The sequence below is a fragment of the Brevundimonas sp. KH_025 genome (genome assembly GCF_057839885.1).
In genome coordinates this window covers 1,106,242-1,160,569 of sequence record NZ_CM174501.1, presented here as the reverse complement: position 1 = coordinate 1,160,569, position 54,328 = coordinate 1,106,242, and the positions used below count along the sequence as shown (strand labels likewise).

The 54,328-nt window shown below is 67.5% G+C and carries 54 protein-coding genes and 5 tRNA genes (2 of these 59 running past the window's edge); 22 read left to right on the top strand and 37 right to left on the bottom strand.

Annotation, left to right across the window (positions count from 1 at the left end; all coding sequences use genetic code 11):
• The 5 genes in view from AC3IS2_RS05885 to AC3IS2_RS05865 are tightly spaced (each overlapping or abutting the next) and all read left to right on the top strand, a layout consistent with a single transcriptional unit that may run on beyond the window.
• A protein-coding gene (locus AC3IS2_RS05885; protein ID WP_489199727.1) for an exopolysaccharide biosynthesis polyprenyl glycosylphosphotransferase crosses the window boundary here: on the top strand, nt 1-566 show its end. The gene continues 991 nt to the left of window position 1, outside the view; 566 of the gene's 1,557 nt are visible here — the last part of the coding sequence; the start codon falls outside the window, past its left edge; the stop codon is at nt 564-566.
• Nucleotides 566-2,017: an oligosaccharide flippase family protein gene (locus tag AC3IS2_RS05880; protein WP_489199726.1), complete on the top strand. Its 1,452-nt coding sequence runs from the start codon at nt 566-568 to the stop codon at nt 2,015-2,017. The genes AC3IS2_RS05885 and AC3IS2_RS05880 overlap by 1 nt, the downstream gene beginning before the upstream one ends.
• Entirely contained in the window at nt 2,014-2,952 is a 939-nt protein-coding gene (locus AC3IS2_RS05875; RefSeq protein ID WP_489199725.1) for a glycosyltransferase family 2 protein, read from the top strand. The genes AC3IS2_RS05880 and AC3IS2_RS05875 overlap by 4 nt, the downstream gene beginning before the upstream one ends.
• Nucleotides 2,949-3,692, top strand: a complete 744-nt coding sequence (locus AC3IS2_RS05870) for a polysaccharide deacetylase family protein (RefSeq protein WP_489199723.1) — start codon at nt 2,949-2,951, stop codon at nt 3,690-3,692. The genes AC3IS2_RS05875 and AC3IS2_RS05870 overlap by 4 nt, the downstream gene beginning before the upstream one ends.
• Nucleotides 3,689-4,636: a glycosyltransferase family 2 protein gene (locus tag AC3IS2_RS05865; RefSeq protein ID WP_489199722.1), complete on the top strand. Its 948-nt coding sequence runs from the start codon at nt 3,689-3,691 to the stop codon at nt 4,634-4,636. Before AC3IS2_RS05870 ends, AC3IS2_RS05865 begins: the two co-directional genes overlap by 4 nt.
• Here AC3IS2_RS05865 and AC3IS2_RS05860 read toward each other — a convergent pair.
• Nucleotides 4,633-5,334, bottom strand: coding sequence for a P-loop NTPase family protein (locus tag AC3IS2_RS05860; RefSeq protein WP_489199721.1), 702 nt, complete (start codon nt 5,332-5,334; stop codon nt 4,633-4,635). The two genes, AC3IS2_RS05865 and AC3IS2_RS05860, sit on opposite strands and share 4 nt — an antisense overlap.
• Before the next feature lie 59 nt (nt 5,335-5,393).
• The gene (locus AC3IS2_RS05855) at nt 5,394-6,839 is read right to left on the bottom strand and encodes a GumC family protein (RefSeq protein WP_489199719.1); all 1,446 of its coding nucleotides are present in this window, start codon (nt 6,837-6,839) and stop codon (nt 5,394-5,396) included.
• Nucleotides 6,840-6,958: 119 nt separating this feature from the next.
• Here AC3IS2_RS05855 and AC3IS2_RS05850 point away from each other — a divergent pair, with 119 nt between their 5' ends.
• Nucleotides 6,959-7,675, top strand: a complete 717-nt coding sequence (locus AC3IS2_RS05850) for a polysaccharide biosynthesis/export family protein (RefSeq protein WP_489199717.1) — start codon at nt 6,959-6,961, stop codon at nt 7,673-7,675.
• A gap of 458 nt (nt 7,676-8,133) precedes the next feature.
• On the opposite strand, the gene AC3IS2_RS05845 is transcribed toward AC3IS2_RS05850, so the two are convergent.
• The 7 genes from AC3IS2_RS05845 to AC3IS2_RS05815 form a co-directional block, all read right to left on the bottom strand.
• Nucleotides 8,134-8,210 (bottom strand) — tRNA-Pro (locus AC3IS2_RS05845).
• Between the two features lie 67 nt (nt 8,211-8,277).
• Entirely contained in the window at nt 8,278-8,754 is a 477-nt protein-coding gene (locus AC3IS2_RS05840) for a DUF192 domain-containing protein (protein WP_489199716.1), read from the bottom strand.
• Between the two features lie 25 nt (nt 8,755-8,779).
• Nucleotides 8,780-9,331: a cold-shock protein gene (locus tag AC3IS2_RS05835; protein WP_489199715.1), complete on the bottom strand. Its 552-nt coding sequence runs from the start codon at nt 9,329-9,331 to the stop codon at nt 8,780-8,782.
• A gap of 185 nt (nt 9,332-9,516) precedes the next feature.
• Nucleotides 9,517-9,591, bottom strand: a tRNA-Glu gene (locus AC3IS2_RS05830).
• Between the two features lie 159 nt (nt 9,592-9,750).
• Nucleotides 9,751-9,825, bottom strand: a tRNA-Glu gene (locus tag AC3IS2_RS05825).
• 108 nt (nt 9,826-9,933) lie between these two features.
• Nucleotides 9,934-11,736, bottom strand: coding sequence for a single-stranded-DNA-specific exonuclease RecJ (gene recJ, locus AC3IS2_RS05820; protein WP_489199714.1), 1,803 nt, complete (start codon nt 11,734-11,736; stop codon nt 9,934-9,936).
• Nucleotides 11,737-11,811: 75 nt separating this feature from the next.
• Nucleotides 11,812-12,276 (bottom strand): hypothetical protein, encoded by a 465-nt coding sequence (locus AC3IS2_RS05815; protein ID WP_489199713.1) that lies wholly within the window; start codon nt 12,274-12,276, stop codon nt 11,812-11,814.
• Nucleotides 12,277-12,341: 65 nt separating this feature from the next.
• Here AC3IS2_RS05815 and phaC point away from each other — a divergent pair, with 65 nt between their 5' ends.
• Nucleotides 12,342-14,315, top strand: a complete 1,974-nt coding sequence (gene phaC, locus AC3IS2_RS05810; protein ID WP_489199712.1) for a class I poly(R)-hydroxyalkanoic acid synthase — start codon at nt 12,342-12,344, stop codon at nt 14,313-14,315.
• On the top strand, nt 14,312-14,689 hold the full coding sequence (locus AC3IS2_RS05805) for a hypothetical protein (protein ID WP_489199711.1): 378 nt from the start codon (nt 14,312-14,314) through the stop codon (nt 14,687-14,689). The genes phaC and AC3IS2_RS05805 overlap by 4 nt, the downstream gene beginning before the upstream one ends.
• Here the strand turns inward: AC3IS2_RS05805 and msrB are convergent.
• The 4 genes from msrB to rplM form a co-directional block, all read right to left on the bottom strand.
• The gene (gene msrB / locus AC3IS2_RS05800) at nt 14,677-15,174 is read right to left on the bottom strand and encodes a peptide-methionine (R)-S-oxide reductase MsrB (protein WP_489199710.1); all 498 of its coding nucleotides are present in this window, start codon (nt 15,172-15,174) and stop codon (nt 14,677-14,679) included. The genes AC3IS2_RS05805 and msrB overlap by 13 nt on opposite strands.
• A 31-nt stretch (nt 15,175-15,205) precedes the next feature.
• Nucleotides 15,206-16,141, bottom strand: a complete 936-nt coding sequence (gene argC, locus AC3IS2_RS05795) for an N-acetyl-gamma-glutamyl-phosphate reductase (RefSeq protein WP_489199708.1) — start codon at nt 16,139-16,141, stop codon at nt 15,206-15,208.
• Between the two features lie 87 nt (nt 16,142-16,228).
• Nucleotides 16,229-16,714, bottom strand: coding sequence for a 30S ribosomal protein S9 (gene rpsI, locus AC3IS2_RS05790; protein ID WP_489199707.1), 486 nt, complete (start codon nt 16,712-16,714; stop codon nt 16,229-16,231).
• Nucleotides 16,715-16,716: 2 nt separating this feature from the next.
• Nucleotides 16,717-17,190, bottom strand: a complete 474-nt coding sequence (gene rplM / locus AC3IS2_RS05785) for a 50S ribosomal protein L13 (RefSeq protein WP_489200106.1) — start codon at nt 17,188-17,190, stop codon at nt 16,717-16,719.
• Nucleotides 17,191-17,609: 419 nt separating this feature from the next.
• Between rplM and AC3IS2_RS05780 the strand changes: the two genes are divergently transcribed.
• Nucleotides 17,610-18,677 (top strand): PA0069 family radical SAM protein, encoded by a 1,068-nt coding sequence (locus AC3IS2_RS05780; RefSeq protein WP_489199705.1) that lies wholly within the window; start codon nt 17,610-17,612, stop codon nt 18,675-18,677.
• Here AC3IS2_RS05780 and AC3IS2_RS05775 read toward each other — a convergent pair.
• On the bottom strand, nt 18,674-19,837 hold the full coding sequence (locus AC3IS2_RS05775; protein ID WP_489199704.1) for a M24 family metallopeptidase: 1,164 nt from the start codon (nt 19,835-19,837) through the stop codon (nt 18,674-18,676). The genes AC3IS2_RS05780 and AC3IS2_RS05775 overlap by 4 nt on opposite strands.
• Nucleotides 19,838-19,852: 15 nt before the next feature.
• Nucleotides 19,853-21,094, bottom strand: coding sequence for a class I SAM-dependent RNA methyltransferase (locus tag AC3IS2_RS05770; protein WP_489200105.1), 1,242 nt, complete (start codon nt 21,092-21,094; stop codon nt 19,853-19,855).
• Between the two features lie 159 nt (nt 21,095-21,253).
• On the opposite strand from AC3IS2_RS05770, the gene AC3IS2_RS05765 reads away from it, so the two are divergent.
• Nucleotides 21,254-21,907, top strand: a complete 654-nt coding sequence (locus AC3IS2_RS05765; protein ID WP_489199703.1) for a glycine zipper 2TM domain-containing protein — start codon at nt 21,254-21,256, stop codon at nt 21,905-21,907.
• 85 nt (nt 21,908-21,992) lie between these two features.
• Here the strand turns inward: AC3IS2_RS05765 and AC3IS2_RS05760 are convergent, their stop codons facing one another.
• The 5 genes from AC3IS2_RS05760 to AC3IS2_RS05740 form a co-directional block, all read right to left on the bottom strand.
• On the bottom strand, nt 21,993-22,727 hold the full coding sequence (locus AC3IS2_RS05760) for a TlyA family RNA methyltransferase (RefSeq protein ID WP_489199702.1): 735 nt from the start codon (nt 22,725-22,727) through the stop codon (nt 21,993-21,995).
• Nucleotides 22,724-25,474: a valine--tRNA ligase gene (locus AC3IS2_RS05755; protein ID WP_489199701.1), complete on the bottom strand. Its 2,751-nt coding sequence runs from the start codon at nt 25,472-25,474 to the stop codon at nt 22,724-22,726. The genes AC3IS2_RS05760 and AC3IS2_RS05755 overlap by 4 nt, the downstream gene beginning before the upstream one ends.
• Nucleotides 25,475-25,555: 81 nt before the next feature.
• Entirely contained in the window at nt 25,556-26,134 is a 579-nt protein-coding gene (locus AC3IS2_RS05750; RefSeq protein WP_489199699.1) for a DUF2497 domain-containing protein, read from the bottom strand.
• Between the two features lie 168 nt (nt 26,135-26,302).
• A complete protein-coding gene (locus AC3IS2_RS05745; protein ID WP_489199698.1) occupies nt 26,303-27,784 on the bottom strand; it encodes a TolC family outer membrane protein in 1,482 nt (493 codons plus the stop codon).
• A gap of 136 nt (nt 27,785-27,920) precedes the next feature.
• On the bottom strand, nt 27,921-28,550 hold the full coding sequence (locus AC3IS2_RS05740; RefSeq protein WP_489199697.1) for a protein-L-isoaspartate O-methyltransferase family protein: 630 nt from the start codon (nt 28,548-28,550) through the stop codon (nt 27,921-27,923).
• A 133-nt stretch (nt 28,551-28,683) separates the two neighbouring features.
• Between AC3IS2_RS05740 and AC3IS2_RS05735 the strand changes: the two genes are divergently transcribed.
• Nucleotides 28,684-28,757 (top strand) — tRNA-Cys (locus AC3IS2_RS05735).
• 50 nt (nt 28,758-28,807) lie between these two features.
• Here the strand turns inward: AC3IS2_RS05735 and AC3IS2_RS05730 are convergent.
• Nucleotides 28,808-28,993, bottom strand: a complete 186-nt coding sequence (locus AC3IS2_RS05730) for a hypothetical protein (protein WP_489199696.1) — start codon at nt 28,991-28,993, stop codon at nt 28,808-28,810.
• A 64-nt stretch (nt 28,994-29,057) separates the two neighbouring features.
• Nucleotides 29,058-29,867 carry a TrmH family RNA methyltransferase gene (locus AC3IS2_RS05725; RefSeq protein WP_489199695.1) on the bottom strand — a complete coding sequence of 270 codons (810 nt, stop codon included), beginning with the start codon at nt 29,865-29,867 and terminating at the stop codon, nt 29,058-29,060.
• A 110-nt stretch (nt 29,868-29,977) separates the two neighbouring features.
• Between AC3IS2_RS05725 and AC3IS2_RS05720 the strand changes: the two genes are divergently transcribed.
• Nucleotides 29,978-30,052: transfer RNA gene (locus AC3IS2_RS05720), tRNA-Asn, on the top strand.
• Between the two features lie 234 nt (nt 30,053-30,286).
• Here AC3IS2_RS05720 and AC3IS2_RS05715 read toward each other — a convergent pair.
• The 8 genes from AC3IS2_RS05715 to AC3IS2_RS05680 form a co-directional block, all read right to left on the bottom strand.
• Complete coding sequence (locus AC3IS2_RS05715) at nt 30,287-31,474, bottom strand: aromatic amino acid transaminase (RefSeq protein ID WP_489199694.1); 1,188 nt, start codon at nt 31,472-31,474, stop codon at nt 30,287-30,289.
• A complete protein-coding gene (locus AC3IS2_RS05710; RefSeq protein WP_489199693.1) occupies nt 31,467-31,712 on the bottom strand; it encodes a DUF6356 family protein in 246 nt (81 codons plus the stop codon). The genes AC3IS2_RS05715 and AC3IS2_RS05710 overlap by 8 nt, the downstream gene beginning before the upstream one ends.
• Nucleotides 31,713-31,816: 104 nt before the next feature.
• On the bottom strand, nt 31,817-32,284 hold the full coding sequence (locus tag AC3IS2_RS05705; protein WP_489199692.1) for an Lrp/AsnC family transcriptional regulator: 468 nt from the start codon (nt 32,282-32,284) through the stop codon (nt 31,817-31,819).
• Nucleotides 32,281-33,162, bottom strand: a complete 882-nt coding sequence (locus AC3IS2_RS05700) for a LysR family transcriptional regulator (protein WP_489199691.1) — start codon at nt 33,160-33,162, stop codon at nt 32,281-32,283. Before AC3IS2_RS05700 ends, AC3IS2_RS05705 begins: the two co-directional genes overlap by 4 nt.
• A gap of 258 nt (nt 33,163-33,420) precedes the next feature.
• A complete protein-coding gene (locus AC3IS2_RS05695; protein WP_489199690.1) occupies nt 33,421-35,685 on the bottom strand; it encodes a TonB-dependent receptor in 2,265 nt (754 codons plus the stop codon).
• 141 nt (nt 35,686-35,826) lie between these two features.
• A complete protein-coding gene (locus AC3IS2_RS05690) occupies nt 35,827-37,167 on the bottom strand; it encodes an MFS transporter (RefSeq protein ID WP_489199689.1) in 1,341 nt (446 codons plus the stop codon).
• A gap of 196 nt (nt 37,168-37,363) precedes the next feature.
• Nucleotides 37,364-38,893, bottom strand: a complete 1,530-nt coding sequence (locus AC3IS2_RS05685; RefSeq protein ID WP_489199688.1) for an AMP-binding protein — start codon at nt 38,891-38,893, stop codon at nt 37,364-37,366.
• Nucleotides 38,894-38,916: 23 nt separating this feature from the next.
• Nucleotides 38,917-39,894 carry an NAD(P)H-dependent flavin oxidoreductase gene (locus AC3IS2_RS05680; protein ID WP_489199687.1) on the bottom strand — a complete coding sequence of 326 codons (978 nt, stop codon included), beginning with the start codon at nt 39,892-39,894 and terminating at the stop codon, nt 38,917-38,919.
• 216 nt (nt 39,895-40,110) lie between these two features.
• On the opposite strand from AC3IS2_RS05680, the gene AC3IS2_RS05675 reads away from it, so the two are divergent.
• Genes AC3IS2_RS05675 through AC3IS2_RS05665 form a run of 3 tightly spaced genes read left to right on the top strand, consistent with a single transcriptional unit; the run spans nt 40,111 to nt 43,120 of the window.
• A complete protein-coding gene (locus tag AC3IS2_RS05675) occupies nt 40,111-42,123 on the top strand; it encodes an oxidoreductase (protein WP_489199686.1) in 2,013 nt (670 codons plus the stop codon).
• Between the two features lie 20 nt (nt 42,124-42,143).
• Nucleotides 42,144-42,569 (top strand): nuclear transport factor 2 family protein, encoded by a 426-nt coding sequence (locus tag AC3IS2_RS05670; protein WP_489199685.1) that lies wholly within the window; start codon nt 42,144-42,146, stop codon nt 42,567-42,569.
• A gap of 17 nt (nt 42,570-42,586) precedes the next feature.
• The gene (locus AC3IS2_RS05665) at nt 42,587-43,120 is read left to right on the top strand and encodes a PadR family transcriptional regulator (protein ID WP_489199683.1); all 534 of its coding nucleotides are present in this window, start codon (nt 42,587-42,589) and stop codon (nt 43,118-43,120) included.
• Nucleotides 43,121-43,168: 48 nt separating this feature from the next.
• Here the strand turns inward: AC3IS2_RS05665 and AC3IS2_RS05660 are convergent, their stop codons facing one another.
• Nucleotides 43,169-44,077: a LysR substrate-binding domain-containing protein gene (locus AC3IS2_RS05660; protein ID WP_489199682.1), complete on the bottom strand. Its 909-nt coding sequence runs from the start codon at nt 44,075-44,077 to the stop codon at nt 43,169-43,171.
• Between the two features lie 174 nt (nt 44,078-44,251).
• On the opposite strand from AC3IS2_RS05660, the gene AC3IS2_RS05655 reads away from it, so the two are divergent.
• Nucleotides 44,252-45,439: an MFS transporter gene (locus tag AC3IS2_RS05655; protein ID WP_489199680.1), complete on the top strand. Its 1,188-nt coding sequence runs from the start codon at nt 44,252-44,254 to the stop codon at nt 45,437-45,439.
• A gap of 198 nt (nt 45,440-45,637) precedes the next feature.
• Here AC3IS2_RS05655 and AC3IS2_RS05650 read toward each other — a convergent pair whose 3' ends face one another.
• Nucleotides 45,638-46,378, bottom strand: a complete 741-nt coding sequence (locus AC3IS2_RS05650) for a hypothetical protein (RefSeq protein WP_489199678.1) — start codon at nt 46,376-46,378, stop codon at nt 45,638-45,640.
• An 82-nt stretch (nt 46,379-46,460) separates the two neighbouring features.
• On the opposite strand from AC3IS2_RS05650, the gene AC3IS2_RS05645 reads away from it, so the two are divergent.
• Nucleotides 46,461-47,066 (top strand): LOG family protein, encoded by a 606-nt coding sequence (locus tag AC3IS2_RS05645; protein WP_489199676.1) that lies wholly within the window; start codon nt 46,461-46,463, stop codon nt 47,064-47,066.
• 117 nt (nt 47,067-47,183) lie between these two features.
• The gene (locus AC3IS2_RS05640) at nt 47,184-47,477 is read left to right on the top strand and encodes a DUF8200 family protein (protein WP_489199674.1); all 294 of its coding nucleotides are present in this window, start codon (nt 47,184-47,186) and stop codon (nt 47,475-47,477) included.
• An 80-nt stretch (nt 47,478-47,557) separates the two neighbouring features.
• Here AC3IS2_RS05640 and gltX read toward each other — a convergent pair whose 3' ends face one another.
• The 4 genes from gltX to AC3IS2_RS05620 form a co-directional block, all read right to left on the bottom strand.
• Complete coding sequence (gene gltX / locus AC3IS2_RS05635; protein WP_489199672.1) at nt 47,558-48,892, bottom strand: glutamate--tRNA ligase; 1,335 nt, start codon at nt 48,890-48,892, stop codon at nt 47,558-47,560.
• Between the two features lie 191 nt (nt 48,893-49,083).
• A complete protein-coding gene (locus AC3IS2_RS05630) occupies nt 49,084-49,452 on the bottom strand; it encodes a DUF4377 domain-containing protein (protein WP_489199671.1) in 369 nt (122 codons plus the stop codon).
• A gap of 125 nt (nt 49,453-49,577) precedes the next feature.
• Complete coding sequence (gene dksA / locus AC3IS2_RS05625; RefSeq protein WP_489199670.1) at nt 49,578-50,012, bottom strand: RNA polymerase-binding protein DksA; 435 nt, start codon at nt 50,010-50,012, stop codon at nt 49,578-49,580.
• 186 nt (nt 50,013-50,198) lie between these two features.
• The gene (locus AC3IS2_RS05620; protein WP_489199668.1) at nt 50,199-50,624 is read right to left on the bottom strand and encodes a flagellar assembly protein FliX; all 426 of its coding nucleotides are present in this window, start codon (nt 50,622-50,624) and stop codon (nt 50,199-50,201) included.
• Between the two features lie 181 nt (nt 50,625-50,805).
• Between AC3IS2_RS05620 and AC3IS2_RS05615 the strand changes: the two genes are divergently transcribed.
• The 4 genes from AC3IS2_RS05615 to AC3IS2_RS05600 all read left to right on the top strand — a co-directional run bounded on the left by AC3IS2_RS05615 (nt 50,806) and on the right by AC3IS2_RS05600 (nt 54,321).
• The gene (locus AC3IS2_RS05615; RefSeq protein ID WP_489199666.1) at nt 50,806-51,924 is read left to right on the top strand and encodes a flagellar basal body P-ring protein FlgI; all 1,119 of its coding nucleotides are present in this window, start codon (nt 50,806-50,808) and stop codon (nt 51,922-51,924) included.
• Entirely contained in the window at nt 51,924-52,229 is a 306-nt protein-coding gene (locus tag AC3IS2_RS05610) for a rod-binding protein (RefSeq protein ID WP_489199664.1), read from the top strand. The genes AC3IS2_RS05615 and AC3IS2_RS05610 overlap by 1 nt, the downstream gene beginning before the upstream one ends.
• On the top strand, nt 52,226-52,666 hold the full coding sequence (locus AC3IS2_RS05605) for a flagellar basal-body protein FlbY (protein WP_489199662.1): 441 nt from the start codon (nt 52,226-52,228) through the stop codon (nt 52,664-52,666). Before AC3IS2_RS05610 ends, AC3IS2_RS05605 begins: the two co-directional genes overlap by 4 nt.
• A 65-nt stretch (nt 52,667-52,731) precedes the next feature.
• Nucleotides 52,732-54,321, top strand: a complete 1,590-nt coding sequence (locus AC3IS2_RS05600; RefSeq protein WP_489199661.1) for an EAL domain-containing protein — start codon at nt 52,732-52,734, stop codon at nt 54,319-54,321.
• Here AC3IS2_RS05600 and AC3IS2_RS05595 read toward each other — a convergent pair.
• Nucleotides 54,294-54,328: the 3' portion of an ABC-F family ATP-binding cassette domain-containing protein gene (locus tag AC3IS2_RS05595; RefSeq protein ID WP_489199659.1), read on the bottom strand. 1,567 nt of this gene lie beyond the right edge of the window; only the last 35 of its 1,602 coding nucleotides appear in the window; its start codon lies beyond the right edge, outside the window; its stop codon occupies nt 54,294-54,296. The two genes, AC3IS2_RS05600 and AC3IS2_RS05595, sit on opposite strands and share 28 nt — an antisense overlap.

Genomic DNA, 54,328 nt, shown 5'->3' with positions numbered 1-54,328 from the left:
CCTCGATCGGCCTGGTCCTGCTGTCGCCGTTCCTGCTGCTCGTCGGCTTGCTGGTTCGCCTCGACAGCGACGGTCCGGCCCTGTTCCGCCAGCGCCGGCACGGCTTCAATCAGGAAGAGATCGTGGTGTGGAAGTTCCGCACCATGCGCCACGCCGCCGCCGACGCCACCGCCAGCCGCCAGGTCACGGCCGACGACGACCGCATCACCCGCCTGGGCCGCTTCCTGCGCGCCACCAGCCTGGATGAGCTGCCGCAACTTCTGAACGTGATCCGGGGCGAGATGTCCCTGGTCGGGCCTCGCCCGCACGCCATCGGCATGAAGACCGGCGCGGTGGAGTCCGCTCGTCTGGTCGCCGAGTACGCCCACCGGCACCGCATCAAGCCCGGCATGACCGGCTGGGCCGCGATCAAGGGATCGCGCGGCCCCATGCACACGGCGCCCGAGGTGCGGCGCCGTGTCCAGCTGGACATCGACTACATCGAGCGCCAGTCCTTCTGGCTGGACCTGTGGATCATCGCCGTCACCATTCCCGTCCTGCTGGGCGACCGGATGTCGGTGCGCTGATGTTCTGGCGCGGGGTGCTGGGCTATCTGCCCGCCAACATCATTCAAGGCGTCGTCGGCTTTTTGGCCATCGTCGTCTACACGCGCCTGCTCAGCCCCGAGGGCTTCGGTCGCTACGCCCTGGCCTTCTCGGTCATGACCATGGCGCACGTGGCGACCTTCAGTTGGCTGGAGGCCGCCATGGCGCGGTTCTGGGCCGCCCAGCGCGAGGGCGCCGACATGGCCAGCCATTTCGCCAGCCTGTACCGCACCGCCTTCATCCTGACCGGCCTGTTCCTGCCGCTGGCGGGTCTGATCGTCTGGCTGTGGCCCATGCCGCACGACCTGCGTCTGCCGATCGCCGTTGGGCTGTTGGGCATCCCTGTGCGCTGCCTGACCAAGCTGGCGCAGGAGCGCTATCGCGCGGCCGGCGAGGTTCGCAAGGCGGCCAGCCTCGACATCTGGCACACCCTGGCCGGCTTCGGCGTCGGGGCGGCCTTCGCTCTCGGCGGCGCCGGGGGCGCCTCGCCGCTCGCCGGTCTGCTGATCGCGCCCCTGTTCGCCCTGCCCTTCATCCTGCCCGGAGAGCTGCGGGAGGCGCGCGGCGGCTACATTGATCGCGAGCGGCTTAAGGCCTACGCCGTCTACGGCTACCCGATCGCCGCCTCGCTGGGCCTGGCCATCGTGCTGTCTTCCACCGACCGTTTCCTTCTGGCCCTGTTCATGGACGAGGCCGCGGTCGGCGCCTATCACGCCGGCTACAGCATCGCGAACCGGACGCTGGACGTCCTGTTCATCTGGCTCGGCGCGGCGGGAACGCCCGCCCTGGTCATGGCGCTGGAGCGCGACGGACGCGAGCAACTGACCGCCGCCGCCCGCGAGCAGGCCTCGACCCTGATCCTGATCGGCCTGCCCGCCGCCGTGGGCGTGGCCTTGGTGGCGCGCCCCCTGTCGGAGTTCATGATCGGCGAGGATCTGCGCGACGCGGCCGCCCTGGTGACGCCGTGGATCGCCCTGTCGGCCCTGCTGTCGGGCCTCACCGTCTACTACTTCCATCAGGCCTTCACCCTGGGCCGCCGCACCGGCTGGCTGCTGGCGGCGATGAGCGTCCCGGCTCTGGCCAACGTCGCGCTCAACGTCGTGCTGATTCCGCCGTTCGGCGTCCTCGGCGCGGCCTGGGCCACGGCGGCCAGCTTCGCTGTCGGCCTGATCGCCTCCTGGGGCATGGGACGGCGCATCCTGCCGCTGCCCGTGCCGTGGAGATGCCTCATGACCTGTGGCGTCAGCTGCGCCGTCATGGCGCTGGCCGTCTGGTTCCTGCCGCCCATCGGCGGCTTCGCCGAACTGATGCTGGACGCCTCGGTCGGCGCAGCGGTCTATGGCGTCTGCGCCTTCGCCCTCAACGCGGGGGGCGCGCGGGATCTGGCGACGCGCCTGCTCGGCGCGATCCAGGCGCGGAGAGCCGCGGCATGAGCGCAACCGTCGCCATCCATGACAACGCCGCCTGGGCCGGCGCCCGCCCGGCGCTGTCGGTCCTGATTCCCTTCCTGCGCGATGATCCCGCCCCCCTGATCGCCCTGCTCGACCGCGAGGCGTCGCTGCTGGTCGGCGCCGCCGAAGTCGTCCTGCTGGACGACGGCACCGGGGATGCGGCGCTCACCGCCCGGCTGATCGCCCGGATCGACGCCAGCGCCCTGCCCATACGCCTGATCTCGTTGTCCGCGAACGAGGGCCGGTCCGTCGGTCGCAATCGGCTGGCCGCCGCCGCGCGGGGGTCCAGCCTGCTGTTTCTCGACAGCGACATGCGTCCCGACCACGACCGCTTCCTGCGCACCTGGGCCGATCTGGCCGCCACAGGCGAGACGGCGGTGGCCTTCGGCGGCTTCTCCCTGTTGCAGGCCCCCGACGACGCCCGCTTCGCCGTTCACCGCAGCATGGCGGCGCGTTCCGACTGCACGCCGCCTGATCAGCGCGCCCTTCAGCCCGAAAAGCACGTCTTTACCTCCAACCTGCTGATCCGGCGCGACGTGTTCGAGGCCGAGGCCTTCGATCCCAGCTTCACCGGCTGGGGCTGGGAGGACGTGGAATGGGCCATGCGCGTCTCGCGCCGCTTCAAGGTCGAACACGTCGACAACCCTGCCACCCACATGGGTCTGGACACGGTCGAGACCCTGGCCGCCAAGTACGAACAGTCCGCGCCGAACTTCGCCCGCGTCGTGGCGCGCCACCCCGATTTCGTCGCTGCCTACCCCAGCTATCGCGTCGCGCGCCGCCTGAAGACCGTGCCAGGGCTGAAGACCTTCCGCCCCCTGCTCAAACAGGCCGCCCGTCTGCCTATCCTGCCCGTCGCCCTGCGCGCCTTCAGCCTGCGTCTCTACCGCGTCGCGCTCTATGCGGAGGCGATATGATCCAGCCCTATACCCCCGACGTCAGCCTGGCGGGCAAGTTGCGCCGCCGTTTCGCGCGCCTGACCCATCGGCGTCCGGCCCGGCTGGCCCTCGCCCGACCGACCGTCAGCTTCACCTTTGACGACATTCCCGCCACCGCCGCCCACGCGGGCGCTCAGGCGCTGGAACGGCATGACGCGCGCGGCACCTTCTACGTCTGCGCCGGTCTGTTCGGGCGGGAAGGCCACATGGGCCGCTTCGCCGATGCGGCCGAGATCGGCGCACTGATCCATCAGGGGCACGAGGTCGCCGGCCACACCCTGAACCACGTCGACTGCCACCGGACGCCGCCGTCCGCTCTGGAAACCGATCTGGACGCCAACGACGCCGCCCTGCGCGGCCTCGGCGCGGCCCCGCTGCACTTCGCCTATCCCTATGGCGAGGTCTCGCCGCGAGCAAAGGGACAACTGGGCCAGCGTTACGCTTCGTTGCGCGGCGTGCATAAGGGGCTTGTCCATGACGGCGGAGACCGGAACCAACTGCCGGGCGTGGGCATCGAGGGCGCCGACGGCGAGGTCTTGGCCCGCGCCTGGATCGACCGCGCCGTGGCCGAAAACGCCTGGCTGATCCTCTATACCCACGACGTGCGCGAAACGCCGTCGCCCTGGGGCTGCACGCCCGACGCACTGGACCGGCTGATCGCCTACGCGCGCGACGCGGATTGCGATATCCGCACCGTCGGCGAGGTGCTGGCCGCATGAGCGCCGACGTCGCCGTCATCATCCCCACGCTGCGCCGTCCCGACAGCCTGGCGCGCGCCGTCCGCTCGGCCCTGGGTCAGACCGGCGTGACGGATCGCCTCAGGGAAATCGTGGTGGTGGACAATGACCCCCAGGCAAGTTCGCGCGATATGACCGCGCGCCTCGCCGCCGAGGCGGCCCTGCCGATCATCTGGCGCCACGCCCCCCGCCCCGGCGTCGCCACCGCTCGAAACGAAGGTCTGGCCGCCACGACCGCGCCCCTGATCGCCTTCCTCGACGACGACGAAGCCGCTTCGCCCGGCTGGCTGGCCGCCCTGCTGTCCGCCCAGGCCGCCACCGGCGCCGACGCCGTCTTCGGCCCCATTCGTGGCCGGGTGCCGGACGGGACCGGCTGGACGCGGCCCTATCTGGAACGCTTCTTCGGTCGCGAAGGCCCGTCCACGACCCGATTGATCGAGGCGCCCTACGGCTGCGGCAACGCCCTGCTGGTGCGGGAGACCGCCCTGCCCGGCGACGCCCCCTTCAACGTCGCCGCCGATCAGTCGGGCGGCGAGGACGACGCCCTGTTCGCGGCGCTGGCCGCGCGCGGCGGCCGCTTCGGCTGGGCGGCCGACGCCTGGGTCGACGAGTTCGCGCCGCCGCACCGGGCCACCCTGCGTTACGCCCTGACGCGCGCCTTCGCCTATGGCCAGGGTCCCAGCCAGACCGCCGCCGCCGCGCGTCACTGGCCGGGCGTCGCGCGCTGGATGGTTGTCGGCGCCGCCCAGGCCGTCGTCTGGGGCGCCGCCGCCCTGGCCCTGACGCTGGTCCGCAACCCAAGGCGCGCCGAGATGCTGGACCGCACGGCGCGCGGGGTCGGAAAGATCTTCTGGATGAAGGGCTTCGAACCCCATTTTTACGGCGCGCGTGAACTGGCGCGGCTGGAGCGCGAAGCCTCCGCCTAGCCCGCCAGACGGCTCAGGATCGCCGGCGGCGTCCAGGTCGAGCGGTTCATCACCACCCCGGCGATGTAACCGCCCACGGCGTCGATCTCGTCGCGCAGGGCCACGGTTTCGCCCGCCGCTGTCGTCTCGGCGGCCACGACGATGATGGTGGCGTCGACGAAGGGCGCCAGGGTGATAGCCATGTCGCTGCGGTCCGCAGCGGGCGTGTCGATGACCACTGTGTCGGCGTGGGCGCGCAAAGCGGTCCAATAGCGCGCCTCGCCCAGCGGCTCGACCCGCTGCCCGGCGCGCGTCAACTCCATGTGAAAGCGCGTCACGAACAGACGCCCGCCCAGACAGGCTCGCGCCGTCATCAGCCGCGCCGGGGCCACCGGCCGGCCGTCGCGCCCGCGCATGGGCGGCGTCACCGCGTAGAAAGCTGAACCGTCGGGCGAGGCTTGAACCGCTGCCGCCAGTCGACCGAACCGTTCCGGCTCAGCGGCGATGGCGTCCACCTGTCCCTGCTGGGCCAGGTCGCCGTCGATCAGCCAGACCGGCTTCCTGGCGCGAACCGCCGCCAGCCGCGCATACTCGCGCGCTACGGTCGAGACGCCCTCGCCCGAGGTCGCCGAGACGAACTGGATCACGCGGCCGCGATGGGCCGGCGCTGGTCCCAGCGCCGCCCACAGTCCCGCCATTTCCGTCGTCAGATCGACCATCGAATCGGTTACGCGCTCACCCTCAGGGTCTCAGCCTAGCATGGCCGGACGCCGAGCGATCAGGCCCGCTTCATCGGGGCGACAGCCAGGACGGGCAGTTGCAGCGTCCGGCTGGCGGTGGACGGGGTGGCGAAGCCGCGCCGCAGGAAGACCCGCAGCAAGCCCACGCACAGGGCGGTGAACCCGGCGAACAGGAAGGCCCCGATCAACAGGGGCAGCTTCAGGCTCTTGCCCTTGGACGGCGGCTGGGCGCGCTCGATCACCGTCACGTTGTCGGCGCCGGCCTTGACCAGTTCGTTGTCGGCGCGGCTCTGCGTCTCGCGCAACTGGAACTCGCGGATCGAGGCGGACAGAACCTCGCGATTGCCCGACAGGGTGGCGTTGCGCGATTCCAACTCGGTCAGCCGCGCCTGACGCTGGCGCAGGTCCGTCACCTGGCGGTCCAGAACCGCCAGACGCGCCGCCAGGGCGTCGCGCTCGGCCTGGGCGTTGATCCGGGTGGTCTCCAGCTCGGTCCAGATCGGGTTGGGGCCGGTGCGGACCTCCTTGGCCCCGACCGCCGTGCCGGTGCCGACATAGGCTTGCAGCTGGGCGATCTGGTTTTCGATCTCGCGCACTGGCTGGGCGTCAGGCTGATAGCGCGACAGCAGGGTCTCGCGCTGGGTCCGCAGTTGCAGGATCTGGTCCTGGGCCGAGATGTTCAGGTCCTGCTGCAGGGCGATTTCCGCAGGCGTCCGGTTCTGCTGCGCCACCAGGGTCGCCAGCCGCTGCGACGCCTGGTTCAGTTGCGCCTGCATGTTCATGCGCTCTGCGAAGGTCGACTGATAGGTGCCGGCCAGGGTGGCCTTGGCGGTGGCGAAATCGCCGATGTCGTTGCTGCGCAGGAAGGCCTCATAGGCGCGGTCGGCGTCGGCCAGTTCGCCCTCGAAGGTCTGACGCTGCGTCTGAATCGCCGGCGTCGCGCGATCCTGGAAGATCTCGCGGCGATAGGTCAGATACTGGTCGATCACCGTGTTCAGCACGCGCGCCGACAGGGCGGGATCATCGCTCTTGTAGGACAGGCCCACAACGGGGCTGAGAGGGGCCGCCGTGACGTCCAGTCCCGCGCTGACGGCCCGCACGGCCGAGGATTCCTGCTCCGCCGGGGTCCCCGCGGCTGGTTTGCCCTCCTGGAAGGTCTCGACGCCCAATGCGCGCACGACGCGCTGCTTTACCTCAAGACTGTTCAGAATGGCTGCTTCCGACTGCGCCACCTCGCCCGCGGCGGGCGGCGTCGCGCGGTCCGTCGCGCCCACGCGCGGCTGATAGACGTATTCCTGGCCCACGCCGACGAACAGGCTGGCCCCGGCCGTGTAGGTCTTCTTCAATGTCAGAACCGCCGCCGCGCCGATGGCGAACAGAACGACGAAGACCAGGATCATCACCAACAGTTCGCGGAACAGCAGCGCCACGACGTCCATGACGCCATACCGCGGCCGGGCTGCTGCATAGGCTGTCGAACGCATGAACAGGGCGAATCCATTGAAGTCGTCGGATGCACCTTTGCCGGTCGGGCGTTAACCATGCGTTACCCATAACCGTTCAGCCTCACGTCAGCCTGATATCTAGCCCGGTCGCCGCCCCCATGATTCCTGATCGCCGCCTTGTCCTGATGGGTCTGGCCGCCGGCCTGACCGGCTGCGCGGCGGCGACGGGCGACGCGCGCCGAGTGCAAGGCGTGCCGGCAAGCCAGTTTCCCGACATCCCCTTCGCCGACTGGACCGATATCGAGCCGGAATACCTGCTCTATCCCGGCGACGAGATCGAGGTGGCGACGCCGACGGCCAGCGAGCTGACTCGCCAGCTCAAGGTCGGCCCCGACGGCCGCGTCTCGCTGCCCCTGCTCGGCCACGTCATGGCGGCCGACCGCACCCTGTCCCAGCTCGAGGCCGACGTTTCAGCGGGTTACGCCACCCAGCTGAGGCGTCCCGAGGTCGAGATCACCCTGCGCCAAGCCGGACCGCTCAAGGTCTGGGTGGACGGCGAGGTCCGCAATCCGGGCGTCTTCGACATGCCTGGCGACATCGACGCCTACCAGGCCGTGATCTTGGCCGGCGGCGCCCTGCCCTCCGCCAAGACGCAGCAGGCCGCGCTGATCCGACGCGGCCCCGGCGGCGTGCGGATGATGCGCGTCGTCGATCTGCGCCCCCGCCGGGGCGAGGTGGTGGCCCTGCGTCGCGGGGACATCATCTTCGTGCCGCGCTCCACCCTGGGCGAACTGGCCGCCTTCTTCACCCTGTTCCGCTCGGCCCTGCCGATCGGCTTCAGCTACGCCCTGAACGGCGGCTACGCCTCGACCTGACAGGGTTCATCAGAATCCGCTTTCGCGCCCATAGCGGAAATTGAGGTCGTCAGCTTCCCGGCGCTGCAATGATCTCAATCAGTGAAATCTATGGGCTACTTTTGCGACGGAAGTGGATTGCCGTAGCCATCGACATATCGAGGCGGGGGCTCTTCGACCTCCTTGCTCTCATAGTAAGTGCAGGTCGTGTAAAGCAAAGCGATCCCCACTAGCAGCAGGAAGACGAGAGGCAGGGCCTGCCAAGGACTGCGATCGCCTGGCTTCATGAGCGACATCCTTCCACGTGTCGGTACCGAAGCGTGCCTCAACCAACGTCTGCAAACCACCCTTGGCCGACATTCGCAGGGTCCGCTCCTAGGGCCAGGGGATCAATCTCGACTAAGGGAAATCGATCGAAAGGCAGGGCTTCTGCCTCTCCGACACGTTGTAAACGCGTCCAGCCCCGCGGGGCTATTCCATGGTCGGGGCGAGAGGATTCGAACCTCCGACCCTCTGGTCCCAAACCAGATGCGCTACCAGGCTGCGCTACACCCCGAACCGATGGAGCGCCCTATTGGCACGGCGGGCGCCGCGCCGCAACGCGTCAGCGCGCTTAATCCACATCAGGGGCGAAAGAAGGGGTGGCGCACCTGATCGCCCGGCTTGGCGCCGATCTCCTGGGCCCGGCCGGCGCGCAGCTCCAGCACGCCGTTGGCGGCGCCGTTCGACGGCAGCGGCGTCTCCGAATAGGGCGTGGCGTGGGCGGCGATCGAGACGATGCGGCCCTGGGGGTCGATGTAGAGGATGTCCAGCGAACTGGGCGTGTTCTTCATCCAGAAGCTTTGCTCGCGCGCCGCCGGGAACTGGAACAGCATGCCCCGGTCGTCTTCCAGCGGCGGACGATACATCAGGCCGCGTTCGCGCTCGGCGTCGTCGTCGGCGATCTCGACCATGAACTTGTGTTCGCCCGACGCGGTCACGATGCTCAGCGGCTCCAGCGCCCGTCCCGCCGCATCGACCGGCCCGCTCTGCGCGCAGGCCGAAGACAGGCTGGCGGCGGAAAGCGCGGCCGCCAGCAGGATCCGACGACTGAAATTCATGGCCTCGCCCTTCAAAAGGCGAATCCTATTCGCCCGGTCTGATATCGGCCACCACCAGGCCCTTGGGGCCTTCGGCGAACCGCACCTGCACGGCGTCGCCCGGGACCAGGTCATCCAGTCCGCAGCGCCGCAGCGTTTCAACATGGACGAAGATATCGCCAGCCTGGCCGTCGCGCACCACGAATCCGTAGCCCTTAGTGCGATTGAACCATTTGACGACCGCCGTCTCCAGCGGAGCGCCGGGCGGCAGTTCGAAATTCGCTCGCGCCGCAGACAAGGTCGGACGCGCAGCCTCTCGGCGGACAGGCGACGCCAAGCCTTCTCCCAGGTCGACGATGCGCACGACCTGCCAACCCTTGGCCCGGCGCGCGCAGTCACAGGTCACGGATGCGCCTTCGGAGGCGGTCTCATGGCCGCCGTCGCGCAGACTGCTGACGTGCAGCAGCACATCCTTCAACTCCGTCAGATCGGGCTGGTCGGGAACGATAAAGCCGTACCCTTTGCCCGGATCGAACCATTTGACCGTGCCGGCGATACGAACAATCTCCGACGCTTCAGTCCCTTCGAAATCCGTCACTTGCCAACCCCCGCCCGCAAACAACTCGAGCGGACTACGATTAACACGGTTCTGTGAAGTGCGGAAAATCAAAAATGACGATTTTAAGCCCAAGCGTAGCCGTAACGCGGTTATGGCGCGTAAATGCAGCCTCAAGCGAGGCTGGGCGCGATCGATCCAAGGATGTACGGGGGGATAGCTCCGCGTGGCAGTCCCTAGGGGAGTCGAACCCCTCTTTTCAGGTTGAAAACCTGACGTCCTAACCGATAGACGAAGGGACCGCTGCGCGGAGGAGCGGTCTGATACCCCCCGCCCCCGGATGACGCAAGCCTGTTTTTCAACTTTCCGAACAAAGACTTCGCCATCGCGCATCGCGCACGAAATCAGCCCTTGGCGGGCGGATGCAGGCTGTCGATGTCGGGGAAAAGGAAAGCTCCGCGTGGCAGTCCCTAGGGGAGTCGAACCCCTCTTTTCAGGTTGAAAACCTGACGTCCTAACCGATAGACGAAGGGACCGCTGCGCGGAGGACCGGGGTAATAGCCGCCGATTCCGCCGCTTGCAAGCGCTTGCTGCGCAGTTTGTGCGACTTTTTCAAAGACCTGCGCTCGGCAACGCCTGAAACCTCAGGCCATGCGTGGGTCAGCCACGTCCTCGATCTCGAACTGCACGCCGCGACGACCGTTCCAGTCGTCCGCCTTCAGCCGCCCGACCAGGCTCAGCCCGCCCTGCCCCGCCAGCAGCGCCTTGCCGCTGGGCAGGTCGGCGCAGCGCCAGGCGATGGCCCGCACCGAGGCCCCATCCGGCCCGACCAGACGGCACCGCACATGGCCGCCGTTCATGGCCGCCGGCTCGCGCGCCTGCACGCCTTGCAGCGCGAACAGGGGCTCGGGGTTGGCGGGACCATAGGGCGCCAATTGCTCGAACGCCTCGAACAGGTCGCGGGTCGCCGCGCGCGGATCGATCAGGGCGTCCACCTCGACCCAGTCCTGAGCCACGGCCTCGGCCCGCTCGCCCGAAAGACGGTCATTGAGGAAGGCGCGCAGTTCGTCGATCCGGTCGGCCGCGACCGTCAGGCCCGCCGCCATGGCGTGCCCGCCCCCCGCGATCAGCACGCCCTCGTTCCATGCCGCCTGTACGGCCCGCCCCAGGTTCATGCCCGGCTGCGACCGGCCCGAACCCTTGCCCAGACCGTTGATGGCGTCGACGCCGATCACCACGACCGGCTTGCGCCAGCGTTCGCGCAGACGCCCGGCGACGATGCCGACCACGCCGGGATGCCAGTCCTCGCCCGAAATCACGACCAGAGCCGACTCGTCGGCATGCGCGCCCGTCGCCTCTACGCGGCGCACGGCCTGGTCCGTCACCTGGGCCTCGACCTCGCGCCGGGCGATGTTCAGGGCGTCCAGTTCCTGCGCCAGCGCCCTCGCCTCGTCCGGATCGTCGGTGGATAGCAAACGCGCCCCCAGATCCGACTTGCCGATCCGCCCGCCCGCATTGATGCGCGGCCCCAGGATGAAGCCCGCATGATTGGACTTGGCCGGTCCCGGCTCAGCCCCGGCGGCGGCCAGCAGGGCGCGCAGTCCCGGATTCTTCCAGTCCGACATGACCTTGAGGCCCAGGCTGGTCAGCGCCCGGTTGAAGCCCGTCAGGCCGGTCACGTCGCAGATGGCGCCCATGGCGGCCAGATCCAGCCACTGGCGGATGTCCGGCTCGGCCCGGCCCTCGAACAGGTTCCGCGCCCGAGCCTCGCGGTTCAGGGCGGCCAACAAGACGAAGACCACCCCCGCCGCCGCCAGATTGCCCTGCCCCGAGTTGCAGCCGGGCCGGTTCGGATTGACCACGGCCAGACAGGCTGGCGGCTCCTCACGCATCATGTGGTGGTCGATGACCACGACATTCAGCCCGATGGCGGCGGCATGGGCCACGGCCTCGTTGGCCGCGGCGCCGCAGTCGACGGTGATGACCAGATCGGCGCCGCGCGCCTTCAGCGTGTCGAACGCCCGCGCGCTGGGGCCATAGCCCTCGGTCAGGCGGTCGGGGACATAGATGGGCAGTTCCGCGTCCAGCGTGCGGAACCAACGCACCAGCAAAGCGGCGCTGGACGCCCCGTCCACGTCATAGTCGGCGAAGACGTGGATGCTGCTGCCCGCCTGCAAGGCGTCGATGATGGCGGTCGCCGCCGTATCCATGTCCATGAAGCTGGACGGATCGGGGAACAGGGCCCGCAGCGTCGGCGTCAGGAAGTTCTGGCCCTGATCGGCCGCCACGCCGCGCGCCGCCAGGGCGCGAGCCATCGGCTCGTCCAGATCCAGGGCCTGCATATGGGCGCGGATGGTCCCCGCTTCGGCCGGGCGCTGTCGCCAGGCACGGCCCGACAACGAGCGCGAGACGCCGAGGAAGGCGGGACTGTTTCCACCGTCAGCCATGTAGAATCCTTGTCAGCCCGGCCATCATTCCGGGATTCTGTCGGTCAGACGACAGGCCGCCGTCTGGGCGCGCCTTCAGGGGCGCGGGCGGTCGATCGGCGGCGGGGCGGCGGCGCGGCGACGCAGGCGTTCGGCCAAGGCCTCGACCTCTTCCGGCGTCTGGGCACCGATCGGGGCCATCTTGGCCGGATCGAAACGGCGGTTGATCGATTCGATGAAGGCCGCGGGATCGGTGTCCAGCGTCCAGTCGATGCCGGCCACCTGGGTCGCCAGGGCGCCGCTGTCGGTGTTCAGCGCATTGACGTTCGCGGCGACCTGGGCCGGCTGCGGCAGGTCCGTCGGCGTCGCCGGAAAATCGGCCCAGCGCGGATATTGGCGGTGGGCGTCCACCAGTTCCTGAATGCGCGGCGCGACCGGCGAGGTCATGTCCGTCTGCGGGTCGAACGAGCCGACGCAGCCGCCCGTGGCCAGCAGCAGACCGGTCATCGCCGGCAGGATCGTCTTTTTCGACAGGAACACGTTCATCTCGACCCCGGTCATATGCCATCATCGGTCCCGGAGGAAGGCTCGCGGCCCGACGCGAGACCGGTTCCGAAGGTTCGCCCATGGCCAAGCACCCGACCAAGGCTCCCCCCGCCCCGCTGGCAGCCGCCGCCGCGCCACGTAAATCGGGCCGTCCAACCTCGGCCAAGCCCCGGCCGAAGAAGGCCGCGACGCCCCCGCCTTCCGAATCGCCGGTCGAAGCCGCAGCCCAGCCGCAGGCCGCGCCGCCCCCGCCGCCTCAGCCCGAGGCCCCCGATCCCTTCGCCTTCGGCGCCGATCAGCGCCACCTGCTGGAAACCCTGTCGCTGAACCTGGCCAAGGCGGCCATGACGGCCCAGTCGGCCATCGCCGAGGCGGCCCTGTCGCAGGCCGACCGCCCCGCCGCCCTGTCGCCCGACCCGTTCAACGTCGCCCCGGCCATGACCTCGGTCATGACCAGTCTGGCCGCCCGCCCCGAAAAGCTGTTCCAGGCCCAGGCCGATCTGTTCGGCCGCTACATGGACCTGTGGTCCTCGACCTCGCGCCGCGCCATGGGCGAGGAGGTCGCGCCCGCCCCCTCGACCGACAAGCGGTTCCGCGATCCGGCCTGGAGCGAGAACCCCGTCTTTGACGTCATGCGCCAGTCCTATCTGGTCACCTCCGACTGGATGAACGGCCTGGTGTCCAGCGTCGAGGACGTCGATCCGCGCGTGAAGCGCCGGGCCGAGTTCTTCACCAAGCTGCTGACCGACGCCTTCTCGCCCTCCAACTTCCTGGCCTCCAACCCGGCGGCGCTGAAGGCTTTGGCCGAGACGGGCGGCGAGTCTCTGGTGAAGGGAATGCAGAACTTCGCCGCCGATCTGGAGCGTGGCAACGGCAAGCTGAAGATCAGCCAGGCCGACTACGGTCAGTTCAAGGTCGGCGAGAACGTCGCCACCGCCCCCGGCCAGGTCGTCTGGCGCGACGAACTGTTCGAACTGATCCAGTTCGACGCCGCGACCGAGAGCCAGCACGCCGTTCCTCTGCTGATCTTCCCGCCGTGGATCAACAAGTTCTACATCATGGACCTGCAGCCGGCGAACTCGCTGATCCGCTGGCTGTCGGCCCAGGGCTTCACCGTCTTCGTCTGCTCCTGGGTCAACCCGGACCAGGACAAGGCCGAATTCGGCTTTGACGAGTATCTGCAAAAAGGCATCTACCGCGCCGTCGAAAAGGTGCTGGAGCAAACTGGTTCGGACCGGCTGAACGCCGTCGGCTACTGCATCGGCGGCACCCTGCTCGGCTCGGCCTTAGCGCATATGGCGGCGCGCAAGGACACCCGCGTCGCCTCGGCCACCTTCTTCGCCGCCCAGCACGACTTCGCTGAGGCCGGCGACCTGCTGCTGTTCACCGACGAGCACTGGCTGGCCGAGATCGAGCAACAGATGGACGCCGCGGGCGGCGTGCTGCCCGGCAGCGCCATGGCCGACACCTTCAACGCCCTGCGCGCCAACGACCTGATCTGGTCCTTCTTCGTGTCCAACTATCTGATGGGCAAGGCGCCGGCAGCCTTCGACCTGCTGTTCTGGAACGCCGACCAGACGCGGATGCCCAAACGCCTGCACCTCGACTATCTGCGCCAGATGTATGGCCGCAACGCCCTGGCCAAGGGCGAGTTCGAGATCGGCGGCGAACGCATCGACCTGTCGAAGGTGACGATCCCCCTCTATTTCCAGGCCAGCCGCGAGGACCACATCGCCCCGATGAACTCGGTCTATCGCTCGGCGCGCCTGTTCGGCGGTCCCGTGACCTATACTCTGGCCGGATCGGGCCACATCGCCGGGGTCATCAATCCCCCCAGCGCCAATAAATACCAGCACTGGACCAACACCGCCCTTCCCGAAACGCTTCAGGAATGGCAAGCGGGCGCCGAACAGCATCCCGGCAGTTGGTGGACCCACTGGGCCGCATGGCTGCATGAAAAATCGGGCGAGCCGATCCCCGCCCGTGACCCGAAATCCGGTCCGCTCAAGCCCATCGAGCCCGCGCCCGGCGCCTATGTGAAAGTGAAGTCTTGAAGCGTATCGAACCCAACCTGCTGCTGGCGATCACGACCGCCGTCCCTCTGGCCCTTCTGGTCGCCACCGCCAGCCTGTTCGGCGAGCCGGGCAACACGCTGAAGTACGTCCTGATGGCGGTGCTCTGCAGCATCCTGTTCGTCGTGCTCAACGGCGTCCTGTCCAAACGCATGGGGACGCAGCGCCCGCCGATGATCCACCCCGAAGCCGCCTCGACCGCGGTCTGGGCCAGCCTGTTCCCGCTGCTCCTGATCCTGGCCGCCGCCGTTCCGGTCTTCTTCCCCGGCTTTGACTACGGCCTGCTGATCGTCATCGGTTCGATCTGGTTCGGCGTGACCGTGGAATCCGCGCTCAAGGCCCGTCAGGCGGGCTGAAAGCTCAGCGCCACGCCGTTGTTGCAATAGCGCCGCCCGGTCGGCGGCGGCCCGTCCCTGAACAGATGCCCCTGATGCCCCAGGCAGCGGGCGCAGTGGTATTCGGTGCGGGCGATGCCGATCAGCCGGTCGGTCTTGGTCCCGATATTGGCCTGGATCACTCGCGTGAAGCTGGGCCAGCCGGTGCCGCTGTCATACTTCCACGCCGACTGGAACAGCGGCAGGGCGCAGCCCTTGCAGACAAAGACGCCGCGTCGGTGCTCGTCGTTCAGGGGGCTGCTGAACGGCTGCTCGATCCCCTCATGACGCAGCACGCGCCATGAGGCGTCGCCCAGCCGCCGTCGCCATTCGGCGTCGCTGATCCGCCGAAAGGGCGAGGTCGCCCATGCATCCGGCGAGGCGTCCGCCGCCTTGGGCGTGCAGCCCGACAGGGCCGCAGCAGCGGCGCCCAGCAGCACAGACCGACGATGAAGACCGGCGTCCATGCCCCCTATACGGCGGCCGGGCGCGTTTGGTTCAGATCAGCCCCGTCGCCTCGTCCAGACCCAGCATGATGTTCAGGTTCTGCACCGCCGCGCCCGAGGCGCCCTTGCCCAGGTTGTCGAGCATGGCGACCAGACGCGCCTGCTCGCCGCCGCGATCGCCAAAGACGTGCAGACGCATCCGGTTGGTGCCGTTCAGGGCTTCCGGCTCGATGCCGGTCATGGCCTCGGTCTCGTCCAGGTCGGCGACCTCGACGAAGCGCTGGCCGTCATAGGCCTCGACCAGCGCGCCGTGCAGGCGCTCAACCGAAGGCGTCTCCGGCAGGGCCGACAGGTGCAGCGGAACTTCGACCAGCATCCCCTGGCGATAGGCGCCGACGGCGGGCGCGAAGAGGACGGGCAGCGTCAGCCCCGTGTGCTGGGTCATCTCCGGCACGTGCTTGTGCTTCTGGGTCAGGCCATAGGCGCGGAAGGCGGTCGAAGCCCCCGCCGCCTCGAACTCGGCGATCATGGCCTTGCCGCCGCCGGAATAGCCCGACACCGCATTGACCGTGACTGGCTGGCTGGCCGGGACCAGACCCGCCCGCACCAGCGGCCGCATCAAGCCGATGAAGCCCGTTGGATAGCAGCCGGGGTTCGACACCCGCGTCGAGGCGGCGATGGCCGCGCGCTGGCCCGCATCCATCTCGGCGAAGCCATAGGTCCAGGCCGGATCGACCCGGTAGGCCGTCGAGGCGTCGATGATCCGCACGCTCGGGTTCTCGATCATCGACACAGCTTCTTTCGCCGCATCATCGGGCAGGCACAGGATCACCGCATCGGCGCTGTTCAGCGCCTCGCGCCGCGCCTCGACGTCGCGCCGACGATCGCCCAGCAGGATCAGCTCCAGATCCGTGCGCGCCTCCAGACGCTCGCGAATCTCCAGCCCCGTGGTCCCGGCCTCGCCGTCGATAAAGATGGTGTGGGTCATGCGACTGCTCTCGCCCCAAGTTCAGACAGAAAAAAGGCGCTCCGGGTTTCCCCGAAGCGCCCTTGTATTCCCACTCGCGGTTGCGAGTTAGCGCTTCGAGAACTGGAAGCTGCGGCGAGCCTTGGCGCGGCCGTACTTCTTACGCTCGACGACGCGGCTGTCGCGGGTCAGGAAGCCGTGCGGCTTCAGGACCTTGCGCAGTTCCGGTTCGAAGTGCGTCAGGGCGTGCGACAGGCCGTGGCGGATGGCGCCGGCTTGACCCGACAGACCCGAACCTTCGACGGTGCAGATCACGTCGTATTGCGTGGCGCGGTCCGAAACGGTCAGCGGCTGGGCGATCATCATGCGCAGCACGGGACGAGCGAAGTAAACTTCCTGGTCCTTGCCGTTGATGGTGATCTTGCCGGTGCCCGGCTTGACCCAAACGCGAGCGATCGCGTTCTTGCGCTTGCCGGTCGAGTAGGCGCGGCCTTGGGCGTCCAGCTTCTGGACATAGACTGGGGCGTCGTTTTCAACAGTGCCCAGGCTCTTCAGGGCGTCGAAGCCGGTGGCTTCAGCAGTCACGTCGGTCATGCTCAGGCGCTCCGGGTGTTCTTGGCCGAGGCCGACTTGAAGTCGATGGTCTGCGGCTGTTGGGCTTCATGCTCGTGGGCGGCGCCGGCGAACAGACGCAGGTGCGTCATCTGCTTGCGAGCCAGCGGGCTTTCCTTCGGCAGCATGCGCTCAACGGCCTTCTCGAGCACGCGCTCGGGGAAGCGGCCGTTCAGGACCTTCTCCGGGGTCGTCTGCTTGATGCCGCCCGGGTGGCCGGTGTGGCGATAGTAGACCTTGTCGGTGTTCTTCTTGCCGGTGAACACCACCTTGTCGACGTTGGTGACGACGACGTAGTCGCCGCAGTCAACGTGCGGGGTGTAGGTCGGCAGGTGCTTGCCGCGCAGACGGTTGGCGATGAAGGTCGCGAGGCGGCCCACCACGACGCCTTCGGCGTCGATGTGGATCCACTTCTTTTCGACCTCTGCCGGCTTCAGCGAAGCCGTAGTGCTCTTCAGCATAATGAGGGTCCTGAAAGACGAACGGTGCGGCCCATCCCAAAGCAGGAATGAGCGGAAGGCGTGCTGATAGAGGGTCGTCCACAGCAGGTCAACACCAGTTCGCGACGCGATTTTGAGTCATCACATTGATTTAAAACAACTTATCATAAACGGTATTAAAATACCCAATCCTTTAGTCCGCCTCGCCCTCTCCGCTCATCCCGGCGAAGGCCGGGATCCAGATTGTAAGGCGCACCGCATGGACCAGAGGACGCTATTTCGCCTTCACCCCCGCCCGCGCAGTCATATCATCTGGATCCCGGCCTTCGCCGGGATGAGCGGACCAGGAAAAGCGCGGCAGAGATCCTCACCCGGTCGCGACCTTTCGGCTCGCGTTTTGTTCTTGATTTGTTCCAAATCCGTGCCATCCTCCTCCCATGAGAACGGCGATGAAAGGACGCGGCGCACGCTCCAACGACTCGGGCCGGTATGAAGCCGACCGGCGCGAGGACTTCGACGACGGCTGGACGGACCAGGACGAAGCGGCCGCGCCGCTGCGCACCACCCTCTCGCCAGAACATGCCCGCACCATCATCGCCAGGAATACGAGTCCCGACGTCGGCTTCGATCGCTCCATCAACCCTTACAAGGGCTGCGAACATGGCTGCATCTACTGCTACGCCCGTCCGTCCCATGCCTGGATGGGCCTATCCCCGGGTCTGGATTTCGAGAGCCGGATCTTCTTCAAGCCCGAAGCCGCGCGTCTGCTGGAACAGGAACTCGCCAAGCCCCGATACGTCTGCAAGCGCATCCACGTAGGCGGCAACACCGATCCCTATCAGCCGGTCGAGCGCGAGACCCGGTCCACGCGCTCGATCCTGCAGGTGATGCAGCGGTTCCATCAGCCGTTCAGCTTCATCACCAAGTCGGTGCTGATCGCCCGCGACGCCGACATTCTGGGGGCGATGGGTCGCGACGGGCTGGCCTCGGCCATGATCTCCATCACCACCCTGGATCGCGGCCTGGCCCGCGCGATGGAGCCGCGCGCCTCCACCCCCGCCAAGCGGCTGGAGGCCATCAGCCGTCTGGCCGACACGGGCTGTCCGGTCGGCGTCGGTTTCGCCCCCGTCATCCCCGGCCTGAACGACCACGAGATGGAATCCATCCTCGAGGCCGCTCAAAAGGCGGGCGCCACCTCGGCCATGTATGTGACCCTGCGCCTGCCGCTCGAGATCAAGGACCTGTTTCGCGAATGGCTGGCCGACGCTCGGCCCGAACGCGCAGCGCGCGTCATGTCCCTGATCCGCCAGACGCGCGGGGGCAAGGACTACGACCCTGACTGGGCTCAACGGATGAAGGGAACGGGGCCTGTCGCCGAACTGATCGCCGCCCGCTTCAAGGCGGCGATCAAGCGCTACGGCCTGGACGCCCCTCGCGCGCCGCTGGACGTGACCCAGTTCCGCGTCCCCGCCGACATGAGGCCGCAACTGGAGCTGTTCGGCTAGGCGCCGAACGGATCATCCAGGCTGTGTGACGGCTGAGTGAACCAGACCGGGCCGTTTTCCGTCGTGTAGAAGTGATCCTCCAGCCGAACGCCGAACTTGCCCGGGATCACCAGCATGGGCTCGTTGGAGAAACTCATGCCCGCCTCCAGCACAGTGCGGTCGCCGCGAACCAGATTGGGCGCCTCGTGGATATCCAGACCAACGCCATGCCCGGTGCGGTGCGGCAGGCCCGGCAGGCGGTAGTCAGGCCCATAGCCCTGCGCGGTCAGGTAGTCGCGCGCCGCAGCATCGACGCTCTCGCAGGTCGCGCCCAGTTGCGCCGCCTCGAAGGCAAGCGCTTGCGCCTGCTTCTCGTGATCCCAGACCCGGCGGAACTCTGCCGTCGGCTCACCGAAAACATAGGTGCGGGTGATGTCCGAGTGATAGCCATCGACCAGGGTGCCTGTGTCAATCAGCACCACGTCGTCGGCTTTCAGCGCACGATCGCCTTCGCCGCCATGCGGCAGGCAGGTGTCGTCGCCGAAGGAGACCAGACAGAACCACGACCCGCCCTCCCCGCCCAGCTTGCGGTGCTCGGCGTCGATGAAGCGTTTGACCTCGGAGGTCAGGACGCCCTCCTTCAGCCAGTCCCGCGTGCGACGCTGAACCTCCAGGGTGATAGCCTTGGCGCGCGTCAGCAGGGCGATTTCGGCCGGCGACTTGATGCGACGCTGGGCGACGGTCAGCGGGCCGCCGTCGACCAGCCGGTCCTGCCCCAAGGCGCTGGCCAGTCCCAGCCAGACGAAGGTCGCGGCCAGTTCGTCCACCGCCAGCCGTCCGCCCGCACCCAGGCGGCCTGCGACCAGGGTGTAGGGGCTCTCGTCCTCCTCCCAGGTCAGGATGTCGCCGGGCACGGCGGTCGCGGCCGACGTCAGCGCCCCGACCTTGTCCAGTTCAAAACGCGGACAGACATACTCGACCCGCCCGTCGGCGTGGATCAGGGCCCCGGTCAGCCGCTCGGAGGCATGCCAGTCCAGCCCCGTTAAATAGCGCAGCGATGTCGTGGAGCCGAGCAGCAGCGCCGAAAGGCCCTCAGCAGTCAGTTGGGCCGCGAGCGCCTGGATGCGGCGGCGGCGCTCATCGGCGCTGATGGGGCTGGCGAGAGGGGCAATGAAGGACATGACAGCTTCCGATAGTTAGCGACGGAATACGCCGACCAGTTCGACGTGGGTCGACCATAGGAACTGGTCGATGGGCGTGACCTTCTCCAGCCGGAAGCCGCCGTCGATCAGGATGCGGGCGTCGCGGGCGAAGGTCTGGGGATTGCACGACACGCCGACGACGACGCCGGCCTTGGTCCCGGGCAACTGCTGGGTCTGTTCCAGCGCGCCGGCGCGCGGCGGGTCGATCACAATGGCCTCGCAGCCCTTGAGGTCGTAGGGCGACAGCGGACGGCGAAACAGGTCGCGCGCCTGGGCCTCGATGGTTTTCAGGCCTTGAGCCGTGGAAACGCCCGCCTTCAGCGCCGCGATGGACGCCGCAGAGGAATCCGCCGCCATGACGCTGGCCACCTCGGCCAGGGGGAAGGTGAAGGTGCCGGCGCCGCAGAACAGGTCGGCGACCTTCTTGGCCCCCCTCACCGCCTCCACCGCCCGGCTGACCATGGCCGCCTCGGCGGCGGGCGCGGCTTGCAGGAAGGCCGCGGGCGGCAGGGGCACGGTCGCCCGGCCGAAGGTGATGCGCGGCTGGCGCGCCATCACCAGGGTGTCGCCGTCCAGGCTGAGCCGCGCCAGATCAGCCTCGGCCGCCGCCGCGATGGCCCGCGCCGTCATGTCCGCCGTCAGGCCGCCCGACTTCTTCTCGACCCCGGTCACGTCGACGTCCAGCCCGGTGTCGGTCAGGGTGACGTGCAGGGTCGGCGCCGATTTCGGATGCCCCAGGAAGGGCGCCGCCACCTTGGCCAGCAGCGGCAGGGCCGCCGTCAGCGCCGGGTCGGACACCGGACAGTCGGTCAGTTCGACCAGCCGCCACGACCGCCGCGCCTTGAAGCCCAGCAGGACGCGCCCGCCCGGACCGCTGCGGGCGTGCAGCGCCAGCCGGCGTCGGCTGGCCTGCGGCACGGCGACGGTCGCCTCGACCTCGGTCTCGATGCCCTCGCGCGCCAGGGTCTGGATCACCACCTCGCGCTTCCACGCCAGATAGGGTTCATCCGCCCAGTGTTGCATCGGCGCGACGCCGCACTCGGCATAGGTCTCGGAATGGATCGGGCGGCGGTCAGGGCTGGCTTCGACCAGGTCGAACTGCTCGACGCGTCCGTCCTTCACCTCGGCCGAGATCACTTCGCCCGGCAGGGCGCCCGGCACGAAGACGAGGCCGTTGGGCGTCTCGGCGATCCCGTCGCCCTGGTGGCCCATGCGGGCGATGGTCAGCGTTTGCATCATGGCGCGGCTTCTACCCGGTCCCGCGCCGAAACTGAAACCTGAACGAAGATGAACGACGCGATCAATAGCCGTTCAGCTTCGTCGCCCTATCACGGGATGCAACAGACAGCGCACCGAGGCCGTTCAGCACCGGGATCTGTCACAGGAACGAGAACGATGATCGGTCATCTGTCCAAAAAGGCCTCCGCCGCTGCTGTCGCCGCCCTCGCTGTGGCCGGTTCGCTCATGGTTCCGGGCGTCGTCAGCGCCCAGACCTATGGCTACGGCTATCCGCCCGCCTACGGTTACAACAACAGCAATAGCTATGGCCGAGGCTATGACCCCTGCGTCCGCGATCAACGCGATCGCACGACGACCGGCGGCGTGGTCGGCGCCACCATCGGCGCCATCGCCGGCTCCCAGCTGGCCGCGCGTGGCCGTCGCACCGAAGGCAGCGTTCTCGGCGGCGTCCTGGGCGCGGCTCTCGGCGCCGGCGTGGGCAACAACTCCGCCGCCTGCGACAGCCGCTATCGTTCGTCCAGCTACGGCAACAATCAGTCCTATGGCGGGACCTACGTCCCGCCGGCCTATGGCTACGATAACCGTGGCTATGACCGTCGCTACGACGACGGCTACGGCCGGGACTATCGCGAGTCCGACTACGATCGCGGCTACACCCAGCCCGCGCCCGACTACCGCTATCAGAACAACCAGAACACCGACGAATGCCGCCTCGCCGAGAGCGTCATCCGTCTGCCCGATGGTCGCAGCGAAACGCGCTACGTGCGCACCTGCCCCGACCGGAACGGCCGCTATCGCGTCGTCGATTAAGTTTCAGCCCCCCTGTCGATCGACGACGTGAAGAGGGCCGCCGGTTATCCGGCGGCCCTCTGTATTTTCAGGCTCAGGCCCAGGCTCAGGTTCGTCGCGCCCACATCAGGAACTCGAGGTTGCCGTCGCCGCCGGTGATCGGGCTTTCCGCCGTTTCACGCACGGACCAGCCGACGCTTTCCAACCAGGCGCGCACGCCCTCGACCGCCGCCGCATGGGCCTCGGGGTCCTTGACCACGCCCTTCTTGCCGGCGTCCTTGGGCCCCGCCCCTTCGAACTGCGGCTTGACCAGGGTGATCAGGTCCGCGTCCGGCGTCGCCAGATCAAGCGCCGCTGGCAGCACCTTCGACAGGCCGATGAAGCTGGCGTCGCAGACGATCAGCGACGGCGGCTCTGGGATGATCGCGGGCGTCAGGTCGCGCGCGTCGGTCCGCTCCAGATTGATCACGCGCGAATCGGCCGCGACCTTGGGATGCATCTGTCCAAAGCCGACATCGACGGCGAAGATCTGGACCGCGCCGCGATCCAGACAGACCTCGGTGAAGCCCCCGGTGGAAGCGCCGACGTCCAGAACCACCCGCCCCTCGACCGTAACCGGCCACAGGTCCAGCGCCCGTTCCAGCTTCAGCGCGCCGCGTCCCACCCAGCGGTGGGCGGCGGCGTAGCCGATCTCGGCGTCGTCATTAACGGTCTGCGACGCCGACTTGGCGGGCGCACCGTCCACGGTGACGCCGCCCGCCTCGACGGCAGCCTTGGCCTTGGCCCGGCTTTCGGCCAGGCCGCGCGTGACCAGCAGTTGATCCAGACGGACCTTCCTCACGCCCCGGCCATCGCATCCAGACGGGCCAGCGCGGCCTGCAGCTTGACCTTGCCCTCTTCGGCCTCGGCCAGCTTGGCGCGCTGCTCGTCGACGACTTCGGGCGCGGCGCGCGACACGAAATTGGGGTTGCCCAGCTTCTTGTTCACGTGGCCGATGTCGCTCTCGAAGACCGCGATCTCCTTCTCCAGACGCGCCCGTTCGGCGGTCAGGTCGATGATCCCGGCCAGCGACAGCGCCGCCGTCGAACCACCCGACACGAAGGTCACGGCCCCGGCGGGCGCGGCCTCGGCCACAGCGATCTCGGACACGCGGCCCAGGGTCAGCAGCAGGTCGCGGTGGCGCGCGATGCGCTCGGCGGTCACGGCGTCGGGCGCGATGAAGGCCAGCGGCGGCTTGGCCGACGGCGGCACGTTCATCTCGGCCCGCAGGGCGCGGATTTCGCCGACGAAGTCGACCAGCCAGCCGATCTCGGCCTCGGCCGAGGCGTCGATGAAGGCGTCCGGCAGGACCGGCCATTCGGCGCCGATCAGCAGGCTGTCGCGGGCCGGACCTTCCTTGCCCAGTTCGGCCCACAGCTCTTCGGTGATGAAGGGCATGACCGGGTGCAGCAGCTTCAGCGTCTGGTCGATGGTCCAGGCGGTCATGGCCCGCGTCTCGGCCTTGGCGGCTTCATCGGCGCCGCTGAACACCGGCTTGGCCAGTTCCAGATACCAGTCGCAGAAGACGTTCCAGACGAAGCGGTAAAGCGCGCCCGCTGCGTCGTCGAAACGACCACCTTCGATGGCCTCCGACACGGCGCGCTCGGCCTTGGTCAGTTCTCCGCGGATCCAGCGGTTGATGGTCTGCTCGACGGTCGCGGGATCAAAGCCCTCGACCCGCTTGGCCTCGTTCATCTGGCTGAAGCGCGCGGCGTTCCACAGCTTGGTGCCGAAATTGCGATACCCTTCAATGCGCTGCTTCGACAACTTAATGTCGCGCGTGCCCGACAGGATGGCCATGGTGAAGCGCAGCGGATCGGCGCCCAGTTCGTCGATGATGCCCAGGGGGTCGATGACGTTGCCCTTGGACTTCGACATCTTCTGGCCCTTCTCGTCGCGGACCAGACCGTTGATGATGACGCGCTTGAACGGGACTTCGCCGTCCATGAAGTGCATCCCCATCATCATCATCCGGGCGACCCAGAAGAAGATGATGTCCGCCGCCGTCACCAGATCGCTGGTCGGATAGAAGCGCTCCAGATCCTCGGTCTTTTCAGGCCAGCCCATGGTCGAGAACGGCCACAGGGCCGACGAGAACCAGGTGTCCAGAACGTCCTCGTCCTGGGTCAGCACGACTTCGGAATCATAGTCCGACATCGCCTGTTCGCGGGCGTCCTCTTCCGTCTCGGCGACGTAGATCTCACCGTTCGGGCCGTACCAGGCCGGAATGCGGTGGCCCCACCACAGCTGGCGCGAGATGCACCACGGCTCGATGTTGCGCAGCCATTCGAAATAGATCTTCTCGTAGGACTTCGGCTCGAACACCGTGGCGCCCTGCTCCACCGCCTTCAGCGCGGGCTGGGCCAGGGTGTGGGCGTCGACGTACCACTGGTCCGTCAGCCAGGGCTCGATGACCACGCCCGAGCGGTCGCCGTGCGGGACGACGTGCTTGGTCTTCTCGATCTCGCGCAGCCAGTTCTCTTCCTCGGCGCGGGCGACGATGGCCTTCCGCGCGGCGAAGCGGTCCAGGCCGACCAGTTCAGCGGGAATTTCCGGCACGTCATCGCTGATGATGCGCGCAAAGGCGTCCATCACGTTCAGCGCGGCCAGACCGGCGCGCTTGCCGACGCCGAAGTCGTTGAAATCGTGCGCCGGGGTGATCTTCACCGCGCCCGAACCCTTGGTCGGATCGGCATAGTCGTCGGCGACGATGGGAATGCGACGGCCGGTGATCGGCAGGATCACTTCCTTGCCGACCAGACCGGCGTAGCGCTCGTCCTCAGGGTGAACCGCCACGCCGGTGTCGCCCAGCATGGTCTCGGGCCGGGTCGTGGCCACGACGATGAAGCCGCGGGTTTCAAACTCGGTGGCCTTGCCGTCTTCGTCGAAGGCGACCGGGTGCTCATAGGTGACGCCGTCGGCCAGCGGATAGGCGAAGTGCCAGTAGTGGCCGTCCTGCTCGCGCTGTTCGACTTCCAGATCGGAAATGGCGGTCTGGAAATGCGGGTCCCAGTTCACCAGACGCTTGTCGCGATAGATCAGGCCGTCCTGATGCAGCTTGACGAAGACCTTGCGGACGGCGGCGTTCAGCCCCTCGTCCAGGGTGAAACGCTCACGCGACCAGTCGCAGGACGAGCCCAGGCGGCGCAGCTGGCGCACGATGGTGCCGCCCGATTCCGCCTTCCACTCCCAGACCTTGTCGACAAAGGCGTCGCGGCCCATGTCGCGCCGCCCGGCGGCGCCCGCGGCGGCCAACTGGCGCTCGACCACCATCTGGGTGGCGATGCCGGCGTGGTCGGTGCCGGGCAGCCACAGCACGGCCTTGCCCTTCATCCGGTGATAGCGGGCCAAAATGTCTTGAAGCGTATTGTTCAGCGCGTGGCCGATATGCAGCGAGCCCGTCACGTTCGGCGGCGGAATGACGATCGAATAGGCGTCGGCGGCGCCGTCCGTCGGCTTGGCGGCGCGCGGCGCGAACAGGCCGCTCTCTTCCCACTGGGCGTAGAGGCGCGGTTCGGCGGCCTGGGGTTCGAAAGTCTTCTCGAGCATAGGAATGTCGTTTCTGAAATAGCGAAAGGGCGGCCCCGCCGGAGCCGCCCTCAATGACTTAGTGTCTGGTGAAGCGAAGGGCTAGCCGGCGTTGCGGGCGATGCGTTCTACTTCCTTGCGTACCTGGGCTTCGACGATGCCAGGCAGGTTGGCGTCCAGCCAGTCCTTCAGCATCGGGCGAAGCATGGCCTGAACCATGGCCTCGACCGTATTGCCGCTGACGAAGGGCATGTCCTGCGGGGCCGATGCCGCGGGCGCTTCCGGCTTCTGGAAGGTGGCGGCCAGGCCAGCGAAGGCCGAGGCGGCGCTGGCGGCGGCGCTTTCGCCGACCAGGGAATCATAGACGGGCGTGGCGATCGGCTCGGGCGCCGGTGCAACCGCGGGGAACGGCGCCACATCGGCGACGTCCAGATCGCCGATCGATTCAGCTGCAGGCGCTTCATAGCGCTCGGTCAGCTCCAGAACCTCTTCCTCGACCGGCGCCGGTTCTTCGGCCGCCGGCGCGGCTTCGACTACAGGCTCAGGCTCCGGGGCGACCTCGACGACCGGCTCCGGCGCTGCGGCGGCGGTTTCGGCCGGGGCGTCGTCTTCAGAGATGATCCGGCGAATCGACGCCAGAATCTCTTCCATCGTCGGTTCCTGGGCGGTCTGGTCGGTCATGGCAGAACCTTGGGCGAGCGGGGCTGAACCTTGTGAGACCGCCGACAGGCGCCAAACGGCGCGCGACGATCAGGATCAGGCAAGCAGACTCGCCCTCCCCTGACCTGTCGTCGCACCAACGCCCGCCGGAATCAACGAACGTTTTTCGCCTGTCAGGCTAATATCGCCTCAGGCGCCAGGCGCGGTGCGGACGATTTCGCTCTTCAACTGAGTGTCGATCGGCGCGTCCTCGGCGTCGGCTGCGGGCGCGACCGTCGGAGAGGCGACGCGGTCCAGCGTCTCGACCACGCCGTCCCACGGCAGGCCGCCGCGGTTGCGCACCGCGTCATAGTTGGCCTCGGCGTCATAGACGGCGATCGACGAATCCAGGTTCGGTCCGCCCAGACGGCCCATGGCGGCCAGCAGTTGAGCCTGGGCGACGTACTGGTTGCGATGGGCGCTGGCCAAGGTCACTTGGGCCGAGCGCAGCTCCAGCTCCTGGTTCAGCACGTCGAGCGTGGTGCGCAGGCCGACCTGAGCCTCCTGGCGCACGCCCTCGGCGGCGACCGAGGCGGCGCGGACGGCTTCCTGGCCGGCTTGCAGGGTCGACTTGGCGGCGATGGTCTGGGCGTAGGCCGAGCTGACGGTCTGCAGCACGCCGCGGCGTTCGCCCTCGACGCTGATCTGGGCCGCGTTGGCGCGTTCCAGCGCCTGGGCCACGCGCGAGCGGTTCAGGCCGCCGGTGAACAGGGGCACCGACACGGTCGCGCCGGCCGTGAAGCTGGTGCGGTCGGTCAGGTCAAAGCCCGACAGGTCGTTGGCCGTGCCGCCATAGGAGGCCTGCAGACGCGCCGACGGCAGATACTCGGACCGCGCCGCCGCCACATTGGCTTCGGCGGCTTGCAGGGCATAGGTCGCAGCCTGAACGCCGGGGTTCTCGACCAGGGCCACGTCCAGCGCGGCGTCGAAATCGGTCGGCAGTCCCGGCAGGACCGGCAGGGTTTCCATATTGGTCGGTGCCTGGCCGACGACAGCGGCATAGGCTGCGCGCGACACCGACAGCTGGGCCTGAGCATTGGCCAGGTCAGCGTCGGACTGGGCCAGGCGGGCTTCGGACTGGGCCACATCGGTGCGGGTGATCTCGCCCACTTCGAAGCGGGCGTTGGATTCGTCGAGCTGGCGACGCAGGACGGCGATGTTCTCCTGACGGATGCGCAGGATCTCCATGTCCCGCACGACATCGGCATAGGCCTGGATCACCGAGGTCATCACCTGCTGCTCGATTTCGCGCAGGTTCTCGCGACCGGCGCGGACGTTAGCCTCGGCCGCGTCGATGCCGCGAGCGGTGCGGCCGGCGGTCCAGATGTTTTGCGACAGGCTGACGCTGGCGCTGGCGCCGTCGCTTTCGACCACGCCAAGGGCGTCGGTGTCCACGCGGCTGTAATCAATCCCAGCCGAGGCGCTGATGGTCGGGCGCAGGCCCGAACGGGCCTGGACGATGGTCTCGTCGAGAGCGCGCTGGTTGGCGCGCTGGGCCAACAGCGTCGGATTCGTGCGATAGGCCAGGCCGATCGCTTCCTGCAGGGTCTCAGCCCCGGCAGGCGCCGCGCCGGCTCCCATGGCCAGAGTGATAACAGCGACCGAAGCGAGAGCGCGCGAGCGTTTCAACATGAACCTGTTCCTGCCTGACGCCCCCGATGGCGCGCCTGAAGTGCCTTGAACGGCGTAGTTGGAGGCAAGCCTCGCCTTACGCCAGTTAAGTTTTTTTCACGCAAACGGCGCCGAACTCCGTCGCTCGCCCGAGGCCTCAGAATGCGAAGGCGGGCGCGGGAATCAGTTCGGCCAGAACCGGCGACGCGGCGTCGAACAGTTCGCGTCGCGAAACGCCTTCACGACCGCGCACGTAGAGCACAGCCTTGCCCACCGGGCCCGAACGCTCGACCACGGCCAGACGGCCGCCGGGACGCAGGGCCGCGATCCACGATTCGGGACGCACCGGCACGGCGGCCTCGCTGACGATCAGGTCATAGCCCTCGCCCTGCGGCTGGCTCAGCGGCGCCACCACGGTCGAAACGCCTTCGTCGGCCAGGGCCGCGCCCGTGACCTCGAACACGGCGGCGTCCGAATCCTGCGCCGTCACCGACAGACCCATGCGCGCCAGCACAGCGGCGGCGTAGGGACCGGCCAGGACCAGGGCCTTTTCGTCAGCACGGGCGTCCAGGGCCTGCATCAGCTTGCCCAGATCGCGCGGCAGCATCAGGCGGCGATCGCCCGCCACTTCCGGTTCAATGTCGGCATAGGCGGAGAAGGCGCGATCGGCGGCGCAGAAGCGCTCGCGCTCGACCGCGCCGAAAGCGGCCTGCAGGTCACGGTCCGTGACGTCGTTCACACGGACTTGCGAGTCCAGCATGACCTTGCGTGCAGCGACGAAATCCATGGTTCCGAGGTCCTTCAGGTCGGCGTAAGCGAATAAATCTGCGGCGCTTATAGGTCCGTGCGTTGCAGCCGACAATCCGATCTGATAGCTGACGCCCCTCGCGATGGTTCGGGGCTCGGTTTCGAGACCCAACGGCCTGATGGCGGAGTGGTGACGCAGAGGACTGCAAATCCTTGCACCCGGGTTCGATTCCCGGTCAGGCCTCCATCGCGACAAACAGTCAGCCGCCCTTCGGGGCGGCTTTCTTGTTTCTGGCGCTAGCCTTCGCCACCACGATTCCAGCCGTCGTCTTCGCGCGCCCTCTCAATTTCTGCTGGCGTCGCATCCGGCTCGCCGTCTGAATCCCGGTCCGTAAAGCGGCGCGGCTGCACGAAGGCGAAGCCCGCGCCAGCGACCACAAAGGCCAGCGCGCCGATCAGAATCAACGCCGTCAGTGTGCTCATGTCGCTCTCCTTCGATTTCAGAGAGCCAACGCCTCCGGCCGCCTTCCGCTCCACGCCGACGGCCTCAGGTCATCTCAGCCGTCGTCAGATGATGCAGAGCCACCGCGCTGGTCGTCGCGACGTTCAGGGAATCGAATCCGCCTGACATTCGGATCGCCAGCGGTCGACAGCGGGCGATGACGTCGGGCGACAGGCCCGGCCCCTCCGATCCCAGCAGAATCGCCGTGCGCGGCGCGGGCTTCAGCTGGGACAGCGTCTCGGTCGCTGCCGGCGTCAGGGCCAGCACCTCGAACCCGCGCGCCTCCAGCGCCTCGACCATCGCCGCCGCCGTCACGCCCTCGACGAAGGGCGTCCGCAGCACCGCCCCGACCGAAACGCGGATGGCCTTTCGATAAAACGGATCGCAGCAGGTCTCGTCCAGCAGCAGGCCCGCCGCCCCGAAGGCCGCCGCATTGCGGAACAGTCCGCCCATGTTGTCGTGATTGCCGATGCCGCAGGCCCCGACCACCACGGCGCGCTCGGGCAGAGCATCCAGCCAGGCCTCAAGACCCAGGGGCTCCGGCTTGCGCCCCAGGGCCAGAATGCCCCGGTGCAGATGGAATCCGGCGATGGCATCCAGCACATCCTGCGGGGCCGTATGGACCGGCACGTCCTGCGGCAGCCGCTCCAGCACGTCGCGCAGCGCCTCCAGCCGCTTCTCCGCGATCAGCACCCCGACCGGCAGGCATCGCGATGCGGGAGACGCCAAGACGCGCAGCACCACCTCCCCTTCCGCCACGAACAGGCCCTGACGCCCCGTCAGGTCGCGCTCCTTTACGTCGCGAAAGGCGGAAATGCAGGGATCGGCGGGATCAGAAACGGGGATCAAATTCATGCCGAACCTTCTAGCTCAGCTCGTTGAATAAATTTCGGCGTTTTCTGCACTTTACCCGTTGCATGAATCAAAAAGGCGCTGCTATACGGCGGCCTCCCCCGAGGGGATGTTCCGCGGTAGCTCAGTGGTAGAGCAGCCGACTGTTAATCGGCTGGTCGTAGGTTCGAATCCTACCCGCGGAGCCACTCGGGGGCATTAAGCCCAAGACGATCGTCGGGTTTGATTTTTCGCCCAAGCGGCTTCCCACCTGCCCTCCATCCGACACGCGAGAGAATCGCCGCCGTACGCGCCCGGCACGGTCTGCTCGCCGCCTTCACCGCCCCCATGACGGGCGCGCGCCTCAACCCCGGAAGACCGCCTTCGAAGGCCTCGTTCCGTTGCTGCTGCGCGCGACCCTTCGCGATTACGTAGACGCCGGCTCAGCCTCGCATCTGGTCGATCTCGGCTAGTGCGGCGGCGAAGCGTTCAAAGTTGGCGTCGTTCAGACCCGCGACGTTTATGCGGCCCGAGGCGTCCATATAGACAGCATGACGTTCGCGCAGGGCGCGGACCTCGTCGCCAGACACGGGCAGCAGGGCGAACATGCCGCGCTGACGCGACAGTCGGCTGAGATCCAACTGCTGCAACGGAATGTCCGCCAGTCGAGCGCGGACAGCGTTGACCCGCGTGCGCATGGCGTCCAGCTCGGCGCGCCATTGGCGCGCCCCCTCGGGCGAAGCCAGAACGGCCTTCACCACAGCTGCACCGTGATCCGGCGGGTTCGACCACAAGAGCCGCGCCTGACCCGCTGCCGTTCGGCCCAGGTTGACGGAGATGGCCGACGACCCGCTCAGCAGCATGAGCATCCCGGCGCGATCGCGGTAGAGGCCAAAGCTCTTGGAGCAGGACAGGGCCACCAGGGCGGTCTCGCAGACGTCCAGCAAGGCGCGCACGCCCGCGACATCCGCCTCAACGCCGTCTCCCAGTCCCGGATAGGCCAGATCGATCAGCGGCGTCAGGCCCCGGCTCGCGGCGACCGCCGCCGTCTCGCGCCAAGCGTCCAGCGGCAGGTCCGCGCCGGTCGGGTTATGGCAACAACCATGCAGCAGGACCACATCGCCCGCCCGCGCCTGGGCCAGGGCCGCGTTCAAAGCCTCGACGTTCGCGTCCCCCTGGGCGTCGAGGTGCGTAAAGGTCTTTGCCGTCAGGCCCACGGCCTCGATCAACGGCAGATGAGCGGGCCAGGTCGGCGTGCCGACCCATACGCAAGCCTCGGGGTTGGCCTGGGCGATCACCTGCAGCGCCAGGCGCAGGGCGCCGGTGCCGCCCGGCGTCTGGATGCGCGCCAGACGGCCTGACGCGGCCTGGTCCAGTCCGGGGAAGGTCGCTTCCTGCAGGCGCAGGGCGAACTCAGCGTCGCCCGCCGGGCCGACATAGCCCTTGGATGTCTGGGCGTTCAGGATCGTCTGCTCGGCCGTCTTCACCGCCGCCATGATCGGGATGCCGCCCCGCTCGTCACGATAGGTGCCGACACCGAGGTCGATTTTGTCGGCGCGCGGGTCGGCCTGCATCAGCAGGCCCAGCTCCATCAGGGAATCGGTGCGGGCGGGCGGCAGGCGGTCAAACATGAGCCTGATCCTGACCGGCGACGCGGGCCGGATCCGTCCGGTGGGTCACCATGCGGTGATGCAGGGTCGTGACGACGCCGCTGCCCGTCTTGACGCATAGCCCCGGAAAGACGGCGTGGACGAAACAGGCCAACGAGCCGAGAAACATCGCCCCACCGAACGAGGCCGCCACGCCCATGTGCTCGAAATAGCTCTCCCCCACCGACGCGGGGTGCTCGACGAACAGACGCTTGAACATGGGAATCTCCTGAACAGAAGAGGACCCTATTCCATGCGGCCGAGAGGGATTTTCTTATTTCACCCCGGTTTTGGACCTTGGAGAGAATTCCATTCTCGCCAGGGTCAGCCCCCCTGAACCGGCACGGCGGTCGTGAACTTGATCTGTTCCATGGCGAAGCTGGACGAGACGTCGCACAGCGGGGCGATGGCGATCAGCCGCCGATAGAAGCGGTCATAGGCGGCGATGTCCTTGACCAGCACCTTGAGCAGATAGTCGACCTCGCCGCTCATCCTGTAGAATTCCACCACCTCGGGCAGGGCGCCGGCCTTCTTGAAGGCGTCCAGCCAGGCTTCGTCGTGCTGGCTGGTCTTGATCGAGACGAAGACCACCAGCGGCAGGTCCAGGGCCTCGCGATCCAGCAGGGCCACGCGGGCGGTGATGACGCCTGTGTCCTGCAAGCGCTTCAGGCGCTTCCAGCATGGCGTCTGGGACAGGCCGACGCGCTCGGCCAGCTCCGCGATAGGAACCGTGGCGTCTTCCTGCAGGATGCCGAGAAGCCGGCGGTCGATGGCGTCCAGGGCGATCGTCATTCGCCTTCCTTCTGAAGCAGGTCAGCGATCCAGCGACGCAGCTTAGCGACGACAGGCAGGGCGTGAAGGTCGCGATTGACCGCAAACCAGTATTTCAATCCGGTCTTGATCGGCCGGTCGCCGAGGATGACGATCCGCCCCTCGCGAGCCATGCGCCGCGCGATATAGGTGGGCGCCAGAGCCACGCCCAGGCCATGCTCCGCCGCCGAACAGGCCGAAGCCATGGAGTCGAAGGTCAGGATCTTGGCGTTGGCGGGCAGTTGGTAGCCGAGGTCGGCCGCCACGTCGGTCCAGTAGCTGAGCCCCACGGTGTATCCGATCAGGGGAATGTCGAGTACGCGACGTTCAGCCAGGCCGGCGCCGACGCTCGGCGATGCAATCAGATGCATGTCCAGGTCCATCAGCTCGTCGATCTTCCAGGCCCCGCCCGGCATCTCGCCGACACCGATGATCAGGTCGTGCGACCGCATCGTGGGGGCGTCGCCGTGCCGGATATTGGTGAACTCCAGTTCGATATCGGGGAACTTTCGCCGGAAGGTCTCGATGTTGGGCAGGACGAAGTGATCGCCGAAGCTGGCCATGCAGCACAGCCGTAGGCCGTTGGCGTTCCGGCTGGCCGTGATCTCGTCCCAGGTCCGCATCAGCTCAGCGCGCGCAACCCCGAACGACTTGGCCAGCAACAGGGCGTGTTCGGACGGCTCCACCCCCTGCCCCACGCGAAAGAACAGCGGAAAGGCCAGCGACTGCTCCACCGATTTGATGCGATGGCTGACGGCCGAGGGCGTGATGAGCAATTCGTCAGCCGCGCGCTTGAAACTGCCGCAGCGCACCACCGCCTCGACGGTCTGCAACAGGATCAGCGGCGGCATGGTCGACATGGGCAAGGTTCCCGCAGCAGGCAGCGGATCGCGCCCGCCTCATGAACTGAACTCATCTGTATCGAGCGACCTCGCTGGTGTCGACCGCGCCGAAGCCAACACAGAGACCGGGGGGCGGCTCAGCCTCGCAAAAGAAACCCTCGGGCTTTTCGGCCCGAGGGTCATGAGGTTGCGCGGACAGGCTGCAAGCCTGCGAGTTCCGGCCATTCGCAAGGCCGAAGCGAGTACGGCCCGCGCCGAAACGCGGGCCTGATCGTCCTAGTAGTTCACCGTCACGCTGAACCCGAAAGTGCGCGGCGGAATGATCGAGGCGACGCGCGCGCCCGAGAAGATCGGCACGTTCAGCACATAGCCCATGGCCCGTTCGTCGGTCAGGTTCTTGACCACCAGACCGGCGCGCCAGCGGTTGCTCTCGCTGACCACCGCCACTCCGAGATCGACCGTGGCGTAGCCGTCCTGCAGCGACGCCTCGGACAGGTCGGTCGCCAGATAGTGCTCGCTGCGATAGTTGACGCCCAGATTGCTTTGCAAGCTCAGATCGTTCGGCAGGTCGGCGATGTGCTCCAGGTTGAAGTTCCCCGACCACTTGGAGCCGCCGAACAAGGGGCGTCCGCTCAGGTCCTGAAGGCACGAACCAGGGCCGGTGAAGGCGGCCTTCTGCTCGGCCGTGCAGACGGCTCCGGCGTAGTTTTGGTAGGTAGCGTCGGTATAGGCCGCCGAACCCGTGAAATAGAGGGCCGGGCTGATCTGCCAGCGCCCGTTCACCTCGACGCCCTGCGAGCGAGCGGCCGCGGCGTTGGTGGTCAGGAAGCGCACGCCGTCGAAGGCCGACACCTGCAGATCTTCGAAATCGGTGCGGAAGACCGCCAGGTTCACTTCCGCGCGATTGTCGGCGAAGCGGCTCTTCCAGCCCAGTTCGTAGGAGGTCGCCTCCTCGCCCTCGTATTCACGGCTCAGACCGCTCTGATCGGCCACGTCGAAACCGCCGCTCTTGAAGCCCTGCGTGACCTTGAAATAGGCCATGCCGCGATCGGCGTCGCCGTATTGCAGGGCCAGCGACGGCGACAGGTTGCTTTCGCTGCGTTCCAGATCGGCGCTGAAGTTGACGCTCCCGAAGACGGCCTTGCTGACGGCCAGGTTCATCGGGTTGGTTTCGGGCGTTCTGGTCCCGAACACCGTGACCGTATTCTGCTTGAAGGCCGTCTTCTTCTCGTCCGTGTAGCGCAGACCGCCGACAACGGTGAAGGCGTCGGACAGATGCAGCTTGCCTTCGGCGAAGGCGCTCCAGATCGTCGAGGTCTGATCGAAGGTCCGCTGCGAGCCCAGCTTGACCGTGCCCAGAAGCGAGCCGTTCACGTCCAGCTGCGGGTCAATGAAATAGGTCCCGCGCTGATAGAAGGCGCCGACCGTATATTCGAGCCGCTCGCTGACCGGCGACTCCAGCCGGACTTCCTGACTGAACTGGCGGAATTCCTCGCTCTGTTTGTAGGCGATCAGCGGGATCGAGGTGAAATCGCTGTCGTTGGTCTGCCGGGTGTCGAACGACGAATAGCCGGTGACGGCGCTCAGGATGAAGTCGCCCAGTTCCTTGTGCACCGCCAGGGCGAAGTTGTCGGACTGGATTTCCTCGGCCTCGCCGTAGAAGCCGCCGGACGAGCTCTGGCGATCCAGACCGGCTTCGATCTTCGGGTCGAACGCGGTGAGCACGCCCTTGTAGGCGCCGAAACCGATCAGCTGGAACGGCGAGCCGAGGCGATTGACGTCGCCGTGTTCAAATTTGGCGTTGACCCGCAGGGTGTCGCTCGGCTCCCACTCGACCGAGGCCCGGATCAGGGCGTCCTCGCTGGAACGCTCGCGGCGGTCGGCCCGGGTGTTGAACAGATAGCCGTCATTGCGCGACACGCGGGCCGCCAGGCGGCCGCGCAGGGTCTCGGTCAGCGGGCCGCTGACGTAGCCGGCCAGGACGCGCTCGCGCGCCTCTGTCTCGTATTCGGCGGTCAGGCTGGCGCGGGCGTCTTCGGTCGGGCCGGCCGTGGTGATGTTGACGGCGCCGGCGATGGTGTTCTTGCCGAACAGGATGCTCTGCGGTCCCTTCAGGACCTCGACGCGCTGCAGGTCGAAGAAGGGCACGGCGAACTGCTGGTCGCGACCGGCGAAGACGCCGTCGACGAACATGCCCACCGATTGCTCGAAGCCGCGATCGCCGCCCGAGCCGATGCCGCGAATGCTGATCAGGGAGGTGCTGCCCGACTTGCGGACGCTGAAGTTCGGAATCTTGGTCGAGAGTTCGTCGAAGTTCGACAGATTGAGCCGCTCCAGCGTCTCGCCGCCAACCACATCGACCGAGATCGGCACGTTCTGCAGGGATTCCTGCTTCTTCTGCGCCGTGACGATGATGTCGTCCAACTGGCTCGACGCTGCGCCGTCCTGCGTCGGGGCCGCGTCTTGGGCGTAGGCCAGGCCCGGCATCAGCAGAGCCGTGGACATCAGATAGGCCAGTCGGCGTCCGTGGTTCTTCTTCATGGTCATTCTTCCCCGAAGGCTTCTGCACTCGGGAGACCCCCCGTGCGGCCTCTTGCGACCGAGCCTTTCAAGTATCGATGCTAGGTTCGGCCTCGACGCGAAAACAAACGAATTGGATGCGTCATCCATGAGCTGATTTCATCAGCTCAGAGCGTGTTCCTCATCCCCTCGCCCACCCGCGTCTTGTTCGAACGTCCCGCCCGGTTTCGATCCCAGCCGCAGGGCGACCGCCATCAGGCACAGGGAGATGACGGGCACGACAATGCCGACGTAGAGCAGGATATCGACGCTGCGCGCCGTCGCCTCCGCCACCGGGTCGAAGCCCAGCCAGGCCACCAGCGGCAGGACCAGACCGGCCGCCATGCCTGTGCCGACCTTGTCGAACAGAGTGACCACCGAAAAGGCCATGCCGCGCACGCGACGCCCAGTCGCGGCCTCATAGGCGTTCGCCTGCGCCCCTACCAGCGACCGCACCAGATAAGGGCCGGAACCGAAGGCCACGCCCACGCCCGCCATATAGGCGAAATAGGCTGACGGCGTGCCGATCCGCGCCCACAGGATCAGGCACAGGAAGGCCGCCGCCGTATAGAGGCTGGCCACGATCAGGGTGGTCTTGTCGCCCAGGCGCGCCGCCATCTTCATCCAGACGACCATGCCCAGGCCGCCGGCCAGGAAGAAGACCACCTGGCCCAGGGCGTAGCGCCCGCCCATGCCGAAGACCTGCTCGGCCAGAAAGAAGCCCAGGACCGAGGCCGAGACCCAGCCCAGGTTGAGCAGCAGGATGCCCAGGCAGACGCCGACGAAACCTCGGCTCAGCAGGAAGTCACGATGCTTGGAAAGGGGCTCGTGGCTGTAGCGCTCGGTTCGGCGTTCATCGGGCGCGAACAGGCTGGTGATGAGGGTCGAGACGACGATGGCCACAAGGATGAAGCCCCCGGCCGCCGCCGCCTTGACCGCGATGCCCGGCCCGACGACCTGTTCGGCCACGGCGGTGGCGCCAAAGGTGCCGAAGATCCCCAGGATGACCGCGATCTCGCGCCAGCCAAACAGTTTGGACAGGGTTCGGGGTTCGGAGGCGATAGCGGCGGCCCACGCCTGGTGCGCGATCAGAGCCGTCGTATAGGCCGTCGAGGTCAGCATGGCCGCGATGAACAAATAGGGCGCCCCGACCAGGGTTTTCACCGGGAAGAACAGCAGGCTGATCGCCGTCAGGAAGACAGGCAGGGCGATCCAGATCCAGGGCTTGTGCTGTTGCTTGAAATGGCTGCGGTCGATCGCCAGACCGAGCAGCGGGTCCATGACGATGTCGATCAGACGGACCGCCAGCAGGATGGCGCCCACCGTCGCCAGCGGCATCCCCAACCCTTGCGAATAGAGCGGCGGCACGAAGCTGAGCGTCGCCACGGTCACCGCCGTCAGCGGCACCGCATAGGCGCAGTAAGCCGTCATGGCCACGCCGCCGACCTTGCCTTCGGTTTTCAAGATCCCGCTCCCGTCCCTATCGATGTCCGTCCGAATTCCGCATGGCTTTCATGCGGTTCGGCCTCTTTTGTATTCCCCGCGCGTCGGCAGGACCGCCGCAGGTCAAGACGCATCTGCGGGCAAGGCGCAAGCGCCTTCAAATGAAATCTCCGCCCTGCTGATGAGCCCAGGTCATCAGCAGACCCCCGCAGACCGGTCAGGCGTAGCGAGCGATCAACTCACGCTTGTACAGCTTGCCCGTGGCGTGACGCGGGAAGTCCGCCTCGAACTCCACCCGCTTAGGCGTCTTGACCGGCCCCAGCCGCGCCCGCACGAAACTGCGGATCGCCGCCTTCATCTCATCGCTGGCCAGGGCGTCGTCCGTCAGTTGGACGACGGCGATCGCCACCTGGCCGAACTCGTCATTGTGAACCCCGATCACGGCCGCGTCGCGGATCGCCTCATGCTCCAGAAGCACGGACTCGATCTCTTGCGGGTAGAGGTTCACCCCGCCGGAAATGATCGTGAAGTGGCGACGGTCCGTCAGATACAGATAGCCGTCAGCATCAACGTAGCCGATGTCGCCGAAGGTTCTCCAGCCCTCGACGCTGGTGATCTGACCCGTCTTCCGGGCGTCGCCCAGATATTCAAACGTATGGGCGGATTCAAAATAGATGTCGCCTATCTCGCCCGCTGGCAGTTCGGCGCCGTCAGGACCCAGGACATGGACGGCGCAGTCGCGGGGCCGCCCGACAGAGCCAGGGTGCGCCAGCCATTCGGCCGAACTGATACTGGTCGAGCCGACCCCCTCGCTGCCGGAGTAATACTCGTCGATGATCGGTCCCCACCAGTCGATCATCCGCTGCTTCACATGGACCGGACAGGGCGCGGCGCCGTGAACGGCGTGGCGGTGCGTGGAAAGATCATAGGCGCCGCGAACCGCCTCCGGCAGTTGCAGCATCCGGTGGAACATGGTCGGCACCCACAGGCTGTGGGTCACGTCATGGGTCTGGATGGCCTCAAGGCAGGTTTCCGGATCGAAGTGCTCGGCCACCACCAGCATGGCCCCGGCGTGCAGGGTGATGTTGGCGAAACGGTGCGGCGCGGCGTGATAGAGGGGGCAAGGCGACAGCATCACCGAAGAGACGCCGAACCCATAGGCCGCGGCCCCGCCCATGTTGACCGGATCGGGCGCGTCGAAGGCGCCCTCGGGCAAGGCCTTCAGAATGCCCTTCGGCCGTCCGGTCGAGCCCGAGCTGTAGAGCAGATCCCGGCCCCGCGAGCAGTCGTCGGGACGGGTCGCGGGCTGGGCCGCCACGAGGTCAGCCCAGTCGTCGAAGGCGTCGCTGGTCCCGTCATGGGGGATGTCCAGCAGGCAGGCCTTGACGCCCAACTGGCTCAGGGCCTCGGGCCTCTCGGCGGCGAAACAGCCCTGGGAGACGATGACGACCTTGGCCCGGCAATCCCCGACCACATAGGCCAGATCATCGACCGACAGCTTGGTCGACAGCAGGACGTAATAGAGGCCGATCCGTTGCGCCCCCAGCATGGCCGACAGGAATTCCGGCCGGTTGGTGATCGAAATCCCGACGCAGTCTCCGCGCTTCAGACCCAGGGCCCGCAGGGCGTTGGCCGCCTGATTGGCCTCGGCCTCCAGCGCGCCGAAGGTGATGGTCCGGCCGCTGGGGATGAAGGTCGCCGCGACCCGATCCGGCGCGGCCGCCGCAAAGCGGCTGACATGGTACATCGGAGCCTCCCCCTGCTCCGACATCAGGCGAAGGCCGCCATCTGCATCCGGGCCAGGGCGGCGCGATACTGGGACTCGAGGGCATCGACGATCTCGGCGGCGCTCTCCTGCTCGTTGATCGAGCCGCAGCCGTGGCCGCAGCCGCGGATGTCCTTCCAGACCTTGATCTCGCCATTGTCCATCTTGCGGTACTTGGCGGTCTCGGGGCTGAATTTCGGCAGGTTGTCGATGTCCAGGCCGGCGGCGGTCAGGGTGGACTTCAGATAGTTGCCCGGGATGCCGGTGAAGATGTTGGTGTAGATGATGTCTTCGGCGCGGCTGGCGATGACCTCGCCCTTGTGCTGGTCGCTGGCGCCGGATTCCTTGGAGGCCAGGAAGCGGGTGCCCAGATAGGCGAAGTCGGCGCCCATGGCCTGAGCCGCCAGCACGTCCTGACCGGTGCTCATCGAACCCGCCAGGATGATGACGCCATCGAAGAACTGACGCACCTCATTGATCAGGGCGAAGGGGCTGCGGTCGCCGCCCTGGCCGCCGGCGCCGGCGCAGACCAGGATCAGGCCGTCGACGCCCATCGAGGCCGCCTTGCGGGCGTGGCGGATATTGGTGACGTCGTGGAAGACCAGACCGCCGTAGCTGTGGACCTCGCTGATGATCTCGGGCGGCGGGGCGCGCAGGCTGCTGATGATCAGCGGCACCTTCTCGCGCACGATGGTCGTCAGGTCGGCCTGCCAGCGCGTGTTCAGTTCGCCCATGACCTGGTTGACGCCGAAGGGGGCGATCCTGGCCTCGGGGTTTTCGGCGGCGGCCGTGGCCAGGCGCTCGCGGATCTCGGCGATCCAGTCGACCAGGGCTTCCTGCGGGCGGGCGTTCAGGGCCGGGAAGGTGCCGATGATGCCGCTGCGGCACTGTTCGACCACAAGATCGCGCGTCGAGGCGATGAACAGAGGCGAGCCAATGATCGGAAGGCGCAGTCGGCCCTGAAGGCTTGCCGGAATCGTCATGTCAAAACCCACCCAACGACGGAAACAGGCTTTGAAATCCGGCAGATCGACGGACAAGACAAACGAGTTATCCCACCCATTGATGAATGATGCTCACGTCACATGCTAGCCGCCCGCCTGCGCCTCGGCGCGAACGACGTCGCCAAATTGCAACCCATTGCATAATGACGAAACCGCGATACTAGTTATGCAACTGAATGCATAAAGGCCCCACCCATGCCCTACCCCGAACTGCTGAAGCCGCTGGACCTCGGCTTCACCACGCTGAAAAACCGGGTGCTGATGGGCTCGATGCACGTGGGGCTGGAGGAGGTCGAGAACGGCTTCGAGCGTATGGCCGCCTTCTACGCCGAGCGGGCGCGGGGCGAGGTCGGGCTGATCGTCACCGGCGGGATTTCGCCCAATACGCGCGGCCGTCCCATGCCCTGGGGTTCCAAGCTGACCACTGAGGAAGAGGCCGCGCACCACCGCCTCGTCACCGACGCCGTCCACGCCGAGGGCGGCAAGATCGCCATGCAGATCCTGCATTTCGGCCGCTACGCCTATCACCCCGACCTGGTCGCCCCCTCGGCGGTCCAGGCCCCGATCAACCCCTTCATGCCCCACGCCCTGACGACCGACGAGGTCGAGCAGACCATCGAGGACTTCGTCAACTGCGCCGCCCTGGCCCAGTCCGCCGGCTATGACGGCGTCGAGGTCATGGGGTCCGAAGGCTATCTGATCAACGAGTTCATCGCCGCCCGCACCAACCAGCGCGACGACCAATGGGGCGGCTCCTACGAGAACCGCATCCGCCTGCCGATCGAGATCGTGCGCCGCACGCGTGAAAAGGTCGGCCCCAACTTCATCATCATCTACCGCCTGTCGATGCTCGATCTGGTCGAGGGCGGCTCGACGCTGGAAGAGGTCGTCCAGCTGGGCAAGGCCATCGAGGCCGCCGGCGCCACCATCCTCAACACCGGCATCGGCTGGCACGAGGCGCGCATCCCGACCATCGCCACCAGCGTCCCACGCGCCGCCTTCGCCTGGGTGACCCAGCGGCTGAAGGGCGAGGTCTCCATCCCCCTGGTCGCCACCAACCGCATCAATACGCCGGAAGTCGCCGAGGGCCTGCTGGCTGATGGCTATTGCGACATGGTGTCGATGGCCCGCCCCCTGCTGGCCGACGCCGCCTTCGTGCAGAAGGCGCGCGAGAACCGCGCCGACGAGATCAACACCTGCATCGGCTGCAATCAGGCCTGCCTGGACCACACCTTCGCCGGCAAGATCACCTCCTGCCTGGTCAATCCGCGCGCCTGCCATGAGACCGAACTGGTCATCGCTCCGACCGAAAGCGCCAAGAAGATCGCCGTCGTCGGCGCCGGTCCTGCGGGCCTCAGCTTCGCCGTCACGGCGGCCGAGCGCGGCCACGACGTCACCCTGATCGAGTCCTCGGACGCGGTCGGCGGCCAGTTCAACATCGCCCGCAAGGTGCCAGGCAAGGAGGAGTTCAGCGAGACCCTGCGCTACTTCCGCAAGCAGCTGGAGCTGACCGGGGTCAAGGTCCGCCTGAACACGCGCGCCGAGGCGAACGCCCTGGCCGACGAGGGCTTCGACGAGATCATCCTGGCCACCGGCGTGACCCCGCGCACGCCCGAAATCGACGGCATGGACCACGCCAAGACCCTGTCCTATCTCGACGTCCTGCGCGACGAGGTCCCGGTCGGCAAGACCGTGGCCGTCATCGGCGCCGGGGGCATCGGCCACGACGTCAGCGAATATCTGGTCGAGCGGCATGAGCCGCCGTCGATCGACCGCTTCTTCCGCACCTGGGGCGTGGACGTCGACTATCAGACCGCCGGCGGCCGCCGCGCGCCGCAGGTCGAACCGGCCGAGCGCCAGGTCTTCCTCATGCAGCGTTCGACCGGCAAGGTCGGCGATCGTCTGGGCCGCACCACCGGCTGGATTCACCGCGCCGCGCTGAAGATGCACGGCGTCGTCACCGCCAGCGGCGTCGCCTATCGCCGCATCGACAACGAGGGCCTGCACGTCACCATCGACGGCGCCGAAAAAACCATTCCCGTCGACCATGTGGTCATCTGCGCCGGACAGGAACCCCTGCGCGATCTGCAGGACGCCCTGGTCGCGCGCGGCTGCACGGTTCACCTGATCGGCGGGGCTGACGTCGCCGCCGAACTGGACGCCAAACGCGCCATCGACCAGGGCGTGCGCCTGGCCGCCGCCATCTGATCCTCACAGGAGAAACGCTCATGACGACGCTGCACCCCGCCGCCGCCGCCTCGCTGGCCAAGTGGCATGACATGGTCGCCGCCCAGGACCTGGGCGCCTTGCGCGCCATCACCCACCCCGACGCCGTCTTCCGCTCGCCGGTCGCCTACAAGGCCTATCAGAGCGCCGACGCCGTGGTTCTGGCGGTCAGCACCGCCGCCAGCGTGTTTCAGGACTTCGCCTACCACCGCGAAGCCGCCACCGCCGACGGCCTCAGCGTGGTGCTAGAGTTCAGCGCCCGCGTCGGCGAGCGGGGCGTGAAAGGCATCGACTTCATCCGCTTCAACGAAGACGGCCAGATCGTCGATTTCGAAGTCATGATGCGCCCCCTGAACGGGGTGCAGGCCATGGCCGAAGAGATGGGCAAACGCCTCGGCGCCATCCTCCCCGCCTTCAAGGCGTCCTGACGCCCGGCCGAGCATCCATGTCCCTGCCCCACGCCATTCTGACGTCGCTGGCCGAACGCCCCGGATCGGGGTCGGAGCTGGCTGGCCGCTTCGACCGCTCGATCGGCTATTTCTGGCAGGCGACGCACCAGCAGATCTATCGCGAGTTGGCCCGTCTGGAGGACAGCGGCTGGATTGAAGGGGCGGCCGTCGAAGGCGCTCGCGGGCGCAAGCGATGCTACCGCATCCTGCCCGGCGGCCTGCAAGAATTGGCGCGCTGGACCAGCGAAGCGCTGGAACCGCCCGCCATTCGCGACGAGCTGATGGTGCGCCTTCGCGCCGAGGGCGTGGTCGGTCCAACCGCCTTGCTGGGCCGCCTTCAGGAGATGCTGCACCATCATCGGCAGAAGCTGGAAACCTATCAGGCTATCGAACAGCGCGACTTCGCCACTCTCCCCTGCGAACGCCGACAACGTTTGCAGCACCTCGTGCTGAAGGCGGGCATGGACTTCGAACGCCAACGCATCGCCTTCCATGAAGAGGCCCTGAGCATTCTTCACTCGTCCGAATAGCCAGGCGGATAGCCGTGGCCGCCCATGTGGGGCGGCATCCCAGAGCGATCAGCGCAACCGTTCGGCCAGAAAACCGACGAAGACCCGCACCCGCGCGGGCGTGTTGGCCCCGCCGACAAAGACGGCGTGGATGTTCTCCACGTCGCCTGGATTGAAATCCTCCAGCAGGGGCACCAGCCGACCGGCCGCCACATCATCCACGACGCTGAAGGCGCCGACCCGCGTCACTCCCACCCCGGCCGCCGCCAGTTGGCCCAGGGTTTCGCCGTTGTTGGCCTCGATGTTGCCCTTCACCGACAGGCTGTATTCCCGACCGTCGCGCACAAACGGCCAGACCGGCTCGACGCGGCGGAAGTTGAAGTTCAGGCAGTTGTGGTCGTGCAGGTCCTCGGGAACCATGGGCGTGCCCCGCGCCGCCAGATAGGCTGGCGAGGCGACGACGGCGCGCCGCGTCTCACCTATCTTGCGCGCGGTCAGGCCGCTGTCCGCCAAAGGGCCGAAACGCACTGCCACGTCCGCCTGCCCCGCCGCCACATCAACCACCACATCGGTCAGGTTGATGTCGACCAGGATGTGCGGATAGCGCGCCACGAAGTCGCCCAGCAGAGGCACGACGCACAGCCGCCCGTGCGACAGGGCGACACTGACCCGCAGCCGCCCCCGCGGGGCGCCCTGGTCGGCGATGGCCTGCTCGGCGTCGTCCAGATCGGACAGGATGCGTCGCGCCGCGCCCAGATAGGCCTGGCCCTCCGGCGTCAGGGTCAGGGTCCGGGTCGTGCGCAGCATCAACCGCACCCCCAGACGCACCTCGATCCGGTCGACGGTCCGACTGACGGCCGAGGGGGTCAGGTCCAGATCGCGCCCAGCGGCCGAGAAGCTGCCGCTCGCCGCCACGGCTGAAAAGACGGCCATCTCGCGCGCTCGATCAGCGCCGCCCGGCTGCATCTTTGCATTCATTTCAAAAATCCTTGGCCTGAACCGCCTCTAACGCGCGCAGGCGCAGCCGTCCATCTGTGCGTCTTCGAACAGAACGGAAGAGACCGTCATGGACTATCGTCACACCCCCTATCGCCAGCACGAAGGGTTCGCCCGCCTGAACCCGGCGCTGGTCTGAGCCAAGGCTTGCTCCCCATGAAACTCAATCCTCCCCTTCTCGCCCTGGCGGTCGGCGCCTTCGGCATCGGCGTGACCGAGTTCGCACCCATGGGCATGCTGCCAGTCATCGCCGGCGACCTCGGCGTCTCCATCCCGGCGGCGGGTCTGCTGGTCAGCGCCTATGCATTCGGCGTGCTGATCGGCGCGCCGCTGATGACCCTGACTACGGGCCGCGTGCCGCGCCGGACCCTGCTGATCGGCCTGATGGGCGTCTTCACCCTGGGCAATCTGCTGTCGGCCATCGCCCCTGAGTACTGGAGCTTGATGGCGGCGCGGGTCGTGACCTCGTTCAACCACGGCGCCTTCTTCGGCGTCGGCTCCATCGTCGCCGCCAGCGTGGTCGCGCCGAACAAGCGGGCCGGCGCGGTGGCGGCCATGTTCATGGGCCTGACCATCGCCAACATCACCGGGGTCCCCCTGGCCGCCTGGGCCGGCGAGACCCTGGGCTGGCGCGCCTCCTTCTGGGGCATCGCGGGTCTGGGCGCCCTGGCCATGCTTGCCCTGCGCCTGACCCTGCCGCACGGCCAGGTCGAGGCCGCGACCGACGAAGGCTCCATGAAGGCCGAACTGGGGGTGCTGAAGCGCGGCCCAGTGCTGGCGGCCCTGGCCCTGACCGTCATCGGCTCCAGCGCCATGTTCACCGTCTTCACCTATATCGCCCCGATCCTGAAGGCGCAGACCCTGGCCTCCAGCGCTTTCGTCACCGCCATGCTGGTCGTCTATGGCGTCGGTCTGACGGTCGGCAACTGGCTGGGCGGGCGCTTCGCCGACAGGTCGATGGACCGCACCCTGATCATCACCCTGGCCAGTCTCGCCGCCCTGCTGGTCCTGTTCGCGGTCGTCATGCCGTGGCAGACGCCCGCCGCCGTGGTCATCTTCCTGTGGGGGGTGGCCAGCTTCGCCCTGGTGCCGCCGCTGCAGATGCGGGTGATGACGGCGGCCAGCGACGCGCCCAACCTGGCCTCGGCCATGAACATCGGCGCCTTCAACCTGGGCAACGCCATCGGCGCGGCCCTGGGCGGAGCGGTCATCGGCCTGAACCTCGGCTATCCAGCCGTGGCCCTGGCGGGGGCGGCGATGGCGGGGTCGGGTCTGACTCTGGTCCTGCTGCTGGTCCGGCGCGAGGCTCGCATGACGGCGGCGACCGCCCCGGCCCGCTGCTAGAGCTAAAGACGGCCCCTTCACTTCCCGCGAAGAAGGGGCCGTTTCGCCGATCGGGCGAATCCGCAGGGATGCGCCGCGAAAAAAATGCCCGGCGCATTTCGCGCCGGGCCTAAAAGTCGTTCGGTGATGGTGGGTGTCCTCGAAAAAGAAGACGAGGTCGTTGATCGACCTGTTTGGTTAATCAAACGTAAATCTGGCTCAGGCGTCCGGGAACCAACTGGTCTGCCGCGCCGACGACGACAAGGCCCGCGTCAACCGCCAGCCGGCGCCCGCCCGCTCGATGCGACCAACGGCCGCTCCGTCCGTCGGTCCTGGATAGGCGAACGACGCATCGCCGACCCGGATGCTGGTCGGATGGTCGCCCAAGTTTGGCAGAGCCGCCGTCCAGCGCCCGCTGGAATCGACGTTCACCTCAACGGCCACGCCCCCCCCGCCCGATACAGAAAGACGCGCGCCCGGCACAGCGCGTCCCGAGACCAGAATCCCCCTGCCGTCGCCGTCCACCGAATCAAGGGCCGGCCCGGCGGAAAGACGACGACTGGCGCCGCCCTCGACCAACATCGCGGCCAAAAGCGTCCCCTCGCCGACCAACATCAGCCGCTCGGGACCCGGCGCGGGAAACCGACCGATCTGAACCTCTGGCGTCAGCAGCATGGGCGCGGAAGGGGCGCCGACACGCACGTCGAAGCGCCCGGCGGCGTCCGCTCCCGCCGCGAAGGCCGCTTCCTGGTCGCCGCGCAACACCACCCTGGCGCCGGGCGGCGCTTCGCCGTGGACGATCAGGCCCGCCCCCTGACGCTCGACAGCCCTGATGCGAGGCGCAGCCGTCCAGCCGCCGTCCTGCGGCGCTTCCTCGCCGCCGGTCCGCTCCGCGGGAGCACGGCAGCCCGCCAGGCTCAGCACGATCCCGACCCCTGCGACGATAATCCGACGTTTCATCCTGACCCGCGTAGCGATATGCCTGTGCTTCTCAGATAGCGCGGCCGACGCCGCCCTGTCTCCCTTCCTGAATCGAGGCCCCATGTCTTTGCCGCCCGCCACCATCGCCCCCTTCGACGGCCGCTCGGTCTGCCTGTTCTGCGGCTCGTCCGATGGGGCCGACCCGCAGTACGTCCAGGCCGCCAGCGCCTTCGGCAAGGCGACGGCCGAGGCGGGCTGGCGGCTGGTCTATGGCGGCGGCGGCGTGGGCCTGATGGGCGCCTCGGCGCGCGCGGCGCACGGCGCAGGCGGCCGAGTCGTCGGCATCATGCCCGCCTTCCTGCGCAGCCGCGAACGCCTGTTCGACGACGTCGAGACCGTGGTCGTCACCTCGATGCACGAGCGCAAGCAGCTGATGTACGATCAATCCGACGTCTTTGTCGTGGCGCCCGGCGGCATCGGCACCCTGGAAGAAGCCATCGAACTGCTGTCGTGGAAACGGCTGGACCTGCACGCCAAGCCCGTCATCTTCCTGAACCTGAACGGTTTCTGGGAAAATTACTTCGCCCTGATCCGCCACAGCGTCGAAGAAGGCATGACGCCCGCCAGCTTCCTGGACGCCTACACCAGCGTCGATACGGTCGAAGAGGCCGTCGCCGCCATGAAAATGGCCGAGGAAACGCCGCACTTGAAACATGATCGTCGGTAAGTAAACGTGGGTCAGTAAACGTCGATCCGTTGCCTCGAAACCGCATTGACAGTTTCGAAAGAAAACGGACTATGGCGTCATAAGGGCGTGCGCCCTACCCATATCGGAGACTTAGCCATGCGTGCTCTTCTCGCCGCCGCCGTTCTGTTCGCGGCCGCCCCCGCCTTCGCCAACGCCCCGGCCACCAGCCTGACGCTCGCTGATGCGGCCAAGGCCCCGGCCGGCCGCGTCATCGTCGACGGCGCCGCCTGGCGCTGCGAAGGCGCGTCCTGCACGGCTTCGGGCGGCGCCAGCCAGCCCGCCGCGCGCGCCTGCCGCCGCGTGGTCGCCAAGCTCGGCCCCGTCACGGCCTTCAGCTACAAGGGCGAAGCCCTGGACGAGCAGGCCCTGGCGACCTGCAACGCCGGCTGATCCAGCCGCCATCGCGCTGAAACGAAAAAGGCCGCCTTCGCGAGAAGGCGGCCTTTCTTGTATCCGGTTGAGCCTGAGGCTCAGCCCGCCTCGCCCTTCAGGCGACGCACGATGGCTTCGCGGCCGATCAGCGGCGCCATGGCCGCCATGTCCGGGCCATGCGCCTGTCCGGTCAGGGCCAGACGCAGCGGCATGAACAGGCCCTTGCCCTTGGCGCCGGTCTTCTCCTTCACCGCCGCCGTCCACGCCGACCAGGCGTTGGCGTCGATGACCTCGGGCAGAACTTCCAGGGCCGCCGCAGCAAAGGCGGCGTCCTCGATCACCGGCGCGACCGGGCCGGTGACGATCTTGGCCATGTCGGCCACGTCGGCGAACTTGTTGAGGTTCGGCTTCACGGCCTCCCAGAAGCCCTCGCCGAGATCGACGCCCAGCGCCGCCAGACGCGGCTGCGCCTCGACATAGGTCAGACCGTGCAGGGCCTGGGCGTTCAGGCGGTCCAGGTCGGCGGTGTCGTAGCGCGCCGGCGAACGGCCCATCTTGGAGAAGGCGAACGACTGGCCCAGAGCCTCGACCGAAGGCGCGATCTCGAGATTGTCCGAGGTGCCGATCTTGCCCAGGTGGCTGGTGATGGCGATGGGCTCATAGCCCTGATCGCGCATGTCGCTGATCGACAGCGAGCCCAGGCGCTTGGACAGGGCCGCGCCGTCGGCGCCGACCAGCAGCGGCATGTGGGCGAAGCCCGGAACCTTGGCGTCCAGCGCCTCGAAGATCTCGATCTGCGCGCCGGTGTTAGTGACGTGGTCCTCGCCCCGGATGATGTGGGTGATGTCCATGTCGATGTCGTCGACGACCGACGGCAGCGTATAGAGGAACAGGCCGTCCTCGCGGATCAGCACCGGGTCCGACATCGAGGCGGTGTCCACCTCGGCGTGACCGCGCGCTAGGTCTTCCCAGGCGACGCGCTTGCCTTCCAGCTTGAAGCGCCAGTGCGGACGACGGCCCTCGGCCTCATAGGCGGCCTTCTCGGCCTCGGTCAGTTCCAGCGCGGCGCGGTCATAGATCGGCGGCAGACCGCGCGACAGCTGCACCTTGCGGCGGCGGTCCAGCTCTTCCGAGGTCTCGTAGCAGGCGTAGAGCCGACCCGACGCCTTCAGGCGCGCGGCGGCCTCCTCATAACGGTCGAACCGCTTGGATTGGTTGTAGCGCTCGTCCCAGACCAGACCCAGCCAGGTCAGGTCGGTCTCGATGCCGTCCTCGAACTCCTGCGTCGAGCGGGCCAGATCGGTGTCGTCGATGCGCAGAACGAACGAGCCCCCCTGCCCCTTGGCGAACAGCCAGTTCACCAGAGCGGTGCGGACATTGCCGACGTGCAGCTTACCCGTGGGCGACGGGGCGAAACGAACCTTGACGGACATGAGGATCCTGCGAGCCTGAAAGCGAAGGCGGCCGGGCGGCCCGCCGCGAACCTTGGCGATCCGGGCAGAGCGTCCAGTCTCTGAAAACGCCGAAAAGGCGTCGCACCCCGCAGGATGCGACGCCGTTCCGACAGGGGTCCTAGGTCGATCACGTCTCTCTCGAAGTCAAGAGACGCGCCGCCCTAAACCAATCAGCGCTTGGGTTTCTGGTCCAGAATCTCGATCAGCGACCAATGCACCGACGAGGCGTCGGCCGGCGGGTTGGCGACCGGCGCGCCGCGAACGCGCAGGCGATACGCGACGCCCGGCTGATGCTCGAAGCCCTCATAGCCGAAGTAGTGCAGCGTCCAGGGCTGATCCTCGGCCTCGCGCACCTGCAGACAGGTCGTGCGCGCCACGCCGGCGGTGCAGGGCTGGGTTTCAGCCGCCACGAAGACGGTCTTCTCGACGACCTGACCGACCCCAGGCTTCACCGGCTCCAGGTTCGGCGCAGATGTCTGAGCGCAGGCGCCCAGGGCCAACAGGCTGACAGCCGACAGGGCGACGAGGAAACGGGTCATGAAAAATCCTTGGTAGAGTTAGCAGGTCGACAGCAAAATCGTGCCGACCCGCTCCATATTGCAGCGCAACATGGCCCAACTTGGGTTTTTTCCCGAATTTTCCGTCACCTGCCGGCGACAGTCGCTCAGTCGTCGCGATGGACCCGTTCGCGGCGCTCGTGCCGTTCCTGGGCCTCGACCGACAGGGTCGCCGTCGGGCGGGCTTCCAGTCGGCCCAGGCCGATCGGTTCGCCAGTGTCTTCGCAATAACCGTAGGAGCCGTCCTCGATCCGGCGCAGCGCGTCGTCGATCTTGGAGATCAGCTTGCGTTGCCGGTCGCGGGTCCGAAGCTCCAGCGCCCGGTCGGATTCCGACGAGGCCCGGTCCACCAGATCCGGGTGGTTCTCGGTCTCGGCTTTCAGATTCACGACAGTGCCCTTGGACTCGCGGAGGATGTCATCCTTCCACGCCAGAAGCTTGGCCTTGAAGTAGGCCAACTGCCGCTCGTTCATAAACGGCTCGTCGTCGGTGGGCCGGTACACGACCGAGCCCTCCTCGATCACAGACGCTAATGCGTTCATCGCACTCACGCTCATCTATCTGCGCCCCCCTGCGGCGCAAAGGCCGTATAGGCAAGGCAGAGAGTCGCGGCAATGGCGTTCACGAGTCCGCGTTCTTGTTAAGCTGCATTAACGCCGGACCAGTGTGGCAAATTGCCCTCACCCAGCCCTGCTGATCCGAAATTTCGCGTGCGTTTCCAGAGGCTTCTAGGCGCGCGCCCGCGCCGCCTCCGCCTTGGCCATTTCCACGGCGGCGCGCAGATCAATCTGGTCCAACACGCCCTTCAGGCCGGGGTCGGCGTCCTCGGGCCGCTCTTCGCGTAGGGATCGCGCCAGCCGCTCAAGCGCCGGCGCCCCGTCCTGGCCGTTCAACAGCGCCAGCTTCAACTCATCCAGTCGATCCAGCAGCCCGCCGCCGCGCCTGATCGCCCGGCGCCGACGCTCGGTCGCGTCCTCGACGCCCTGCAGGGCCATCAGGGCGGATACGCCCGCCACGCTGGACGCCGCCGAGGTCGCAGCGGCCGACGCCGGACCTGACGCCGCGCCGCTGGCCGGCAGGCTGAAGCCGCCCGCCGCTTTCGCGGGGCGTGATCCTTGCGTCGATGTAGCGCCCGAGGGGCCTGTGACCTTCATGATCAATGCTCCCGATCTGCCTGAACCATCGACCAGGACCGTCACCGCTTGGTTAACGCCCCGGCAGAATCTGCCGCCAGAACGCGACGTCGCGAACCTCGACTATTGAATCTCAAAGACTTTTACAGCGGCACAAACTTCGCATGGTTAATCGCGAACGCCTCAACAGGACGTCTGTCGTATGCAGAAGTTGCTCACCGCCCTCCTCGCCTCCGCTTCCGCCGCCCTGATTCTGGCTGCGTCGCCGAACGCGGCCGAGGCCCAGTCGCGGATCAAGGACATCGTCTCCATCGAGGGCGTCCGCACCAACCAACTGGTCGGCTACGGCCTGGTGGTCGGGCTGAACGGCACCGGCGACAGCCTCCGCAACTCGCCCTTCACCCGCCAGTCGCTGGAGGGGATGATGGAGCGCCAGGGCGTCAACATTCGCGGCGCCAACCTGAACACCAAGAACGTCGCCGCGGTCATGATCACCGCCGACCTGCCGCCCTTCGCCACGCCGGGTTCGCGCCTGGATGTCAGCGTATCGGCCATGGGCGACGCCAAGAGCCTGCTGGGCGGCACCCTGCTGGTCACATCGCTTCAGGGCGCCGACGGCGAGATCTATGCGGTAGCGCAAGGCTCGGTTCAGACCGGCGCCGTCTCGGCTTCGGGCGGTTCGGGTTCTTCGGTGACGCGCGGCGTGCCGACCGCCGGCCGCATCGCCTCGGGCGGCGTGGTCGAGCGCGAGACCGGCTTTGACCTGTCGGCCATGCCCATCGTGCGCCTGACCCTGCGCAACCCCGACTTCACCACGGCCCAGCGCGTCGCCGCCGCCATCAACCAGTCCTACCCCAACAGCGCCTTCGCCGAGAACGGCACCGTCGTCGCCATTCGTGCGCCTCAGACCCTCGGCATGGCCGGCTTCGTCAGCCAGGTCGAGAACCTGCCGGTTCGGGTCGACGCTCCGGCCAAGGTCATCATCGACGAGGTCAACGGCGTCATCGTCATGGGTGAAGCCGTCCGCATCTCCACCGTCGCCATCGCCCAGGGCAACCTGACCGTCTCGGTCCAGGAAAACCCGATGGTCAGCCAGCCCGAACCGTTCAGCCGCGGCGGCCAGACCGTGGTCGTGCCCCAGTCGAACGTGAACGTCGAAGAAGAAGCCGGCCGTCAGATGCGCATCGTCAACGGCGGGGCCTCGCTGTCCACCCTGGTCAACGGCCTGAACGCCCTCGGCGTCAGCCCGCGCGACATGATCAGCATCCTGCAGGCCATCAAGACCGCCGGCGCCCTGCAAGCCGACATCGAGGTGATGTAATGGACGCCGTCTCCGTCTCCCCCGACCTGCTGCGCCCGACCGCCGCGACCGCCAAACGCGGCCAGTCGCCAGAACAGATGCGCCAAACCGCCGAGGCCTTCGAGGCCAGCTTCCTGTCGCAGATGCTCAAGCCCATGTTCGAGGGCATCCAGACCGACGGCCCGTTCGGCGGCGGCGAGGGCGAGGCCACCTGGCGCAGCTTCCTGATCGACGCCATGGCCAAACAGTCCGTCAAGGCCGGCGGCATCGGCCTGGCCGACACCGTCCTGTCCGAAATGCTCAAGATGCAGGAACAGCCCGCGTGACCGCCGACGTCGAGACCTCCACCCTGCGCGCGCGCCAGCTGATCAACCTGACCCGGGCCCTGACCGAACGCCTCGGCGCCGAACGCGACGCCTTCCGCGCCCACCGCGCCCAGGACGTGGCCTCGGGCATGGCCGAGACCCAGGAACTGGCCAATCTCTATCGCCGCGAGTCGGCCCAGGCCAAGGCGGCGCCCGCCTTCCTGTCGGTCATTCCCGCCGCCGACCGCGACGCCCTGATCGCGGCGACCGAAGCTTTCGAGATCGTTCTGGCTGAACACGCCTCGACCGTCGACGCCGCCCGTCAGGTGTCCGAAGGCCTGGTCCGCACCATCGCCGCCGAGGTGGCCGGGGCCCGCGCCCAGGGCGTCGGCTACGGCGCTTCGGGCCGCGCCACCGAAGGCGACGGCCGCGCCGTGGCCCTGAATCGCAAGGCCTGAACCGGACGGACGGAAATCGCCGCTCGATCCGCCTTTTCTTAACAGCCTGGCGGCAAGGTCCCGCCATGAGCCTGAAATCCCGCCTTCTTGGACTGGCGTTCGCCGCAGCTGACGCCTTGGTCGAAATCGACAGGAACGGTCAGATTGCGTTCGCACTCGGCGCCGGACCGATGGCGAGCCAGAACTCAGCCGCATGGATCGGCCAGCCGATCGCCAGCCTGTTCGCCGTCGCCAGCCGCCCAGCCGTCGTCGAGGCGACCCGCGCCCTGATCGCCGGCGGCCGCTGCGACCCGCTGGAGGTGCTGGTGGATTGCGGCGACGGACATGTCAGGCGCGCCGTATTCCGCGCCTTCATGCTGCCCGAACTGGCCCCGGCCGTGTCCTGCGCCCTGACCTATGCCGGACCCGCCTTCGAGATGAGCGCCGCGCTCGACGCCGCGGACATCGCCGACGCGGACGGCTTCATGGAGCACGCCCGCAAAACCCTGGGCGACCAAAGCGGCGCCGCTCTGCAGCGCCTGGCGCTCGCCTTCATCGAGGTTCAGGGCCTCGGCGGCGCCAATGAGGCCGCCAACGAACGTGTCGCCGCCCGCCTCGGCGCGCGGTTGCAGCTGGCTTCTCACGACGGCGTCAGCGCAGGACGCCTGACGCCGAACCGTTACGCCCTGGTCAAACACGCCGACGACGTTCGCGATCTGGAGGCGGAAGTGCGAGAAGCCGGTCTGGCCGAAGGTCTGGACCTGACCTCGCGCGCCAGCGAAGTGGCGGTGGGTTCAGACGCCCTGTGCGCCCTGCGCGCCATGCGCTTCGCCATCGAGGGCTGCCTGAAGGACGACGCGGCCCAGCCCGAGCTCAGCTTCGCCGATTCCCTGTCGCGCACGCTCAAGGACGCCGACCGCTTCCGCGGCATCGTGCGCGACAAGGAATTCGCCCTTTTCTATCAGCCGATCGTCGATCTGAAGACGCGGGCCGTGCACCATTTCGAGGCCCTGGCCCGCTTCGGCCAAAGCGGCGGGCCCGCCCCCGCCATCCGCATGGCGGAAGAGCTGGCCCTGATCGAGAGCTTCGATCTGGCCGTAGCCGAGAAGATCGTCCAACGCCTGCGCCAGCCCGGATCAGGCCTGCTCAAGATCGCCATCAATGTCTCCGGCGCCTCCCTGGCCAATGACGCCTATGTCGCCGCCCTGCTGCGGATGACGGCGTCGGATCCCGACAACCGGCGCCGCCTGATCGTCGAGGTGACGGAAACCGCCGCCCTGGCCGACATCCCCGCCGCCAACCGGCGTCTCGGCGCCCTGCGCGACGCGGGGATCAAGGTCTGCATCGACGACTTCGGCGCCGGCGCCGCCGCCTTCGACTACCTGCGCGGTCTGTCGGTCGATACGGTGAAGATCGACGGCTCCCTCGTGCGCGGCATCGACAGCGACCCACGCACCCGCACCATGATCGGCCACCTGGTCGAACTGTGCGGTTCGTTGAATCTGAGCACCATCGCAGAGATGATCGAGACCGAGGAAGCGGCCCAGGCTGTTCAGGACCTGGGCGTCGGCTACGGCCAGGGCTGGCTGTTCGGTCGCGCCGAGGCTGAGCCCGTCACCGTCGCGCCCGTCGCCGCACGCGCCCGTCGTCAGGGCATGGTCGAAGCCTGGGGCTGATCGCCTC

Excerpts from the sequence above, each read along its gene's own strand:
- AC3IS2_RS05715 (WP_489199694.1), bottom strand. The coding sequence starts at position 31,474 with ATGTTTGACCGCCTGCCGCCCGCCCGCACCGATTCCCTGATGGAGCTG.
- AC3IS2_RS05755 (WP_489199701.1), bottom strand. The coding sequence starts at position 25,474 with ATGCTCGAGAAGACTTTCGAACCCCAGGCCGCCGAACCGCGCCTCTAC.
- AC3IS2_RS05615 (WP_489199666.1), top strand. The coding sequence starts at position 50,806 with ATGCAGAAGTTGCTCACCGCCCTCCTCGCCTCCGCTTCCGCCGCCCTG.
- AC3IS2_RS05630 (WP_489199671.1), bottom strand. The coding sequence starts at position 49,452 with ATGACCCGTTTCCTCGTCGCCCTGTCGGCTGTCAGCCTGTTGGCCCTG.
- AC3IS2_RS05880 (WP_489199726.1), top strand. The coding sequence starts at position 566 with ATGTTCTGGCGCGGGGTGCTGGGCTATCTGCCCGCCAACATCATTCAA.
- rpsI (WP_489199707.1), bottom strand. The coding sequence starts at position 16,714 with ATGACCGACGTGACTGCTGAAGCCACCGGCTTCGACGCCCTGAAGAGC.
- AC3IS2_RS05865 (WP_489199722.1), top strand. The coding sequence starts at position 3,689 with ATGAGCGCCGACGTCGCCGTCATCATCCCCACGCTGCGCCGTCCCGAC.
- AC3IS2_RS05745 (WP_489199698.1), bottom strand. The coding sequence starts at position 27,784 with ATGTTGAAACGCTCGCGCGCTCTCGCTTCGGTCGCTGTTATCACTCTG.
- AC3IS2_RS05695 (WP_489199690.1), bottom strand. The coding sequence starts at position 35,685 with ATGAAGAAGAACCACGGACGCCGACTGGCCTATCTGATGTCCACGGCT.
- AC3IS2_RS05655 (WP_489199680.1), top strand. The coding sequence starts at position 44,252 with ATGAAACTCAATCCTCCCCTTCTCGCCCTGGCGGTCGGCGCCTTCGGC.
- AC3IS2_RS05645 (WP_489199676.1), top strand. The coding sequence starts at position 46,461 with ATGTCTTTGCCGCCCGCCACCATCGCCCCCTTCGACGGCCGCTCGGTC.
- phaC (WP_489199712.1), top strand. The coding sequence starts at position 12,342 with ATGGCCAAGCACCCGACCAAGGCTCCCCCCGCCCCGCTGGCAGCCGCC.
- AC3IS2_RS05860 (WP_489199721.1), bottom strand. The coding sequence starts at position 5,334 with ATGGTCGATCTGACGACGGAAATGGCGGGACTGTGGGCGGCGCTGGGA.
- AC3IS2_RS05670 (WP_489199685.1), top strand. The coding sequence starts at position 42,144 with ATGACGACGCTGCACCCCGCCGCCGCCGCCTCGCTGGCCAAGTGGCAT.
- AC3IS2_RS05815 (WP_489199713.1), bottom strand. The coding sequence starts at position 12,276 with ATGACCGGGGTCGAGATGAACGTGTTCCTGTCGAAAAAGACGATCCTG.
- AC3IS2_RS05875 (WP_489199725.1), top strand. The coding sequence starts at position 2,014 with ATGAGCGCAACCGTCGCCATCCATGACAACGCCGCCTGGGCCGGCGCC.
- AC3IS2_RS05725 (WP_489199695.1), bottom strand. The coding sequence starts at position 29,867 with ATGAATTTGATCCCCGTTTCTGATCCCGCCGATCCCTGCATTTCCGCC.
- msrB (WP_489199710.1), bottom strand. The coding sequence starts at position 15,174 with ATGGACGCCGGTCTTCATCGTCGGTCTGTGCTGCTGGGCGCCGCTGCT.
- AC3IS2_RS05675 (WP_489199686.1), top strand. The coding sequence starts at position 40,111 with ATGCCCTACCCCGAACTGCTGAAGCCGCTGGACCTCGGCTTCACCACG.
- AC3IS2_RS05730 (WP_489199696.1), bottom strand. The coding sequence starts at position 28,993 with ATGAGCACACTGACGGCGTTGATTCTGATCGGCGCGCTGGCCTTTGTG.
- recJ (WP_489199714.1), bottom strand. The coding sequence starts at position 11,736 with ATGGCTGACGGTGGAAACAGTCCCGCCTTCCTCGGCGTCTCGCGCTCG.
- AC3IS2_RS05775 (WP_489199704.1), bottom strand. The coding sequence starts at position 19,837 with ATGTCCTTCATTGCCCCTCTCGCCAGCCCCATCAGCGCCGATGAGCGC.
- AC3IS2_RS05660 (WP_489199682.1), bottom strand. The coding sequence starts at position 44,077 with ATGAATGCAAAGATGCAGCCGGGCGGCGCTGATCGAGCGCGCGAGATG.
- AC3IS2_RS05610 (WP_489199664.1), top strand. The coding sequence starts at position 51,924 with ATGGACGCCGTCTCCGTCTCCCCCGACCTGCTGCGCCCGACCGCCGCG.
- AC3IS2_RS05710 (WP_489199693.1), bottom strand. The coding sequence starts at position 31,712 with ATGTTCAAGCGTCTGTTCGTCGAGCACCCCGCGTCGGTGGGGGAGAGC.
- AC3IS2_RS05740 (WP_489199697.1), bottom strand. The coding sequence starts at position 28,550 with ATGGATTTCGTCGCTGCACGCAAGGTCATGCTGGACTCGCAAGTCCGT.
- AC3IS2_RS05650 (WP_489199678.1), bottom strand. The coding sequence starts at position 46,378 with ATGAAACGTCGGATTATCGTCGCAGGGGTCGGGATCGTGCTGAGCCTG.
- argC (WP_489199708.1), bottom strand. The coding sequence starts at position 16,141 with ATGACCCACACCATCTTTATCGACGGCGAGGCCGGGACCACGGGGCTG.
- AC3IS2_RS05770 (WP_489200105.1), bottom strand. The coding sequence starts at position 21,094 with ATGCAAACGCTGACCATCGCCCGCATGGGCCACCAGGGCGACGGGATC.
- AC3IS2_RS05840 (WP_489199716.1), bottom strand. The coding sequence starts at position 8,754 with ATGAATTTCAGTCGTCGGATCCTGCTGGCGGCCGCGCTTTCCGCCGCC.
- AC3IS2_RS05680 (WP_489199687.1), bottom strand. The coding sequence starts at position 39,894 with ATGACGATTCCGGCAAGCCTTCAGGGCCGACTGCGCCTTCCGATCATT.
- AC3IS2_RS05870 (WP_489199723.1), top strand. The coding sequence starts at position 2,949 with ATGATCCAGCCCTATACCCCCGACGTCAGCCTGGCGGGCAAGTTGCGC.
- gltX (WP_489199672.1), bottom strand. The coding sequence starts at position 48,892 with ATGTCCGTCAAGGTTCGTTTCGCCCCGTCGCCCACGGGTAAGCTGCAC.
- AC3IS2_RS05850 (WP_489199717.1), top strand. The coding sequence starts at position 6,959 with ATGATTCCTGATCGCCGCCTTGTCCTGATGGGTCTGGCCGCCGGCCTG.
- dksA (WP_489199670.1), bottom strand. The coding sequence starts at position 50,012 with ATGAACGCATTAGCGTCTGTGATCGAGGAGGGCTCGGTCGTGTACCGG.
- AC3IS2_RS05640 (WP_489199674.1), top strand. The coding sequence starts at position 47,184 with ATGCGTGCTCTTCTCGCCGCCGCCGTTCTGTTCGCGGCCGCCCCCGCC.
- AC3IS2_RS05700 (WP_489199691.1), bottom strand. The coding sequence starts at position 33,162 with ATGTCGACCATGCCGCCGCTGATCCTGTTGCAGACCGTCGAGGCGGTG.
- AC3IS2_RS05750 (WP_489199699.1), bottom strand. The coding sequence starts at position 26,134 with ATGACCGACCAGACCGCCCAGGAACCGACGATGGAAGAGATTCTGGCG.
- AC3IS2_RS05685 (WP_489199688.1), bottom strand. The coding sequence starts at position 38,893 with ATGTACCATGTCAGCCGCTTTGCGGCGGCCGCGCCGGATCGGGTCGCG.
- AC3IS2_RS05705 (WP_489199692.1), bottom strand. The coding sequence starts at position 32,284 with ATGACGATCGCCCTGGACGCCATCGACCGCCGGCTTCTCGGCATCCTG.
- AC3IS2_RS05620 (WP_489199668.1), bottom strand. The coding sequence starts at position 50,624 with ATGAAGGTCACAGGCCCCTCGGGCGCTACATCGACGCAAGGATCACGC.
- AC3IS2_RS05855 (WP_489199719.1), bottom strand. The coding sequence starts at position 6,839 with ATGCGTTCGACAGCCTATGCAGCAGCCCGGCCGCGGTATGGCGTCATG.
- AC3IS2_RS05765 (WP_489199703.1), top strand. The coding sequence starts at position 21,254 with ATGATCGGTCATCTGTCCAAAAAGGCCTCCGCCGCTGCTGTCGCCGCC.
- AC3IS2_RS05780 (WP_489199705.1), top strand. The coding sequence starts at position 17,610 with ATGAGAACGGCGATGAAAGGACGCGGCGCACGCTCCAACGACTCGGGC.
- AC3IS2_RS05665 (WP_489199683.1), top strand. The coding sequence starts at position 42,587 with ATGTCCCTGCCCCACGCCATTCTGACGTCGCTGGCCGAACGCCCCGGA.
- AC3IS2_RS05600 (WP_489199661.1), top strand. The coding sequence starts at position 52,732 with ATGAGCCTGAAATCCCGCCTTCTTGGACTGGCGTTCGCCGCAGCTGAC.